Genomic DNA, 56,293 nt, shown 5'->3' with positions numbered 1-56,293 from the left:
TGCTGATGGCATCAGCTACACACTCAGCATCCAAATCAGGTAACCCAGCTAAAGTAGTACATAAGATACTTGAAATTGCTCGGTCCAAGCGACCGAAACTCCGTTATCCGATAGGTAGGAGTTCTCGGATGCTACTTTTGTTTAAGTGGATACTTCCATGGAGTGTCATTGAACGAGTTGTGATGAATAAATTAAAATAGAAAAAAGAAAAAGGCTGATTCACTTTTTGGTGATCGGCCTTTTTCCATTTAAATTAAGTCTTTAAATAGAGCTTGAAGCTTCTTTGTTACGGGTCCAATAGGCATCGTAGCAGTCACTTGTCCCTTAAATTCAACGATGGGCGTTACTTCACTTGTAGTACTTGTGATGAAGGCTTCATCGGCATGGTCTAGAACATCTTTTGGAAAAGCTTCCTCAACGACTTGAATGCCAGCTTTATTGGCAAGATCGATCACAACCTGGCGTGTAATGCCATTTAAGATCAAGTTTGTTGCAGGGTGTGTATAAAGTGTGCCGTCATTCACTAAAAAAAGATTAGAGGAGGATCCCTCAGTCACTGTTCCATCACGGTGCATGATCGCCTCGAAGCAATCAGCATCAGCAGCTTCTCGTTTAGCCATAATATTCCCAAGTAAGTTAACGGTTTTGATATCACAACGCAACCAGCGCATATCATCTGTGACCCAAGCAGAAATTCCTTCCTCTTGCTTGCTTTTTGGTGCATTCATTGTAAACCCTGTGATAATGGGTGTTTCCTCACGAGAATAAAGATGGTTACGAGGAGTGGCTCCTCTGGAAACTTGAATATAAATGGCTCCATCTGTCACTTGATTTTTTTCAAGTAATTCATTGGTTGCATTCGTTAATTCATTAGCTGAAACGGTTAGGTTGATGTCCAATTTTTTTGAACTTTGAAAAAGTCGTTCCCAATGTGCTTCTAGTTGGAAAGGCTTCTGGTTATAGACTCGTACAACCTCATACACGCCATCTCCAAAGTGATAGGAGCGGTCATTAGGTTGGATTACTGCTGTATTCTCGGGCACGATCTTCATATTGTCCAATACATAGTTCATTTGGTTGACCTCCACAATCGTTCTTATCAATTCCATACAATCTGAACATGAACCAAAAAAATTGTCAATGATTTTACACGCTTTTCATACTCGATGAAAGCTAATTGAGGATTTACCAGTATGTAACATAAGTGAATGCCTGTTTCATGTGCACCCTAAAGATACGAAAGGAAGTGCAGAAATGAAGGCTTTTTATCCTCAATTGGTTTACATTGAACCGGGCGCCTTAGAATATCCGTTAGGGCGACAGTTAAAAGAGAAGTTCGAAAAAGAAGGGGTTGAGATAAGAGAGACAACCTCACACAATCAGGTACGAAATATTCCAGGTAAAAATGATTTACAAAAATATCGTAATGCCAAATCTACACTGGTAGTAGGGGTTCGTAAGACTCTAAAGTTTGATACATCTAAACCGTCCGCCGAATATGCGATTCCATTAGCTACAGGGTGTATGGGTCACTGTCATTATTGCTATCTTCAAACGACTCTTGGCGATAAGCCTTATATACGAACCTATGTGAATTTGGATGAGATCTTTGAATCAGCAGACAAATATATGATGGAAAGAGCACCTGAACCGACTCGATTTGAAGCGGCATGTACATCAGACATTGTTGGGATAGATCATCTCACTCATTCATTAAAGAAGACGATTGAACACATTGGGCAAACGGAATGGGGACGTTTACGTTTTGTAACTAAATATCATCACGTCGATCATTTGTTAGATGCAAAACATAATGGAAACACTCGTTTTCGTTTTAGTGTGAATTCAGATCATGTCATTAAACATTTTGAGCCAGGTACATCATCGTTTCTTGAGCGCCTTGAAGCTGCCCAAAAAGTAGCAAAAGCAGATTATCCTATTGGATTTATCGTGGCCCCCATTGTGTGGTATGAAGGATGGGAGAAGGGATATCAAGAGCTATTTGAGCGACTGGAGTCCATATTGCCAACGTATGCAAAAAAGGATATGACCTTTGAATTAATTCAGCATCGGTTCACCAAAACAGCGAAGCGTATTATTGAGAAACGATATCCAAAGACAAAGCTCGAGATGAATGAAGATGAGAGAAAGTACAAATGGGGCCGTTATGGACGAGGAAAGTACGTATACAAAGATGATGAGGCTGGACAACTAAAAGAGACGATACAGTCTTATATTGATAAGTATTTTCCTGAAGCTAAATTAGAGTACTTTACGTAAATCTTCGTTTTTTCGACGAATACTTGGTTTAGGGTGTCTATTTGCCTGCAGTTGTAGTAAAATAGATGGTGGTATTTTACTTAAAGTACGGATGCACAACTGTGTGCCTGTTCGTTGATAAATTGGAGGGGACCCTATGCCTACACCAAGCATGGAAGATTACCTGGAGCGGATCTATATGTTAATCGAAGAGAAAGGCTATGCCCGAGTATCGGATATTGCTGAGGCGCTCGAGGTGCATCCCTCATCCGTCACAAAAATGGTCCAAAAGCTTGATAAAAGTGAGTATCTTATCTATGAGCGATACAGAGGATTAATTCTAACAGCAAAAGGAAACAAGATTGGTAAACGACTTGTATACCGTCATGAGTTGCTGGAAGAATTTATGACCATTATTGGTGTGGATAAAGAACATATTTATCAAGACGTTGAAGGAATTGAACATCATCTGAGCTGGGATGCGATTGATCGTATTGGCGATGTCGTTCAGTTTTTCAATGAGGAGCAAAAACGAATAGATGGATTGCGTAATGTTCAAAAGAAAAATGAAGAAGCTAATCAAGAATAAGCATCAACTTCCAAATGGACGCTCCTTTTAGATAGGGGCGTTTTTTTGATGCCTTAAAATACATATGCCTTACTCCCTCCACATAAAATGGCTGTAGGAGGAGATGTTCGTGAAAATAGATGCGGTTTTTGCTGGAGGAGGCGTTAAAGCATTTGCCTTTCTAGGCTCATTGGGTGTATTAGAAAAAAGAGGATATGAGTTTGAGCGTGTGGCAGGTACTAGTGCCGGATCAATCGTAGCAGCCTTGCTTAAAGCAGGTTATACAAGCTCTGAAATGATGGACATTCTTAATGATATTCATATCGAATCATTTAAGGACGAGCGTTTATCTTATTTGCCTTTAACCGTTATAAAGTGGCTACAAGTTTATTTTAAATTGGGTTTGTACAAAGGGGACGCGCTAGAAAGTTGGATTCGCGAGCTGCTGAAGGCGAAAGGCATTGTGACATTTGGCGACTTACCAGCACAATCGTTACGAGTAGTGGTTTCAGATCTGTCAAAAGGCCAAATGGTTGTTCTTCCTGATGATCTGGATAAGTATGGTATACGCGCAGAGTCCTTCTCAGTGGCAAAAGCGATTCGAATGAGTTGCAGCATCCCTTATTTTTTTGAACCCGTAAAGCTTTATGATCGTTCAGGTCATTTTTCATATATCGTTGATGGAGGGCTGTTAAGTAATTTTCCGATATGGCTGTTCCGTGATGGTGAAAAGAATACGTGGAGACGACCCGTCATAGGAATGCAGCTGACACCTAAAATTGATGAGCGACCGCCTCATAAAATAAAAAATGCGATCGATCTCTATAAGGCTGTTTTTGATACCATGACATCTGCCCATGATACGCGCCACATTGAAGACGAAGATGCGCGCAATGTTATTTTTATTCCGGTAACAGATATTAAGGCGACAGACTTTAATCTAACTACGATTGAAAAGCAAGAACTCATTACCTTAGGAGAATCCAAAACGAATAAATTTCTTGGACGATGGACGTATTAGCAAGTTGAGTGGTCCAGGTAAAAAAAGAAGAACCGCACACTCAAAAGGAGGCGCGATTCTTCTTTTTTGATTTGAATTTATTTTTTTTGCCTTCAATGACCGTTAACTGTGGTCCGGAGCGTCTGGAAGCAACTTTTTTGAATGGCTTTTGATTTCGTTTCATTTGTTTGGTTGTTGCTGGCTTTAACTTGCTGTGATTTACAGGTCCGGCTGACCTTACAGTACTAGTTCTTTTTGCTTTCTTTAGTTGGGCCCGTGTTGGACCTTCATTAGAATGAAAGATGGGAACCCCGTATTTTCTAGACATATAGAAACGGTATATAAAGAAAATAGCGGCAGCAATTCCTGCAAAAATTAAGATGGATCTCAGGACCTGCAACGGATCATTAATAATTGAGGTAATAAATCCTATTAAGGCCAAGATAATAAGAGTTGGAAAGGCAATCTGAAAGAATCGACGCATTCTATTCACCTCCAAGATGTCATAAACCTAAACGATGTCTGCTTTAGCAGGGGTTGTATAGGACTGTTCCCTTGTTAACATTTCTTCAAATGAGGCAATGGCGACCTCTGTTTGCGTATCATTTGGTTCTTTTGTTGTAAGAAGCTGTAAGGCTAATCCTGGATAGCCAAGCCATTTTAGGACAGGTATGTCTCGTAGTCGATTCGTTAATTGTAGTACTTCAAAAGATACTCCAAGAACAACTGGAATTAAGATAATACGTTGCAGAATACGTTCCATTAATGAATCAAATGGAATAAAGAGATAGATTCCTACACCAACAATGACGGTAAATAAGATGAAGCTACTCCCGCAACGATAGTGTAATCTGGATTGAGATTGAACATTGCGGACAGTTAGAGGAAGGCCAGCCTCAAATGTATTAATGACTTTGTGTTCAGCCCCATGATATTGAAATACTTTTCGTATTAAAGGTGTAAATGACAAGATATAGATATAGCCAAGTAATAGTATAAGCTTAAATCCGCCTTCCAACAGATTCTGTGCCACGTGACCTGGAAAAATAGGTGTGAACAGATTTGCAATAAAGGTTGGCACTAACGTGAAGATTAGCTTACTAAAGATAAATGACAGAACAGCTACTGCTGCCACACCAAGAATCAAATTTAATTTAGATGATTTCTCTTCTGGTTCTATTGATTCATCATCTGCAGGATCAACATCATACCGATCGCTAGAGAAGTTCAAATGCTTAGAACCATTTATACTTGCTTCAACAATTCCAGCAATGCCTCGGATAAAAGGAATTTTTTTTGCTTTTGATATCCAAACCGGTGATTGGCGCTTAACCTCAAATGACTCTAGGCTACCGTCTTTTCTTCTAATCGTAGAGACAGTTGTATGCTTTCCACCGAACATAACACCTTCTACAATGGCTTGGCCGCCATATACTGGTTTTGTTGATCTTTCCATATTACACCAACCTATTCTTCATTCTACTTTATACTTATTATTCTACATGAAACAAAGAAATTCCTCCATGACAAATCCTTTGTCAACTTGTTTGAATGAAATTCTATGTCACAGGGCTATACTAAACCGAGGTGATAGATAGATGGATAATCAGCCATTTGAACAAAATCAAACCGAAAAACCAATGCGATTTCATACGAAGGTCATTCTTATTGGTTTTTTTGGAGGACTTATATGGTCTCTAGTTGCATTGTTTGGGTATTTTTTTAATTTTATGCACTTTGGACCGGCATTAATATTAATGCCATGGGCTCTAGGGGCTTGGAAAGTTACCTACACTGGTCAAGTAGTTGGAGTAGTTGCCATCTCTCTCTTGTCTATCTTCATTGCTTTTATTTATAAGTGGTTATTCCAAAAGCTTCAGTCGATGTGGGCGGGTGTTGGATTTGGAGCCCTATTATGGGTGTTGGTTTTTTATATTTTTAATCCGTTTATTCCAGGACTAAAAGCGGTACAAAATCTTGATCTCAATTCTATTATCACATCGCTATGTCTTTTCCTCCTATATGGTCTTTTTGTTGGATACTCTATCTCTTATGAGTATCAACAGCAGAATCAACAAGAAACAGTCTAGGAAGCCCTATCAAACATGTGGCTTCGCTCCTTACATAGGGTGTGGTAAACTAGGATAGGTGAAAACAAAGTCTAGGTTAGTCACATCATAAAAGGAGTGAGCGTAACATTGAGTAGAATAGAAGCCATTCGAGGTCAATTTAAGGAACACGCAGTAGATGGTCTTTTAATTATGAGTCCACACAATCGTCGTTATATCACTGGTTTTACTGGAAGTGCAGGCGTGGTCTTACTTACTGAAACAGAGGCCGTATTTATAACGGATTTTAGGTATGTTGAACAGGCCAAGGAGCAGGTCAAAGACTTTTCAATTGTACAGCATAAAGCAGCAATTATTGAGGAAATTGGAAAGCAAGCAGAGAAGCTGAAAATCAAAAAACTAGGGTTTGAACAAAGTCATGTTACATATGAGCAATTTCAACAATTACAAACTTCGATTGAAAATGGCCAACTAGTTCCAGTTAGTGGGTTGGTTGAAGGTGTACGAGTGATTAAGGATGCCGGTGAAATTCAACTCATTCAGAATGCGGCTGATATTGCAGATGCAGCCTTTAAGCATATTACATCGTTTATCCGTCCTGGTTTAACGGAGCTTGAAGTATCTAATGAGCTTGAGTTCTTTATGCGCAAGCAGGGAGCACAAAGTTCTTCTTTTGATACAATTGTTGCATCAGGTTTTCGCTCAGCCTTACCACATGGCGTTGCGAGTGGTAAGTTGATTGAATCAGGGGAGTTGGTCACACTTGATTATGGTGCGTATCTGAATGGGTATTGCTCAGATATCACTCGTACGTTGGCAGTCGGTCAAATTAATGATGAGTTGAATACTATTTATCATACAGTGCTTGAAGCCCAGTTAAGAGGAATGAATGGAATAAAAGCGGGTATCACAGGAAAAGAAGCAGATGCTCTTACTCGTGACTACATTAAAGAAAAAGGGTATGGAGAAAACTTTGGCCATTCAACGGGTCACGGCTTAGGCATGGAAGTTCATGAAGCTCCGTCGCTATCGTTTAAATCAAATACTGTACTTGAACCTGGGATGATCGTTACCGTTGAGCCTGGTATCTATGTACATGGTGTTGGTGGAACTAGAATAGAAGATGATATTTTAATTACAGCTGAGGGGAACCGTTCGTTTACATCCTCTCCAAAAGAGCTGATCCACGTAGGTGAATAGGTAACCACCTTGGTATCAAGCTGTGGTATAGTATTGGGTGGGAACCATCCCGCAAATTATGCAGGGAATACGGAGGAATATTAATATGATTTCAGTAAATGATTTTAAAACCGGATTAACAATTGAAGTGGATAATGGCATTTGGCAGGTTATGGATTTTCAACACGTGAAACCAGGTAAAGGTGCTGCATTTGTTCGTTCAAAGCTTCGCAATCTTCGTAACGGAAACATTCAAGAGAAAACGTTTCGTGCTGGTGAGAAGGTTGGAAGAGCTCACATTGAAAACAGACGTATGCAGTATCTATATGCAAGCGGTGATACGCACACGTTTATGGACACAGAATCATATGAACAGCTTGAGCTTCAATCTAATCAGCTTGAGTATGAATTGAAATTCTTGAAGGAAAACATGGAAGTTCAAGTGATTAGCTATCAAGCTGAGACTTTAGGTGTAGAAGTGCCTAACACAGTTGAACTTGAAGTAGTTGAAACAGAGCCAGGGATTAAGGGAGACACAGCGTCAGGTGGTACAAAACCAGCAACGCTTGAGACAGGCCTAACAGTTCAAGTTCCGTTTTTTGTGAATCAAGGAGATCGTCTTCTAATTGATACGCGCAACAGCTCATATATGTCTAGAGCTTAAGTAGTAAAAGTTATCCAGAACACTTGTTGTTCTGGATATTTTTCTAATGAAATAGCAAGGAGGTTCATATGTCTAACAACAAAGAGGTGTGTGTCCGCGAAGTGACCTTCGGGGCAACTCATCGCGCAGCCATTTGTTCACCACTAATAGGGATAAATAGTACACAGTTAATTGAAGAAGCAAAACTTGTTTTATCGAAAGATCCTGATGTTTTAGAATGGCGAGCTGATTATTTTGAATCCTTAGAGGATGTCAATGAGGTTCTGGAGGCCGCTGATGCGCTGCGATCAGTCATTGGTAATACGGTGTTATTGTTCACCATTCGCTCGATGGCGGAGGGGGGGCAATCAACAACTTTATCAAAAGCTCAACAGGAGACGCTTCTGGATGCGCTCATTTCATCAGGCTCAATTGATATGCTGGATATTGAACAATCTGCTGGATTTACTTCTCATACACAGCTTATTGAGAAAGCGAATCGTTATGGTGTGAAGATTATCATTTCAAAGCATGATTTTGAAAAAACGCCAAGCAAAGAAGAATTATTACAGATTCTCAAAGCAAATGAAGCCGTAGGGGCAGACTTGGTCAAGCTTGCTGTTATGCCACATTCAGAACAGGATGTCCTGTCTTTGCTTGAAATGACACAGGAAGCAGCGATGAGCTTATCTGTTCCTGTTATTACGATGGCGATGGGCAAGCTTGGTGTATCAACAAGAATCATTGGCGATCAATTCGGATCCGTCATGACGTTTGCCGTTGGGCATCAGGCTTCAGCTCCAGGGCAAATTCCCATTGAATCGATAAAGAACATTCAAAAATATACGCAAAACTAAACAAAAACCATCCTGCTAGCTTTACGCTTGTAGGATGGTTTTTGCGATGTTATCAGCAATTTGAATGGGGCTCATATGATCGGTATTTAGCGTATGATGACCTTTAAGGTAGACCTCTCGTCTCGAAACAAAAAGCGTACGAATTTCTTCGTGATTTTTATTTTGGAGAACAGGACGGTCTGCAATCAAAGAAGGAAGGCGTTTTAGCCATAAAGGAAACGAGATATCTAGAAATACAACGATTCCGTCCTCGAGACTTACTTTTTGAATATCGGATTGAAGAAAAGCACCGCCACCAAAAGAGATGATCCGATTATCGCTTTCAAACAACTCCATAAATTTTGTGTTTTCCCTTTTACGAAATGCCTCTTCCCCTTCATTTTGGAAAATTTCAAGCACGGTTTGGTTTGCATCAGCTTCAATGGCTTGATCTAGATCAACAAATTCACGTTGCAAAAGGCGTGCTAATTCCTTGCCAATGGTTGTTTTCCCCACTCCCATAAAACCAATCAAAATAATGTTTTTACTACTAGGTCTCATATGTGTCCACTACTCTCTATATCTATAGGATAACGATCTCGAATCTCGAACTGAATCGAACTGTTTTTTAGTATAGCAAAAGACGTGGATGAAAAGAAGGGTTGGTCATGCTTAGGCTAAGTTTGTATTGTTCCTTGTTCTGAACTCGTCCTTCTGCTCATACGATGTAAGAGAACATGGACATGGTAGGAGGGGTTGAGGTGAAATGGTTTGTTGCTGTGGAATGGACGCTACTAATCATGGTATTGCTCCGAGTTCTTTCGGGCTTAATTGAGATCACAGTAGCAGGGCTCATTCTACGTTTTAATAGTATTGAGAAAGCGATTTTTCTAAATGGTATTTTGGCTCTTATTGGCCCAACCATTTTTATCCTATCGATTGTAATTGGTCTTGTTGGTCTAACAGACAAGCTCTCCATTCCGAAGTTTATGTTTATTGGCACAGGAGCTGTGTGTATTTTAATTGGAGCCAGACTTTAGGAGGGTAAGAAGATGGATGATATTCTTCCGGTGTTACCGCCAACGATTCGAGAAGTTCTTCACTATATGCCAAAGCAATTAGAGGAAAAAATAGAGGAAATAAGAGTCCGGATTGGTAGACCGCTTGAAGTCATCGCGGAAGGGGCTCCGATCTATCCAAGCTTAGATGGAGGTGGACCTTGTATCGTACAGGCAGTCGATGCGCGCTTTATCTTAAACCAGCTAAGTCAGTACTCATTATATGCATTTGAAGAAGAGTTAAAACGAGGTTTTATTACGCTCAAAGGTGGACATCGAGTAGGGCTTGCGGGAAAGGTCATTCTTGAAAAGGGTGAGGTCAAAACGCTAAAGGATATTAGTTCCTTTAACATTCGGATTGCTAGACAGATGGTTGGTTCAGCTGAACAGCTAATTTCTTCTCTTTATCAGGGAGGCTGGAAAAATAGTTTGCTTGTTGGTCCGCCTCAAAGTGGGAAGACAACCCTTCTTCGTGATTTGGCCAGGATTATTAGCACAGGTGTACGTTCAAAAGGTATTGCACCAATGAAGATAGGAATTGTAGATGAACGCTCAGAGATCGCCTCAAGTATAAAAGGCGTGCCTCAGCATCAGCTTGGAAACAGAGTAGATGTTTTAGATGGCTGCCCGAAAGCTGAAGGGATGATGATGATGATCCGTTCCATGAGTCCTGACGTGTTAATTGTAGATGAAATTGGTCGTCCTGAAGATTGTCTAGCTGTCCAGGAAGCGATTCATGCGGGAGTTAGTGTGATCTCGACCGCTCACGGTTCATCTCTTGAAGAAGTGGCTGTCCGCCCTGCTCTGAAGTCCTTATTTGAAGAAAAAGCGTTTGAGAGATGTGTGGAACTGACTCGAGGTAATCATCCGGGCAGGATTAAACAAATTAGAACAATAGGCAGGCAAGCCTCGGTCAAGGTGTTATGAAATGGCTCGGTGCAATATTAGTCATCTTAGCATGTACGTGGATTGGATTTGAGGCAGCAAAACGTATGAGTGATCGGCCGAAGCAATTAAGGCAGCTAAAGGTAGGCATTCAGGCACTTGAAGCTGAAATGCTATACGGACTCACCCCACTCGCTGAAGCAAGTATCCATCTATCAAAGCAATTAGCTTATCCGATTAATCATTTATTTGAACATTTTGCCCACAAACTCGAGTCGAAAGGTGAATCTGCTCATATTGCATGGGAACAAAGTTTAGAAGAGGTCTGGCAGTCAACGAGTTTGTTAAAGGGAGAGCGTGAAGTATTAAGTCAGTTTGGTCAGACTCTTGGACAGCAAGATCGTGATCAGCAGCAGAAGCAGATTAAACTAACGATGGTCCATCTTGATCGAGAGGAAGCTGAGGCGAAAGAAAATCAGCTTCGTTATGAAAAGATGCTGAAAAGCTTGGGCTTTCTTGGAGGTCTGCTGATTGTCATTCTAATGCTTTAGCGAAAAAAGGAGGGGTGGCATTTGGCATACGATGTGAATACAATCTTTCAAATTGCAGGAATTGGCATCGTGGTAGCAATGATTCATACCGTTTTAAAGCAGATGGGAAAAGAAGATTGGGCCCATTGGGTGACCTTAATTGGTTTTGTTGTCGTGTTGTATATGGTTGCGACGATTGTAGATGATCTCTTTCAAAAAATTAGAGGCGTGTTCCTTTTTCAAGGATAAGAAAGGAGAATTGCGATGGACATTATTCAAATCGTTGGAATTGGTCTAATCGCAACCTTTCTTGCTCTTGTCGTTCGTGAGCAAAAACCAATATTCGCATTTTTTGTGACCCTTTTTGCGGGTGTCATGATCTTTTTATTTGTTGTAGACGAGCTTGTCAAAGTGATTCAGTTACTTGAAAGTATTGCGGCAGATGCAAATGTACATATCATGTATCTGCAAACGATTCTAAAAATAATTGGTATCGCTTATATTGCTGAGTTTGGTGCACAAATTGCCAAAGATGCTGGACAGGCTTCCATGGCTTCTAAGATTGAACTGGCTGGTAAGGTGCTAATCCTTGTTCTAGCGATTCCGATCATTAAAGCGGTAATAGAAATGGTTTTATCTTTGCTACCTGGATAATTAAGAATGAATGGAGGGGGTACTCATGCGCCGGTGGATGATAGCTTTAGTAGCTGGAATTCTATTTCTTCTCTATCCAAGTATTGTGAATGCAGAAGGAGAAGAGGATGCGGAGGCAGTTGAGACTTCATCTGATGATCATTCATTTATAGATAGGCAGATTGAGCGGCTACAGTTAGATGAAATTCAATCCTACTGGGAAGAGGTTTCAACAGAGTATGGTGGGTTCCTTCCTGAAAGTCAAAAGGGATCATTTAAGGATTTCATAACTGGTGAAAAAAAATTCCAGATAAAAGACTGGGGACTTGGATTAATAAAGTTCCTCTTACATGAACTGATTGTGAACAGCAAGCTTTTAGGTATGTTAATTCTCTTAACCTTATTCAGTCAGATTCTCCAGACCATTCAAAGTGCGTTTGAAAGCCAAAATGTGAGTAAAGCCGCTTATTCAGTAACGTATCTTGTTTTAATGATTCTAGCGATGAACAGTTTCTATGTTGCTATTACCTACGCTTCGGAAGCGATTAACAGCATGATCCACTTTATGATAGCACTTCTTCCTCTTTTGTTGGCATTAATGGCTTCAATCGGAAGCCTAGCTTCTTCCGCTTTGTTTCATCCTTTGATTATATTTCTCGTGAACACCAGTGGGATCCTTGTGAATCAATTGGTCTTGCCGTTGCTTTTTTTCTCGGCTGTTCTTGGCATTGTTAGTACATTAAGTGACCATTATAAAGTGTCCAAGCTAGCTGATTTTTTACGAAATATATCAGTGGGTCTGCTCGGTATTTTTATGACGGTATTTCTAGGTGTAATCTCTGTTCAGGGAGCGTCAACAGCAGCAACAGATGGATTAACGGTCCGAACAGCTAAGTTTATTGCGGGTAACTTTATCCCGGTGGTTGGAAAGATGTTTACAGACGCAACAGATACAGTGATGAGTGCGTCGGTTCTCCTTAAAAATACGGTTGGTATGACGGGACTTGGCATCCTCTTTATGATCTGTGTTTTTCCATTACTAAAGGTTCTATCACTTGGAATCATCTTCAATCTATCGGCAGCGGTTTTGCAACCGCTTGGTGGCGGGCCGATTATCGAATGTCTATCAATCATTGGGAAGTCAGTGATGTATGTTTTTGCGGCACTTGCTTTGGTTAGCTTGATGTTTTTCCTGGCTATTACGTTAATGGTTGCTGCGAGTAATTTATCTTTTATGATGCGTTAAGGGGGATGAAGGTGGGTCTATTAACAGGTTGGATAACCGGATTAGTCCTATTAATCATGCTAGCCATCATTCTTGAAATGCTTCTTCCTAATTCATCAATGAGAGGCTACGTCAAAATGGTCATTAGCTTGCTCATTCTAGTTGCAATGCTAAAACCTATTCTTTCTATCTTTACTGTGGATACTGAAAAATGGATGCGTGACTTACAATCAACGGACCCATACGGAACAGAATCGATAGAAACTCAAATAAATTTGCAAAAAAGTGAAATAGACGAGGTACGAGCTGCATATATTTCAGAACAGGTGGCTGACCAGCTAATAGAACAAGCAGAAGAAACATTACGAGACACCTACTCACTTGAATTTACGAGCGTAGACGTAAAGCAGGAAATGGGACAGGGAGGTCAGGGAGATGAGGAGGTAGTAGATATTCATGCAGTTGTCCGAGATGTGCAATCAGAGTCGGCTGAACAGACAAGCCGAAGTGAGATTGAAACCGTTCAAATCGATCTCTCCAAGCAGCATGAAGGAAGATCGGACTCTATTAACCTGCTCCCTGTAAAGACATTCCTATCAGAAAGTTGGGAGATTCCAACAGAACGTATCACGCTCTTTTTGGAAGGGGGAGAACAGGTCGATGAAGCAGGATCATCCTAAAGGATTTGCTTGGTTGAAGAAGCTTCTAGAAAAATCGGAACCAGGAAAACGAAAAAACTATCGATACATTGTTATTTTAGGATGTGCTGGGATCTTGTTAATGGTTCTGAATCAAGTATTTTCAGCCCCTCCTGACTCACAGCAAGTAGAATCCGTTCTACCAGCATTCCAATCCGATGATACGGAGGAAGAAGTAGAAGTATTTAAAAAAGAGTCAGGGGAACCAAACACCATGAAGGACTATGAAGATAGTTATGAGAATCAGCTTCGAGAGACGTTGGAACAAATCGTCGGACTAAACGATGTATCGGTCATGATTAATTTAGCGGAAACAGAGAAACAAATTTATGAGAAAAATACAAGCTCCAAAAACCAGCAAACGAGCGAAACAGATCGTGAAGGTGGTACTAGGGAAGTAACCGATCAAACCATTGATGAACAAACGGTCATTGTTCGGAATGGAGATACGGAAGAACCTTTGTTGATTCAAACAGAGAAGCCGAGCATTAAAGGTGTGTTGGTTGTTGCAGAGGGTGTAGAGAATGCACAAGTAAAAGCATGGGTGTTGGAGTCGGTTAGTAGAGTGCTGGACGTGCCTGTCCATCGAATCTCAGTAATGCCTAAGAAATCTAAGGAGGAATAAAAATGGCTCTAAAAAAACAAACGGTGTGGCTTTTAACGATGTTAAGTTTAGTGATTGTGTTATCTGTTTATTATGTGACTTCTGATCCAACGAATTTAGCGGTAACGGATGAGGATCAGCAGCAAGTGGAAGAAACGCCAGACGGCTTAGAGGTTCAGGTTACACCAGATGGTGAGGTTGAAGAAGGAAGCCTTGAAGTAACGGGAGCAGAATCAACGGCAGACAGCTATGCCGCTGCACGTATTAAAGTAGTAGAGTCACGCGCGCAGCAAGCAGAACAATATGTAGAAACAACAACTTCTCCAGATGCAACTCCAGAGGAGAAAGTGGCAGCCCATGATAAAAGCATGGCAATACTAAATCTTACTCAAAGTGAAGAGACGCTAGAAGCACTAGTAAAAGCTAAAGGATATCAGAATGTATTGGTTATTAGTGAAGAAAACAAGGTGCAAATCATGGTCGAAGCGGATGAGCTATCCATCGCCGAAGCAAATGATATTATTTTGCTGGCTAAAGATAAGCTTGGTCAAGCTAATAATGTGTCAGTTTCTCACAATACAGGAGTAAATTAAGCAAACAAAGTTGTCCCATGGCCGACGAAGCCAGCGGGACAGCTTTTTGCTTTGAATGAACGTATTTGCATCTAAAAATGAGGGTAAGATTGATAGAAGCCTTTGTATGTTAGAGTGATTGAACCATATAGGTGTCAGCCTGTATGATTGGAGTAATGCATTCGCTGTAAAGACATGTTATAATACTTTAGGTGTAATTTGTTTATGAGGAGCGATATATAATGGAATGGACAGATTTAACCGAGGGTGCAAAGGCAGTTTTAGAGCAGACTCGTAATATCAAGAATGACCATATTCAGATTGTTGAATTTGAAGTGGGATTTGAAGAGCAGTTTGAAGAACAGGATGAAGACGCATTTACTGTTTCTATTCAAGAAGAAGACTATGCAAACTTAAAAAAGTACACAAAAGAGAATGAGTATGAAGAAAAATATCATATGGCTCGAAATAAGAACATAGTCAAAATTATTCTTCTGGAAAATGGAAAGATTCCTGACAACCTTTCTGAATTTCCTGTGTTCCGTCAATATAAGAAAGAAGCTCTTTTGAAGGATCAAGCAGAAACAGAATCGATTTCTGAAGAGCAGGAATAAGTCAAAATCGATCCTTTATTCAATGAATGAAGGGTTTTTTTGGAGAAATAAAGAGGTTATAGATTGGTGATGACCAATCACTATTCAGTCATCTAACCTATGCTATAATGACAGCATAGTGTGATAAGAATGATAAAGGAGTTGTACATAATACAAATGGACGTTCAAGATATTAAAGACCTTATCCAAGCAGTAGATCAATCAACGATTGATGAATTAGAATATGAGCAAGATGGGAAGAAACTGGTATTAAAAAAGGTGAAGACTGGAGCTGTTGTTCAGACTGAGTCATATCAACCTGTAAGACAGGCTGAGGCACCACAAGCACCAGTATCATCCACTCCTGTTTCAACAACAGAGAATAGCGGAGCAGAGACAAGCAAGAATGAGAATCTTCATACGGTTACTTCACCAATGGTAGGTACGTTTTATTCTTCTCCTTCTCCTGATGATGGAGCATATGTATCCGTTGGAGATCAAGTGAAGGAAGATTCGATTGTATGTATCGTTGAAGCCATGAAACTAATGAATGAAATCGAGGCAGACATTAACGGTAAAATTGTTGAAATTGTTGCCCAAAACGGTGAACTGGTTGAATACGGACAGCCTTTATTTGTTGTCGAACTGAAATAATCTAGGAGCTGGGTAAAAAAGATGATAAAAAAAATACTTATTGCTAACCGTGGTGAAATTGCGGTCCGTATTATTCGGGCTTGTCAAGAGATGGGCATAGAGACTGTTGCTGTTTATTCAGAGGCTGATGAGGATGCTCTTCATGTTAAGCTTGCTGACCAGGCATTTTGTATAGGGCCAACATCGTCTGCACAAAGTTACTTGAATTTCACTAACATTATGAGTGTAGCTACTTTAACTGAATCGGATGCAATCCACCCGGGGTATGGGTTTTTAGCTGAAAATGCTGATTTTGCTGAGATTTGTGCTGCTTGTAACATTACGTTTATAGGACCAAGTCCGCATGCCATTAATCAAATGGGGACAAAGGACGTAGCACGTGAAACCATGAAGAAGGCAGGAGTACCAGTCGTGCCGGGTTCTAATGGAATTATTCAAAGTCCGGAGTCAGGATTGGAAATTGCTGAAGAAATTGGTTATCCTGTTATTATAAAAGCTACTGCTGGTGGCGGTGGTAAAGGAATTCGTGTCGCCCGTAATCCAGAAGAGCTAAAAAAAGGTATTAATATTACACAACAAGAGGCGGCAACTGCTTTTGGGAATCCAGGCGTTTACCTTGAGAAGTATATTGAGGATTTCCGCCATGTTGAGATTCAAGTATTGGCTGACCAATTAGGCCATACGATTCATTTAGGAGAACGCGACTGTTCGATTCAACGACGTCTGCAAAAATTAGTAGAAGAAACACCTTCACCTGCGATCACTCCTGAGAAGCGGAAAGAAATGGGAGAAGCGGCTGTAGCTGCGGCTGAAGCTGTAGATTATGTAGGTGCAGGAACGGTTGAGTTCATCTATGATCATAACGATGGTTCGTTTTTCTTCATGGAAATGAACACACGGATCCAAGTTGAACACCCAGTGACAGAAATGGTTACAGGTATTGACTTAATTAAAGAACAAATTCGTGTAGCAAATCATCAACCTCTATCATTTAGTCAAGAGGATGTTCAATTTCAAGGGGTAGCTATTGAGTGCCGTATTAATGCTGAGAACCCTGCTAAGAATTTTATGCCGTCACCAGGTCAAATCACTAGATATTTAGTTCCAGGTGGTTTTGGCGTTCGGATTGATTCAGCTGCGTATCAAGGGTACAAAATCTCTCCATTTTACGATTCGATGATCGCAAAAGTGATCGTTCATGCGCCCACACGTGATGAAGCCATCGCACGTATGAAAAGAGCACTTGAAGAGTTTGATATTGAAGGAGTGGATACAACCATTCCATTCCATTTGCGATTGTTTGATCATGAAGTGTTCCGTTCTGGAGAATTTAACACTAAGTTTATTGAGCAATATGAAGTTATGCCATCCGATAAAGGGAATCATTAATTTCAAAAAGAGGAGGCCGTTATGGAGGACAATCAGATTTTGGAGCTAGAGGAACAAAAGTCCGGTTTGGGTAAGGTCGAGATATCTCCTGAGGTCATAGAAGTTATTGCTGGGATCGCTGCGCAAGAAGTAGAAGGCATTGCCACGTTGCGAGGTAGTTTTGCTACAGATGTTGCCGAACGCTTAGGGCGTAAGAATCATGGTAAAGGCGTTAAGGTTGATTTAGATGAAAGTGGAATTATTGTTGATGTATCAGTCATTATCGTATATGGTGCTTCTGTACCCGAGGTAGCTAATCTTGTTCAGATGAACATTAAACAAACGCTACAAACGATGACGGCTATTCAGCTGGAAGCCATTAATGTTCATGTAGTTGGTGTACAGTTTGAATCAACTGAACCGGCAAAAGACGAATAGTATAGCTTGAAAGTCTTTTACAATAGTCTGGCTGCATGTTGGAAAGCATGTAACCAGACTATTTTTTGTACAAAATAAGCTAAAACAGGCGTCACTTCGACAAAACGGTTTTCACTTGATGAAAAATTGCGTTATACTAGGACTGGCATCAGATATTTTTTTAAGATGATAAAGGAGTTCATATATATGAATCGACGGGTAGCAAGATTGAGAGCGGCACAAGCTCTGTACCAGATTGACGTAACAAAAGTAGAGCCTGAGCTGGCAATGGACAGTGTCATGGATGACGAAGAACAGGCAACTGAATTTTTTCATCAATTGGTCCATGGAACGATAGATAAAAAACAAGAACTAGATGGTTGGATTTCTAGCAATCTTCTCGGTTATACCATTGAACGAATGGGACATGTTGACCGTGCGATTGCCCGAATGGCTTTGTTTGAGATGAAATACATTGAGGATATCCCTGTTAATGTTACGTTTAATGAAGCAATTGAATTGGCTAAAGCATTTGGCGGTGAAGAAGCAGGTCGTTTTATGAACGGTGTACTATCTAACTCTGTTGATATGATGAACGACGAGCAGAAATAAGAGATCTCTATACTACAAATAACGGAGTGATTGAAATGACAGCTGAATTAATGAATGGTAAACAATTGGCAGCTACTAAACAAGCCGAAATGAAAGAACGAGTAGCGAAATTAGCGAGTGATGGAATTGTACCAGGACTTGCGGTTATTTTAGTTGGAGACAACCAAGCGTCACAGACGTATGTTCGTTCAAAACAACGTTCATGTGAAAAAGCTGGGATTCACTCCGTTTTGAAGCAACTTTCTGCAGAGACAACTGAAAAAGAGCTTTTGGCACATATAGAAGAATTAAATGTCGATCCATCGATTGATGGTATTTTAGTCCAATTACCTTTGCCAAAACAAATTTCTGAGCAAGCAGTGATTGAAGCGATTAGTCCTAACAAGGATGTAGACGGCTTTCATCCGATTAGTATTGGAAAAATGATGACAGGTGAAAAGACATTTCTTCCTTGTACTCCACACGGAATTATTGAGCTTCTTAAAGCTTCGAATATAGAGATCTCAGGCAAACATGCTGTTGTAGTTGGAAGAAGTAATATTGTCGGCAAACCTGTAGGACAATTGCTTTTAAATGAACATGCAACAGTCACATATTGCCATTCAAGAACACCTGATTTAAATGCGATTACAAAACAAGCTGATATCCTTGTTGTAGCCGTAGGAATTTCAAAATTAATAAAAAAAGAAGACGTAAAACCTGGAGCGGTTGTCATTGATGTTGGTATGAACCGTGATGAGAATGGAAAGCTTTGTGGAGACGTTGATTTTAATGATGTAGAGACCGTAGCATCACATATTACACCAGTACCTGGTGGGGTTGGTCCAATGACGATTACCATGTTGCTTGAAAACACGATCGAATCAGCCCTTAACCGTTCATAAGGAGGGATCATATGTCTGAATCGATTTTGTCCGTATCTGAGCTGACGCGGTATATAAAAGGAATACTCGAAACAGACTCTTTACTTCCTGATACATGGATTCGTGGCGAGCTTTCAAACTTTAAGCAACATAGTCGCGGACATATGTACTTTTCTGTTAAAGATGAAAATTCCCGAATTCAGGCCGTAATGTTTGCAGGTCATAACCGATACCTGGCGTTTAAGCCAGAGAGTGGGATGAAGGTCCTTATTCGTGGAGAGGTAAATGTCTATGAGCCCTATGGACAATATCAATTGTATGCAAAAGAAATGCAACCTGATGGAATCGGTAGTCTCTATTTAGCCTATGAAAAGCTTAAAGCGTCGTTAGAGGAAGAAGGATTGTTTGATGCTTCAAGAAAAAAAGCAATCCCTGTCTTCCCTAACCGGATAGCTGTTGTCACCTCTCCAACAGGAGCGGCCGTTCGCGATATTGTCACAACCTTAAAGCGACGTTATCCAATGGCGCAAATCACATTAATTCCAGCCCTAGTTCAAGGTGACCAGGCACCTGCATCTATTGAATATGCTATTAGGCAAGCAGACGCCACAGGTGTATTTGATGTGTTAATTGCAGGTCGTGGTGGAGGATCGATTGAAGAACTATGGGCTTTTAATGATGAGCAAGTAGTCCGCACAATAGCCGAAGCAAAAGTGCCTATTATCTCAGCAGTAGGACATGAGACAGATTATACAATTAGTGACTTTGTTTCAGATTTACGAGCACCAACGCCAACTGCTGCAGCTGAACTAGCAGTGCCAAATCGAGTTGATTTACTGCAGAAGGTAGCAGCGCAAAAGCAACGGTTGCTTTTAGTGATGCGTGAACAGATGAAGCGAGAAAAACGGCAACTGGAACGATTGCAAAAATCATATGCCTTTAGATATCCTGCTCAGCTTATTCGACAGAAAGAACAAGAGTTGGATACGCAGATGGAGCGGTTGAAACGTTCTTCTGAGCGACTCATCGAGATGAAAAAAACAGCCTTTATTCAGTTAAAAAGAACGGTTCAACATTATCATCCAAGTGAACGTATCAAGCAGGTGCGTGAAAAATTAGATCGCCAAGAGCAATCAATGAAGCGTGAAGCAACCCAACAGTTAGCTAATAGCCAACAGCGGTTTTCCAACCAGGTTGAAAAACTTCATTTGCTAAGTCCATTGAAGGTCATGAATCGTGGATATAGCTTGGCTTATCAACAGATAACGGGTGAATTAATAAAATCAGTAGACCAAGCAGAACCAGAGGAAATGATTGAGCTTCAGGTGACAGATGGAACGTATATCTGCCAAATCACAGGGAAGGTCAAAAACAAACCGAGGAGGGATACCGTTGACTAAAAAAGAAGAAGCAATTAGTTTTGAAGAAGCAATGGAACAGCTTGAGCAAGTTGTAGACAAGCTCGAACAAGGAGATGTTCCACTCGAGCAAGCGATTGAAATGTTTCAGCAAGGAATGGATTTGTCGAAACAATGCCATGTGAAGCTTGAACATATTGAGAAGCAAATGGATCAGATTCTCCATGAGGATGGGGAATTGGAAGAGCTTGATCTAAGTGGGGAGGACCAGGAGTGACAACAGAACTTCAGTTTTTTATGAGCGAATCGAAAAAAAAGATTGAAGCAAAACTTCCTGAGTTAATTGATTCTCTTCTCGCGCCTGAATCATTAAAGAAATCAATGATTTATTCACTTGAAGCAGGAGGTAAACGCATCCGTCCGGTGTTATTACTTTCCGTGCTTAAAGGGTTTAATCAGCCAGTTGAGAAGGGGCTAGAGATGGCCTGTGCCATTGAAATGATTCATACGTACTCACTTATTCATGACGATCTACCAGCAATGGATGATGATGACGTACGTCGTGGTAAGCCAACGAATCATAAAGTATTCGGTGAGGCTCAGGCAATATTAGCAGGAGATGCTTTACTTACATACAGCTATCAATTGGTATCAACGATATCCGAAGAGCCGTCAAAGGTTGTTTCATTAATGACTGAACTCTCACGTGCAGCAGGGGCTGAAGGAATGGTGGGTGGACAAGTTTCTGATATGGAAGGGGAGAATAAAGACCTTTCTGTTGAAGAATTAGAGCAAATACATCACCATAAAACCGGAGATTTGATGGTCGTTTCTCTTGTGGCAGGAGCAATACTTGCTGGAGCATCAGAACGTGACCAGGCAAACCTTCGTCACTTTGGCCGCGAGCTAGGTCTTTTATTTCAAATTAAGGATGACATCCTTGATATTGAAGGAGATGCAGAGACGATTGGCAAACCGGTCGGTAGTGATGCTGGTAATAATAAAGGAACGTATCCGAGTATTTTAGGGATGGATGGGGCAAAGCAACGGTTAGAGCATCACCTTGCACTCGCACTGTCTTCACTAAAAGAAGTGGACATGGATCAGTCACTATTAATTGAATTGACTAAATATGTAGCATATCGAAATCATTAAAAGTAGCTGGTCTCAGGCGATTCCATGTTGATGGATCGTCTTTTTTTTGAGTAGATTTTATTCAATAAAGGATTAGGTTTGGGGTAGTGCTTCAATATTTGATATACTAAGAGCACAATATTGGATTAACGATTGGCAAAGGTCCAAGTATGGATGAATAATTGGACAAGTTTTTTATACAATAAGTTTGAGTTGAAAGTGGGGACATACTGATGAGGTTAGAAGACCTTCAAGATCCGGCTGAAATTAAAGGCTATTCAAAAAAAGAACTTCTAGAATTATCGAAGGATATTCGGAGTTTTTTGATCGAACGATTATCTGTAACTGGCGGGCATTTAGGACCGAACTTGGGTGTAGTGGAACTAACGGTTGCGCTTCATTATTTATTTGATAGCCCAAAGGATAAGTTTATTTGGGACGTTGGACACCAAGCATATGTTCACAAGATACTAACGGGTCGCGCTAATCAGTTCGATACGTTACGTAAATTCAAAGGCTTATGCGGATTTCCGAAAAGAAATGAAAGCGAACATGACGTTTGGGAAACAGGTCACAGTTCTACATCGCTTTCTGCAGCAATGGGTATGGCAGCAGCACGTGATATTAAAGGAACAGACGAAAGTGTAGTTGCTGTTATTGGTGATGGAGCTTTAACAGGCGGTATGGCCTTTGAAGCACTAAACCACATTGGTCATGAGCAAACAGACTTAATTGTTATTCTAAATGACAATGAAATGTCGATTGCGCCTAACGTAGGTGCCTTGCATAGTGTACTTGGGAGATTACGTACGGCTGGCAAGTATAACCGTGCAAAAGACGAAATTGAAAGCTTCATTAAGAAAATTCCAGCAGTTGGTGGAAAACTTGCCTCAACAGCTGAAAAATTCAAAGATAGTATGAAATATATGGTTATTCCAGGTGTTTTCTTTGAGGAGCTTGGTTTTACCTATCTAGGACCTGTTGATGGACACGATATGGATGATTTAATGGATACTCTGAAGTATGCGAAGAAAACTAAAGGACCTGTGTTAATTCACTTATTAACGAAAAAAGGGAAAGGCTACGAGCCTGCTGAGAATGATGCCAAAGGAACATGGCATGGTCTTGGACCATATAAGATTGAATCGGGTGAAGTGGTAACTAAGCCAGGTCCACCAAGCTATAGTGGGGTTTTTGCAAAAACGCTTATTAAAAAGGCCAAAGCCGATAAGCGTATTGTAGGGATTACGGCTGCTATGCCAGGCGGTACGAAGCTGGATGCATTTGGTGCTGAGTTCCCTGACCGAATGTTTGACGTTGGGATTGCTGAACAGCATGCTACAACCATGGCTGGAGGTATGGCAACTCAAGGCTTAAAACCTGTTTTTGCTGTATATTCGACGTTCTTACAAAGAGGATATGATCAGCTTGTTCACGATATTTGTCGTCAGAATCTGAATGTGGTCTTTGCAATCGACCGGGCAGGACTTGTCGGTGCAGACGGAGAAACGCATCAAGGTGTCTTTGACATCGCTTATCTGCGCCATTTGCCAAATATGACGATTCTAAATCCTAAGGATGAGAATGAGCTTCAGAATATGCTTCACACTGCTTTGGAATATAACGATGGACCAATTGCTGTTCGTTACCCAAGAGGAAATGGGTATGGCGTTGAAATGGACGAGGAGTTTAAAACACTTCCAATTGGAAAGTGGGAGACGCTTCACGAGGGAACAGATGGCTGTATCCTGACATTCGGAACAATGATTCCTGTTGCTGAAGAAGCGGTAAAAGCTTTAGAAGCTGAAGGACTATCGGTCCGAATCGTTAATGCCAACTCTGTAAAACCAATGGATGTAGAGCTTCTTAACAAACTTGCAGAAGAGAAGATTCCTGTTATGACGATAGAAGAAACAGCTCTTCAAGGTGGGTTTGGTAGTGCGGTACTTGAGCATTTTAATGTATATGGCTACCATGAAGTTGAAGTGAGACGTTTGGGTATTCCTGATGAATATATTGAGCACGGTGATGTACCAAAGCTTCTTGATGAGATTGGTCTAAATGCTGAAACGGTTATTAGCCAATTACTTGAGCTTGTACCAGCAAAGCAGAAAAGAGCATAATCCGTGAAAAAAGAACGAATTGATACATTACTAGTGGATCGAGGATTAATCGATTCACGGGAAAAGGCGAAGCGTGCCGTCATGGCAGGTTTGGTCTATTCTGGAACAGAAAGACTGGACAAACCAGGAGTGAAGATTGATGTGGAGGCTCCTTTACATGTAAAGGGTCAACTTATGCCTTATGTTAGTCGTGGGGGATATAAGCTTGAAAAAGCTTTACAGGTTTTTGACGTAAAAGTACAGGATAAAATCATGCTGGATATTGGGGCTTCAACAGGAGGTTTTACTGATTGTGCTTTGCAAAACGGTGCTTCTCTTGTTTATGCACTCGATGTAGGCTATAACCAGCTTGCCTGGAAGATACGTCAGCACGAGCAGGTAGTCGTGATGGAGCGGACAAACTTTCGCTATGTGAAGCCTGAGGACCTTTCAAAGGGTTTACCTGAGTTCGCCAGCATTGATGTGTCTTTCATCTCTCTTCGCTTGATTTTACCGACATTAAAAACTGTTTTGTGTGCAGGTGGAGATGTTGTAGCTTTGGTTAAGCCACAATTTGAAGCGGGCCGAGAGCAGGTAGGTAAAAAAGGGATTGTGAAGGACCCAGCTATTCATAAACAAGTTCTTCTGAGAATTATGGAAGCTGCTTCATCAGAAGGTTTTCACATTCGCGGAGTGGATTATTCTCCAATCACTGGTGGCGAAGGCAATATTGAATTTTTACTTCATCTTGCTCTACCCGTTCAAGAGAACGAATCGCTTAATCAGCTTAATACGGAAGTCATTCAGGATGTTGTGGAAAAGGCGCAGCAACTTGTATAAGAAAAAGAGAGCGTTGCTCTCTTTTTTTTTTGAATAAGGTAAAGTATTGTCATGACGCCAATTTCATATCATAATGGAGACATAAGCAGGTGTGCGGCAAAAAATGAGAAAAGGTGAATAACATGAATAAAGGGCAACGTCACATTAAAATTAGAGAAGTGATTGCTAATCAAGCAATTGAAACCCAGGAAGACCTTGTCGATTATCTAAAGGGATTAGGGTACAATGTCACTCAAGCAACAGTCTCAAGAGATATTAAGGAATTACATCTTGTAAAGGTTCCGATGCAGGATGGTCGGTACAAATATAGTTTGCCGGCTGATCAACGATTTAATCCGCTTCAAAAGTTAAAGCGAAGTTTGACCGATAGTTTTATCAGTATTGACACATCGGATAATCTTATTGTCATGAAATGTTTGCCTGGTAACGCAAATGCGATTGGTGCGTTAATTGATAATCTTGACTGGGAAGAATTGATGGGGACAATCTGTGGAGATGATACCTTATTAATTATTTGCAAGAATAAAAACGATGGAGAGCAAATAAGCGCTCGTTTTCTAGACATGTTATAAGGTGGGGAATACATGTTAATTGAACTTTCAGTAAGGCACTTTGCCATTATTGAGGAGCTTACGGTTCCATTTGACAAAGGGTTAACCGTACTTACAGGAGAAACTGGTGCAGGGAAGTCCATCATTATTGATGCAATTGGCTTACTGTTAGGTGGACGTGGATCCGCTGAATTTGTTAGGCACGGTGAGTCGCGCGCTGAGATAGAAGGCCTGTTTGCGATAAATAAAACACATCACGCTGTCCTTAAGGCTTCTGAACTTGGCATTCAAGTCGAGGATGAACTCATTCTTCGGAGAGAAATAACGAGTCAAGGAAAAAGCATATGCCGGATTAACGGGAAGCTTGTTACGCTAGGTATTTTACGTGAGATTGGTCAATCTTTAGTGGATATTCATGGACAGCATGAACATCAATCCTTGATGCAACCAGATAAACATTTAGGCTTTTTAGATAGCTATGCGTCCAAAGAATTGAAATCTACACTCCATGAATACCAGCACTTATATGAAACAGCACAGAAAATTAGTACGCAAATTCGCAGCCTTAGTGAAAATGAACAAGAAACGGCTCAACGAATTGACTTATTAAGATACCAATTAGATGAGATTGAAAAGGCCGAGCTTAAGCCTAATGAGGATGACGAGCTTGACCTTGATCGAAACAGATTGGCTAATAGTGAGAAGCTATATACCCTTCTTAGAGAAAGCTATGAGAGGCTTTATGGCGATGGCAGAGGCCTAGACATTATAAACGAAAGCGCTGCAAATCTTGAAACAGCCAGTGAACTAGATCAAGATCTAAAATCCCTTCACGAAACGGTAAACAGTAGCTACTTTATCATGGAGGAAGCAGCTTTCTCCATTCGAGAAAAAATGGAACAGATTGAGTTTGATCCGGACAAGTTAGAGTTGATTGAAAATCGTTTAGCTGAAATTCAGCAATTAAAACGTAAATATGGATCAACGGTCGAAGAAATTCTTGAGTATGCTTCCCGCATAGAAGAAGAGCTTGACAGCAAGCTTAATAAGGATGATCGATTACAAGTTCTGAATCAGAAGCTGGAGGCGGTTTTACTTGACCTAGAGGTCGAAGCTGAAGCCTTAACAAAGATTCGAACTCAAGCTGCAGAAAAGCTAACAGAATCTATACACGAGCAACTTAGAGCGTTGTATATGGAAAAAACGATATTCCAAATTGATTTTAAAAACCGTTCATCTATAGAAAAAAAAGGGCTGGCTGCCTTTTCATCTAAAGGCGTGGACCATGTAGAATTCTTTATTTCAACTAATCCGGGAGAACCTTTAAAACCACTCGCGAAAGTGGCTTCAGGTGGAGAAATTTCACGGATTATGTTAGCGATAAAATCCATTTTCTCTGCGCATCAAGGTGTAACGTCGGTTATTTTTGATGAGGTCGACACAGGTGTTAGTGGACGAGTGGCGCAAGCGATTGCTGAGAAGATCTATACCATTGCTTCTGGCTCACAAGTTTTATGTATTACACATTTGCCTCAAGTAGCGGCTATGGCAGATCAGCACCTGTATATTTCCAAACAGGAATCAAAAGAACGAGTGTCAACTTCTGTGACAGGTTTAGTTGAAAAATCAAAAATTGAAGAACTTGCCAGAATGATCTCAGGTGTTGAAGTGACTGAGCTCACTAGAAAGCATGCACATGAATTATTAGACCTTGCAAGTCAGCACAAACAAGCATAATCGACTATTCATACAAAAGCTACCCAGTTAAGGGTAGCTTTTTCTGTTTAAGACAGTTATAAATGTGCTCTCAAGAGGCAACATTAATAGTACAGCCGCAAGAGGTGTGGGTTGGGAGCTAGGAGAGTGAAGAATATGAAGGTAGAAGGAGCGCGCATCATTGTTGGTGTCTTGCTTTTAGCTGGTATGCTTATTATTGGATTTTCTAATCCTCTAAAAGAGTGGGCCAACATCCCAACGTCCATAACCGTGTTCAAAGGGGAAGAAGTAACGCTACAGCATTCAAAGCGTTTGACAGCAGAACTAGGTGATCATACAAAGTCTGTATTAAAGAATAATACAAGTGAGGCCATGCAAGCTGTTGCCCAAGGTCATGGGGATGTCACGCTCAAAGCAGCAGGTTTTCCTGTTAAAGCTGTATCTGTCAATATATTGCCTGAACGTAAAGTGATCGCTGGTGGTCAATCCATTGGTGTGAAGCTGAATACAAAGGGTGTATTAGTTGTAGGGCATCATTTAATCAAAACAAACTCAGGTGAAACCTCACCCGGAGAGTCAGCAGGCATTGAAGTTGGAGATATGATTACAAAAATTAATGGTGTTCCCATTGAAAAGATGAGTGAAGTATCTAAAGTTGTTCAACAAGCTGGAGAAGAAGAGCAGCAATTGAAAATAGAATTGAAACGAAACCAACAACCACTTGTAAAAACGTTACACCCAATGAAACCTAGCGGAGAACAGTCTTATCGAATGGGGTTATTTATTCGAGATTCGGCTGCCGGTGTAGGGACTATGACTTTTTATGATCCAGCAACGAAGAAATTTGGAGCTTTAGGACATGTTATTTCCGATTCAGACACTCATAAACCAATTATGGTTCATGATGGAGAAGTTTTGCGCTCATCTGTCTCATCTATTGAGAAAGGGTTACATGGTGACCCTGGTGAAAAGTTAGCAAGCTTTTCAAAAGATCGAGAAATTTTAGGGTCGATCAATAAAAATAGTTCTTTTGGTATTTTTGGTACATTAAACAAAGCGGATCTAAAAAATGAAGTGATGGATGAAGAGCTACCTATTGCTTTATCAAATCAAATAAAAGAAGGTCCAGCCAAAATTCTCACCGTAGTTAGTGGCGAAAAAGTGGAAGAGTTTGATATCGAGATCGTGAATGCCCTCCCACAAAAGCAGCCCGCTACAAAAGGGTTGGTACTAAAAGTAACCGATCCGAAGTTACTTGAAACAACAGGTGGAATTGTCCAGGGAATGAGTGGAAGTCCTATTATTCAAGACGGTAAACTAGTTGGAGCCGTAACTCATGTTTTTGTTAATGACCCAACTTCAGGGTACGGATGTCACATTAGTTGGATGCTTGAAGAAGCAGGCGTTATGCCGAATACACATCAGGCTAAAGCGAGCTAATTCGTTTTAGTCTTTTTTTTGTTATATTAATATAGTCTTAACAGGCATATTCATTATGATTCGACATATTTATATATATAAATAAATATATAATCGAAAGGACACGAATAACAAAGAATAATTAAGTAAATGTAAAAGAAATAGGTTTATTCTAAAAAAATAAAGGACTTACAATCAAACTGTCGAATTGTTTTAGTACAGGAATAATAACACGTGAAAACGAGGAGGATGTTTTGTGGAAAAAATAAATGTGTGTGTTGTGGATGATAATCGTGAGCTGGTTAACTTATTAAGTGAATATATTTCGGCTCAAGATGATATGACTATAGCCGGTGTAGCATATAATGGTCAGGAATGCTTAACCCTAGTGGAAGAAAAACAACCAGATGTCTTGTTACTTGATATTATCATGCCTCATCTAGATGGTTTGGCTGTTCTAGAACGTATTAATCATGGAAACGGACACAAACCTAATATTATCATGCTGACAGCATTTGGTCAGGAAGATGTTACGAAAAAAGCGGTCGATCTTGGGGCTTCGTATTACATCCTGAAGCCATTTGATATGGAGATTCTTGTAGCAAAAGTCCGCGAAATTGGTGGGAAAAAAGCAGGCTTCCCGCAGAAGTCATCATCTTTTTCATTCACACAATTAGCCAGACCGGAAAAACGCTTTAATCTAGATGCAAGTATCACGGCCATCATTCATGAAATTGGTGTTCCAGCCCATATTAAAGGATATATGTATCTGCGTGAAGCGATCACGATGGTTTATAATGATATCGAATTATTAGGGTCTATCACGAAGGTTCTTTACCCAGATATCGGAAAGAAATTTAATACCACATCTAGTCGTGTGGAGCGAGCCATTCGCCATGCCATTGAAGTAGCATGGAGCCGAGGTAATATCGATTCCATCTCTAGTCTATTTGGCTACACCGTTAGCCAATCAAAGGCTAAACCAACCAATAGTGAATTTATTGCCATGGTAGCGGATAAGTTGAGAATTGAGCATAAGGTTGGATAAGGGATGTTTTAGCCTTTTATATCAAGGGTTTTAACAATTTGGTTTAAATTGTAAACCATACGGCGGTGAGCAATAAACATACTTTTAGGGTAATAAACAACTTATAAATAAGCCAATAAATAATTTTGTTGGCTATTTTAAAACCTTCTTTGTTTATGGATGTGATTTCCATATATCAGAGGAGGTTTTTTTGTGTCTATGTCGAGACAGCTTCATCTTCAACTAGATAATTTCATGCTTTATTGCGACAGTAAAAATTAATCGAAAAAAACTCTTAGGAGCTATTATCAGGGATTATCACTTTTTCTCACTTATTGTTCAAGTGAGCACAATCTTCAAAGTGTAGAGGAAATTAAAACCCTACATCTACGCTCGTATTTAAAATATCTGCAGGAGCGTGGCAAATACTCAGTAGTCTCAGACGTTAATTCAATGACTATAAACTATCCAGATCATCGCTCTGACAAAAATAAACCACTGAGTTCAACAACGATTGGAAATTATCTAAGGGTGATAAGAGTATTTCTTAATTTTTTGGTCATGGAGCGAGAAATTAAGAAAAGTCCTGCAGATACAATAAAAAATATTAAAACAGAAAGAAAGATGAAAAAACTACTCTCATCTGGAGAATTGAAGCTAGTGCTAAATCAGTTTGACCGTTCAACATTCCACTGATATCGCAATTGGATACAGACTCGCTTGATACTTGATACGGGATTACGTGCGGGGGAAAGTTGCAATTTAATGCCAGAGCACATTGATTTTTCTACAAAGTCAATATTAGTCGTCAAACCTAAAAATCATAAAGAAAGGTATACGTATTTTAGTGACAAGATGAAGCGAGATTTAAAAAGTTGGGTTAGCTATTATGACCGTTTTTCTGATTCGGAGTTTTTATTTCCAACTATTAGAGGGACGAAGCAAGATGTCACTAATTTTGAGAGGGCATTAGGTAAGGCTGGTAAGACTGTAAATGTAGAAATTGCACCTCACCAACTTAGAAATAATTTTGCTAAGCGATACTTACTTAATGGAGGGGATTTTGCAACTTTATCAAGATTACTCGGACATAGTAGCGCAGAGGTAACTGCACGTGCTTACTTGGATTATTCTGATGAGGAGGTGGGACGCAAATATCAAAAGCATTCGCCTTTAAACAATATGGACATTTAGGGAGGCTAAACCCATCGCTCAATATCCATTCCTGTCACCTGAACTCTCAACTCAGGACTCCACAATCAAGCTAACTAAATCATCCATAGCAGTCTTAAAGCTCCTACACAGGCACTCTGCAAAGCACATTGGTGTCTCATTCATGAGCAAGAATAGTATAGCTGCAAAGCTTGATATTAGTCGCATGACAGTGATTAGGTGTTGTAAGCAATTAGAGAATCTTGGCATCATCAGACAGTTCGAAATGAAGCGCAAAAGTGACATGCAGCAGTCATCTAATGCTATTGTAATCCAGCCTTTTGTGACACAAGAGGAAAAGATTTTCGAGCAAAAATGTGACTCCAATAAAACAACTTCTTTTTCTAAAACAAATACAAAAGATTACGTAGAGAAACCGACCCAACCTCAGATCAAATTTTATGACTTAGACTCTAGTTATGTTCCTGACGAGATAGTGCCAGAAGGATTCAAATTGACTGTTACGCCATTTTAAAATGCTAAAGATACAATTGACCTTTGGAGTAAGGTAAATCTGGTATGTAGCAAAATGAAGCTTAAGCATGATCCTGTAGATTATCTAAATACAGCGATCAGAAGTATTAAGGACACCATTTATCAATCTAAAGTTAAGCATGTCAGAAACTTACTTGGTTACTTTTATGGAATACTCATGGCTAAATTTAGCGTAATTAAGAGGAGAGAGGCAAATAACCTCCCTCTTTTGTTAACTTTAAGTTAACTTCAGTTATTTTTGATACAATATAAGAAAAACAACAGGGGTAATCACTTATGACATTAAAAAGTAAAATTGACATTGGTACTGAGTTTGACGATATTGTAGAATCATTTCCTAGCTTGCTTGAACAACTTGTTGATTCAGATAAACATAATTTTAAAGCACTGACTGAAGGATATATTAAGAATGTATTTAATCGAAGACACCCCGTAGCTGGCGTATATATTATGACAGATGCGGAAGACAATCCATTATACATAGGAAGGTCTAGAAACTTGGCACAACGTATCGGAGTTGACCATAGATCGACTCAGAAGACTCAGGCTAACTTTACTCATAAATTTGCTAAAAACAGTGGTTTAGATGTCCACGCAGCTAGAGAGGTATTATTCAAAACATTATTTGTCAGGTTCGTTGAAATCGAACAACCTGAAGCCAGAGCAATTTTTGAGATCTATGCAACTATGAAAATGAAAACTGATGTTTATAACAGCTTTATAGAACACTAAATGTTTTTAAAATATCGCTCGCTCAATAATTAGTCGGAGATTATACCCTAGTAATCGAATGAGTTAAAAATGATTCGATTTTGCTTTATTTTCTTTTAGTGATAGAGGTAGCTCTTCCCAAAAACTTAGGGAAATTTTAATGCCATACTCGTCTTCGCCCTTACAGATCTCTTCATCACCATCATCACTATATACAGCTTTTTTGTATTTCCCCCCAGTGATACCTGTAGCAATATAATACTCGTAATTTGAGCGTTTTTCCTTGACTTCATCGCAGAGTTCTTTAGGTACATAGCCAATGAAATACTCACTACCAGTTGAGTCCACAAGATAAATTTTAATTGCGTTTGTGTCGAATTTGTTATCTGGCTCATCGACCAAACTACCCATATAAAAAGAAGAAGCGCCATATTGGTATATTTTCTCTCCGAAATATTCTTCTTTTATTTCTTTAGCTGTGAGCCCCTCATAGTTAGATGAAAAATATTCGTCTTCTTCTTTATATTGTTTGATTAGCTTTTTTATTGTCTTCTGAACATCATCTAAAAATGATCCTTTAGCATTGAACGTCATTCTATTTATTGCTTCATCTTTAAATGGAGTAGTTTTAATAGCAGGTTCTACAGGTTCTACCTCTGTACTTGCAACCTCGTTATTTTTAGCTGAGTTATCATCGCTTAGAATTGATTTGAGCCACTTAAACATTTAAATTACCACTCCTTAAAATTCTGATTTCAACCTAAATGATAAAGCATAATAGCTATTTCAAGCTCTCTGTTTCGATCTCCGTTTAAGTGAAAAGAATAGTTTTTCCATGAATCACCGTAAGTATTTAATTCAGTTAGGTAATTATCATGCTCCTTTACGCTATCAAAAGCTGTGGTCAAGACGTTTGAAAACTCTTTATTTTTTACGAACATAATTACTGCTGCCTTAGAGTCTCTCCATGTTAAATAGCCTAAAAGTTGATCAATTGTTTTCAGAAAAGATGCCTTTCCACTCCAAAACTTACACTCACCAATAAATACATTTGAATTTTCGTATCTTAGAAGAATATCTGTCTTTCCTATATCTTATTAAATGTTTCTCCTGTAGCACTGCCTTCAAAATGAGGTTCAAGTTGCATAAGATAATGATCTCTAAGATCTTCTTCACCTTTACCGATGTAAACGGAGGGCTTTCTTTCAAATCCTTTTCCCATATCATTAATGATTTTTAGGATATCCAAATAAGTTTGATGATCTAAGCTGGGCTCAGGTTTATAAACTTGATCTTTAACATTAGGTCTTATTGTAATTGCCTTTTTTGGTCTAGAGATAGGAATAGAGAAAGTATCAGCAACATCGTGAGATCTTTTTAGAGGAACAGTTAATGTACTCTCAATTTCTTTAGTCTTCAATATAGATTCTTTTCGTTTGTCAAATATGCCTTTTGCTACTTTTAGAATATCTGAATTATATTCTTCTAAATCTTTATTTAGGCGATGACAGTTTTCTAAAAGGTATTTCTTCAAACCTTCAAATTCGATATTTATACTGTCTATATTTCTTTCAAACTGTATAAACGAAACTGAAATCTCATTATTTTTAATTGTTAAGTCTGAGGGTAAGGACATTAAAGAAATTGTCGGTTGGATATAGAGCAAACTCTCATCCCCAGTAAAGGGTATGTAAAAAGGGACAGCATTGGGATATCAAAGACATGGAAACTTTCAAAAAAGAAAAATTAGAGCTTTATCAAGAGGAGTTTGTCCTTGAAGGAAGTAACGTTAGTGGCTACTTAGAAACAGTTAAAGAGGTACTTTTAGAATGTGAAAGAGAGTTTAGCGGAATAGAAGCTAATACATACGATTACATCTGCGATCAACTAGAAAACAACGAAGAAGAATAAACATAAAAGGAGCGATTGGATTGATTAAAATTCGAATTACAGGGACGGTATTTAGGTACGATGAGAGCGGAACAATGTCAATAGTTGAACTTACTTATTCAACTACAGATCCTAAACAACAAATTTATGCAAATGGACAAATTCCTATTACGACAGCCGAATTCTTTCAGGCTAGTGGATTAGATTCAATGTCTGATATGGTCAAAGCAAAATTAATTGAGCGATTAGAGGAAACAGAAGAAGAGCCTATCGAACAATAGGATTTTAATATATTTCTTGTGAGTAGTTGACACAGACATGAATTTATTTATAGAATGTCATTAGACACATGCGTCTAATGAGTCTAATGAGGAATTATAGGGTGGGAGTAAAATTGGCAGCTAAGTCAGCAAGAGTTCAGGTTCTTCATGAAACAGCTATTAACAAGGATAAAATCGGTACAAATTGGGTTCTTTGTCTTCAATTTTGTCGATATGTTTATGATAATGGTGATTTACAAGAAGGCTATCGTTTTATATGGAGGAAACCAGACGGTAAATTGCAAGCTGCGAGAGGTCAAGCAAGAATCCCTAAATTGTCAGATGCCTCTAAGTTAATGGAAAAAGCTCAGGCTGAAGGTTGGGGAGAATTAATAGGTAATGATAATAAAGTAGATAATACATAAATACTCTATATTTTTAAGTTTCTTATTCTTTAAAGAAACTCATTTTGGGATTGTTTATGCATAGTTTGCTAAGTAACCATAATCTTAAAGGAGGGCTATTATGTCTAATAAAAAGGTTCCTAATGGTCATGATCTAAGTTATAGAAAAGGTTTTGCTGCTGGCTATGAAGAGGATAAGCGAACAAATAATGAATCTGACAGACCTAGTGATTTACCAAATGGTCATGGATTAAGTTACGATAAAGGTTATGAGGCAGGTAAGAATGCTAGATAGTTTCAATGAAACTCTCATAATGGAGAGTTTTTTTATTTTAATAGAAACAAAACTGCGAACTTAATAAAGGATTTCCTTCTTTTTGTCGAATAATTAGTGTAGATGAAAGTGAGGGAGTTACATGTTAGAGAAGATTGAAGCAGTTAAAGATGCACTCGAAAAAGAAAGCTACCTACCTGCACTATCATTAGCACTTACTCTTCCAGATATTTGTGGACAAATTGAGTACCCTGAGTTTTATATACTGAGAAAGGGCAAAAAAATTAATTTGACTGGCAAGCAGTATAAAACTTGGTTTGATAACTGGGTAAATCATCGCTATGCCGATCCAAGTGGTTGGACCGAAGATTTCCAAAAGGCTAGAAACCCCTATTTTACAGGCGCAATGTGCTACGACTTAAGATGCTCTTTTTTACATTCTGGCAATCTGTCTATAGGAGATTTTGGAGAATCAGAAGATGAAGAGTTTAATTATTCCTACGAATTTGAACTTTGGTTAGCGGGTTGTAACAGTTTCGGAGAATCTTGGACAGAGTCCTCTAGAGACAAAGAAAAAATAAAAAAGACTAGAAATGTAAGCATCGATATAAGCGAACTTTGTAAGAACTTATGTCTTTCGGCAGAGGATTATTATAAATTCAAGGGCAAAGACGCTTTCAAAAATAATGAAATTAGAGTAATTAATATTCAAAATAGTCCTAGTAGAATTAGCATTTTATAGTACAATGCTGCAAGTCAATAGAACAAGAAGACCTTAAACTTTTATTAGGGTCTTCTTTTTAAATATCATTTAGATTGGCGTCTTTGAAGTTCTATAGCAAAACATTCATTAATGTAGATTAACTTTCTTAATAGTTTTGTTTTGGAAATATCGTAGAAACTATACCAAGCAACTATGATAGCACAAATAAATATAAATAGATAAGCAACCGTGTCATTAATGCCATCCACTAAAAGGATAGTTATTAAACTAATGGTAAAAGCAGAGAATGCAAGCATGGTCTGAAATCTAGAACGACAAATTTCAATGTTAAAAGCAAATAAAGGTAATAAAAACCTTATTTGCTCATCGCTTAAACATTTCAAATTATAAAACAGTTGTCTGTTAGTCATTGAGATTATTATGTCGCACATGAGATCTAAATCTTTATGTTTAATCTTTTTTTTAGAAGTGAGTATAAATAAACTCTCATGAAATGATGTAGAAAAATTCTCTTGTTTCAATTAGTATCACCTCCCTTTTATTTAATCGGCATAGAACATTATTACTTTTAATGATTTATTAAGTATCAATGTTAGAAAAGAAAAGCTTCTCTTGTTCTATTAACTTTTTATATTTTAAATATTCTCTTTAGATACCGATGATAAATAAGTAATCATAAGAGGAGGTTTTAAAAATGCTAGTTATATTTATTCTTTTATTTATAGTGTGTTTTGCAACGATGGGCATAGTTCGTTTTCTTGCAACTCAAATTATTAAAAATGAGAAGAGAGCTTTATATTTTGAAATTGTAGGTTATATCATTTTAGCCGTATCTTTTGGTTGGAATGTTGTTGTTCATTTTACAAATGAAATGTCGAGCGGTACCGATTTATACATTATCAATGAGAAATTGAACCAAATGTGGTACTATAATCAAAATTTAGTTCTAGCAATGGATAATAATGATTTTACGAAATTTCATGACTATTCCCATAATGCAAAGAAACAATGGATTTATATTGAAGAGAGTACAATGCTTTTTAGAGAACAAGAAAAAATAGTTGGCTATATAAGCTTGGGCTTGCTGTATTTGTCAGGTATGCTAATTGCTTGTGGTAGAGGACATGAATTATTGGCTAAATTTTTTAATCTAAAGAAAAGACATTAAAACATTCATAATTGGGTGTTTTTAATTTTACCTATAAAAAGAGAGAAGGTGTAAGGACGGTTGGAAAAGGAGGATCTTGATGTGAATGAAAGAGTGAACGATATTGATGATCGAGTTACGAATCTTGAAGTATTTACTGGATCTTTAGATGACAGACTCCTTAAAACAGAAAACATGATGCAAGGTATGCAGACTAAGTTGGCCGAGCATACGGCTCAATCAGCACAAACTGAGTCGACAGTTTTAAAGGAGTCAAGTAAGCAAAAAGAAATGACTCAGAAATTATTGGATTATGTGTTAGAAGATAAAACAGCACTAAGAGAAGGAAAGCAATATAACCGACAACAAATGTGGATATTGTTAGGGAAAATTGGTGGAGCAGGCGGTATTGCCTATGTACTATTTGAACTATTTCAGAGAGCGGTAACAGGGTCTTAGCACATTGCTAAGGCTCTTATTTTATGTGGAGGTGAAATCATGAAAATTAACTGGAAAGTACGGATCAAACAAAAACCTTTTCTAGTAGCCATTGGTTCTGCCCTACTCGTCTTAATTAAAAGCATTGCTGAAGGGTTCGGATATACGTTCCCAGCAGGATTAGTTGAGGATATCGTGACCATTGCAGAGAACGCTTTATACCTACTTATGGTGCTGGGAATTGTGATTGATCCAACAACTGAAGGAGCTGAAGACAGCGACAGGGCTATGAACTATAGTCACCCAATTAAAAAATCTAAGTAAAGGAATGATTTAATGACTAAACACTTACTAATTGCAGGTCACGGAACTAGAAAAAACGGTACATTCGATCCCGGTGCTACAGGATTCATTTCTAAAGGTGAGCATCGTTACATGAAAGAAGATTTGTTCCCTGCTATGAAGAAATTCCTCCCTGAAGGTCACAATGTAGTTTTTCATGATGTTTACAATGTAGTTGATCGTGGAAACATCGTAGCTTTAGCTGCACAACATGGAGCTACTCAAGTAACAGAGTTTCATTTTGACGCAGCTTCAGATGCTTCTGCACGTAAGGGACATGTTATCGTACAAGAAAATAAAACTCCTGATACTATGGACTTGGCTTTCCGTGATGCGATTAAGAAAATGGTTGATGTAAGATACAACCACAAAGGGCATCAAGGAATGAGCGGTAGAACGAATTTAGGTAATGCAAATAGGTCTGTAGGCGCTAACTATTCTTACAGATTGCTAGAGCTTGGCTTTGGTACAAGCAAGAATGACTCAGACATTATGGTTAATAATGTTGATGAGTACGCAAAGGTCTTAGTTGAGACTATTTGTGGTAGCGTAAATGTGCCTAATGAGACTAAGACTGGTGGAACTCAACTAACTTTCCCTACTCCTAAACCCACTCCTACTAAACCAACAGCAAAAACAATTTCTCAAATGGCAGATCAAATTAATGTAGGACAGCACGGAAACGGACATGATAACCGTAGGAAGTCTTTGAATATTAGCCAAGCTGAGTATGATAAAGTAGCTGCAGAGGTTAATCGTAGAGCAGGTGTAAAAGTTGCACCAAAGCCAGCACCTAAACCGAAAAAGACAATTACGCAAATGGCAATTGAGATTGAAAAGGGTGTCCACGGTCAAGGGCATCCTAATAGGCAAAAGTCTTTAGGTATCAACGATGCTGAGTATAAGAAGGTGCGTGATGAAGTAAATAAACGTGCTGGGGCTAGTACACCAAGTAAACCTAAGAAGTCTGTAAGCCAGATGGCTACCGAGATTTTACAAGGTAAGCATGGAAATGGCCATGCCAATAGACAGAAGTCATTAGGCGTGAATAATACTACATACGAACAATTCAAAAAAGAAGTAAATAAGAGAGCGTAATAATAAATTAACCCCAAATTCATGATTACTAGTTCATGAATTTGGGGCAATTTTTTTGTTTATACTCCTCTAAATAAGGGTAACCAATTTATGGAACATCTAGTAGAAATAAATTGGTAAAGGTGTGTTGTTCATGAAAGTTTACGAGAGCGAGTCATTTCACAAGCAACTGGATAGTATGCGCTCTGATATGGAAAGTCAGAAAGAACAAATTGATGATCTTAAATCTTCTATGCAAACATTAGTGAAATCGGGAGCGGATTTTACTGGTCGAGCAGGAGAAGCTGTGAAATCATTTTTTAGTGAAGGGCACATTCCTCTTATTACTAGGTGGCAAGTACTTTTAGATCAATACATAACCACAATAGATAAGATCAAAGAGGAAGCTTCCTCTTTTGACTCAGATCCCCAAGCTGTTATTAAAGAGGAGTTTATTGATGGAGATCTTACTTCGTCTTTGGACTCATTATCTGACACAGTCACTAGCCATGCAGAAGGGTTTAATAATACAATTGCAGAGGTTTCTGATTTAGTTTCGATTCCTCAATTAGATGAATCACAAGTTCAAGAAGGACTAGTGAATCTAAAAATGGATGCAAACGAAACGATGACATCTCTTCATGAGTTTGATCAGCAACAGGTATCCAAATTAGAAGTCATTAAAGATGAGATAAGTCAATTGATGAACTATGTCACTGATTTAAGTACTGCTATAACAGAGGGTGCAATAGACATTACAACTTATTCTACTGGCTCCTTATCAGAAGTACTTCCCGAAAAATCAGCAGAGTATATTGACTACAATATCAAGTACCAAGCTTTCTTAACTAAGTATGAATTTGAACCAAGTACAATAAATCATAACCTCTATACACAACTTAGTAACGCGCAAGGTGGTTATCGGAACTTTACAAATCCATATGCCAATAATGAAGTAAGACTTATGATGATGATGTCTGGATCTATGGGTTTCATTGAAAGTAACCCTGAAATGTACGCTATGTATCAAGAGATTTTAAACGAATTTGTGAGCCAACAATCATACGATGCCGACACACAGATAGCAGGCACACAAGTTTCAAATAACGATATTCACGGGGAAGTTGTGTATGAATGGGATAAAGAACATGGAAATCATGTTCAAGTTAAAGGTACAGAAATAGACTATGATAAACTTGGGATAGAAAATGTAGATACAACGCATGTGAATGGGTATGATGTAAACTATACAATACAAGATGGTCAGTTTATTTTATTTCCAGATAATCCTGATTTACAGTATTACACACAAGATGCGGTTAGAGGTAAGGTAGAAACTGAAGTTGCGAATGGCGCTAGTCTTGTAGCAGATGGAGCCGGTAGTATAGCTTTATTCGGAGGAGTTAGAACCTTTGCTCGTTTACCAGGAGTTTCTAAAGTAGACAAGATATTAGATAATAAAGTTAATCCTTACGTTAAGAATGGAGCTTCTATTTACGGCTCATACAAAGTTCAAAGCAATATACCATACTGGAAAGAGATAGTTGGTACTCCTGTTCCAGATGCAGGTACACAAGAAGTTTTAGTTTATATTAGTGATGATGATGGGGAAAGTTGGGATGGAAAAATGCTAATTACAATTAACCCTGATGAAGAAGTCCGAATTAGAAAAAGTGAGGGATGAATAATGATTAGGTTTATTTTGCTTTCAATAGTTATATTCCTAGCATTGAAATTACTTAGAAAAGATAAGATGAGTTGGAAAGAGACTATAATTGGCATGGCTGTTTTAAGCGTTATATTTATTGTGTTTGAAATGTATGTTTTTGCTTGAAATTTTGGGGAGTAGATTGACTCATTAATTTGGGTTAGTCTACTCCCCATTTTTTTGAATAAGTGTTTTTATTTGTATTAATATGGGTGTATTTTCTGTCATGATATAATTAACTATATTAGATAATCGAAAAGGGGAGAGGTCTTTGTATGATTCCGGTCTATCAAAACTTAGTTTCTCATTATTAATTTCATGTACTGTACTTTTAACTGCATGTTCAGGTTCCATATCTTCATTAACTCAAGGGGATGGAAACGAAGAAGAGTCTACCGAAATAACTAATGAGGGCTTGGATGAATCAACGTTTGATTATGAAGCTCTCTATGAAGAAGATTTCGAGGTAAACAATAACTTCAAATACAAAACTTATCCATTCTTAGATATAGACAAAATAGATTTAGATAAAGTGAATGACGATCTTTTAGCCTTTATTATCGCTGACTTAGGATTAGAGAGTGCTGAAATAACACATGAGAAAGAAGATAAGTCAGTTGCTACAAACGGAACAACAGTCAAAGAGGATGAAGAAGCAGAAGAGATAACCAATGACGAAAGCGGAAACTCAGAATCTGCTGATAGTGAATCCTCCCAACTTGAAGAAGCGCAAGATGAAGTAGAGGTTTCAGAAGAGGAATCCAAGGAAGAAGAATCAGGTGAAGAGAATGGGGAAATTCTAGATGGGGATTCAGCAGAGGATGGAGGATGGATTGAAGGTAAGGGATATACTTGGGAGTCTTATTTAGGTCAACCAGTCTCAAATATAGTTATCGATCCTGAAACTAGAATTGGTGTACCTCACTTATATAATCCAGCTTCAGACGACTTTAGATATTATCCTTTATTAGGGGGAAATTCGGAATGTCATGCGGAATATTGTATAATTCCAAATACTTTACCTAGTACAGCGTTCTTTGGTGAAGATGGTTATATCTACGATACAGAATATGCTGGAACATGGGAGTACTTTGATGGTGAATGGATTTGGTATGGATGGAACCATCTGTAAACAAAAGTAGAAGAGAGGGGAAACCTTCTCTTTTTCTTATATAAAAATCTTTTTATTATGCTATGCTACAAACGGTTCAATTTTAACAGTGATGGAGTGTGTAAATAATGATCGAAGTGAAAATAGATGAGAAAGAAATTAAAAAAATATTTTTGGAAGAGATCGAGAAACACATAAAAAAGATTGAGAATGAAACATTATTCTGGGACACAGATGATCTCATGAAAAATACAAAGATGTGTTGGAATACAATTCAAGAAAAATTCTTTTTTGATCCAAGATTCCCAAAAAGGAAAGTGGGAAGACGTTGGATGTTTCCTGCAGAGAAGACAAAGAAGTTTTTACTTGAATGGATTGATGAGCAGCCAAATCATTAGAAGTGCCTTTAGCAATAGATTAATTTATTAATATTGGAAGATCTAATTCATGTTTTTTCTTTTATATATTGTATTCATTAGCAGAAATAAGCTTTCAACGGCTCTAAGTTTTTAATGTGTATACATAGCTATTACTATTATTTTTGTTATTTAACCAATCGTAAAACTCTCGCTTATTAGCCTTAAAACTCCTACCAAAACGTAGAACTGTAAACTCTCCAGAATGCATTAATTCGTAAACAGTGTCACGACCTAGTCCTGTGATTTTTTTAATATCTGTAACTGTTAGTAATTCTTTTTCAAGTTTTTCCGGCACATTAATTCCTCCTAATTAAAAAGGCCAAGGCGTATAGGGGTATAAAACAAGCCACATTTAGTCACCGTAATTTATTCTTTTATTACACTGCTTGTTTTATCTCCTTGGTTACTATTAATCTATCATTTTAATTTATAATATTCAATTTAAAGTATTTTAAGATTAATAATGTAAAATACAGTAATCAGGAAGAGGCGAGTTTACAGTTTATCAATTTGGAAACAAATTAATGGCTTTAGAGAAGAATTTTTATGATTGGTTATATAATGAAAAGAAAAAGAAGAATACATACGTTTTTAAGGATAGAGGAATTAAGAAAGACGATTAGAATAAATAAAATATACTTATGGAAAGTGAAACCTTTTTCTGAAGATAGCGTATTAGGTTATGTAAAAGGAAAGAGAGCAGTGGCGGGAACCAATGCTTCATAATAAATTGTTAATTGATTTTAATGCTTTCAAGTGATACATTATCTTCAGTATTATAAGACGATCTAAAGCTAACAATACTATCTTCTGTGGTTGCCGCCACATTAGATAAGCCGAGGTGTGGAATTAGCTCTGCCAAAGTGCTCCACGCCTTCTCTTCAAGATTATCCGTCTCATAAGCTGTAAACTCTTTATTGAGATTATAAATAATTTGAGCATCGTGAATGTCTACAACTGCATTAGGTAATTTTAGAGCTTTATGTTCAATCTTGCTTTTAAATAAGTAATCGCTAGGCTCTAAGATAACTAACCTTTTGATACCATCTTCTGCAAAGTCTTCTTGATTAAAGTCGATGGTTACAGTAGAAGTAATACTTTCCTTTGTGAACTTATCACCAGTAAGAGTTTTTGCTGTAACGTTATCAACTACTTTAAATTCAGCTGCATAGTTTTGCTTAAAAATTTGCTTGTGAGTACCAGTTGTATTCATTTCAAGTTTTACCGTGTTTTCAAGGTCAACATCCCACTCAACAGGAAATAAAGGATAAGTTGCTTCATGTAAACGGTAGTGTTCAGCAAAGTTTGCTTCATAAACTTCAACTTCATCATCAGAGTCAGAGGTAAATACATAAGGTGTATCTAACACCATCGTAACAAAGACGATCTTATAACCTATTTCAATATCAATTCCTTCAACATCGTCCCATTCTTCGTTAACAGCTTCATCATAGGAAATTTCGTTAGTGACTTCAATTGAGTATTGATCTGTTGAAAGAGAATCTTCAATATGGTCGTATTCGGGTGATGGTTGAGTCCAAAGTGTAAGCTCACCAATTGCATCTTTAGTAACTTCAAAACCTGCTTTCATTTTAAAAACTAGTTCAAGATGTGTTTTCGTTTCAGCAAAATAATGACGTACCTCTTTAGATTTGATGATTGTTTGCATAAGTAGAACATCTCCTTTTTTTTTGTAAGTCAAGTACGATTAACCGTACTTGATTTGTATTCGCATTATTGCATGTAGTAAAAAATGGGTCAACCCCTAAATTTAAAAAAACTACGAGGTGATTAACATGGAAAATAGAAATAATACTTCTCTTTATCCTGATTATTCAGGACTTGATAAAAAATTAGCTGAGAAAGGGAAAATGAAAATTAATTTAAGAGAGGATCTAAATTTATCTCCGGGTACTGTTTCTAAATTGGGTAGGGGAGAATTTGTTAATTTAAAAACACTGGCTTTGATTTGTGGATACCTAGATTGTGCGATTGAGGATGTTGTGGAGTTTAAGAAAAGATAATTGTTGACAAGTATTTTTAGCGTGGTAATATTTACATAAGCTTACGCTAGTGAGCAATAAACATCGGAAATCAAACCTATAAACATCTAAGGTTTATAAGGTGTTTGAAACTCTAAAAGTACTGCTACACCAACCCATACACCGTTAGCCAATCAAAGGCTAAACCAACCAATAGTGAATTTATTGCCATGGTAGCGGATAAGTTGAGAATTGAGCATAAGGTTGGATAATACGTAATTAACGTTGATTTAACAGTGGTTTGATCGGTATGGGGTAATTAGGAAACCGTACACTGTTGACCAACCAACGCATTTTTAAGCCAATAAACATCATACTTAAATATCAACTTATACTTACGTTGATTGCCTCCTTTGTTTGTGGATGAGACCGCAGATGAAGGAGGCTTTTTTATGCTTAAAAACAATTCAATGCGAAATTTAGAACGGAGTTTAGATAATTTTTTGCTGCATTGTGACAGTAAACAGTTAACAAAAAAGACGATAAGGAGTTACCATCAAGACATTATGCTTTTTCTCACTTACATTCATGAAGAACAGCTTAGATTTAAGCAAGCAAAATAACCTTTTGGTATCATAATTTAAAAGTAATGATCCCTTAATAATTAAAATTTTTATTCCCTACCGCACATGCATCAGCTTTAGGTTTATTCATATTCCATAACCCAATGTTTCTCTCCTGGGTTACCTTCCTCAACAACTTTTTTCCAACCATTATTCACATAGAAACTTAATGCTTTTTGATTTTCAGTTACACATTTTAATCTTAATGGTTTATTCATTTTTTCTATGGATGCATTAACCAATTGACCACCTACGCCTTTACCAGAGAAATCTGGGTGAACGAATAAATGATGTATAAAATTATCTGGTACGTATAAAGAAACAAATCCAAGGATATGAGAATTTTCCTCCGCTAAAATTATATACTCTCCTACAGTATGCTTATCGAAATCTTCTAGAGTCATGTCTTCTTTATCCACCCAATGAAAACTATTGCGCCGAGATTCTAAGTATATCAATCTTAACGCAGGGTAATCTAATTTACTTGCTACTCTAATATTCATAATTTCAATCTCTCTCTTCTATATGATCATTAACTGTGTTTAGATCAGGTAAGGATGCAAACATTTCCTCTGCATCAGCCATCGTTACTGGCCTTAATATCAATCGTTCAGTTACTAACTTTTGATTTTGAAATTAGTCAATTCGAACGCTACATACCAATTAACATACATTTAGGCAATAAACAACTTAAAGTAAGATCAACAACCTACTGAGTTGATCTCAAAACCTTCAATGTTAATGGATATACTATCCATTAACATTGAAGGTTTTTTCGTTTCTGGATTATTGAAGACCAACTTTTGTATTTGCTCTTCTTATCGGTAGATCCACTACATATATTGAATGGACACTGTGTGTAAGGGCAGATAGGGGAGATAAGGTTGAGGCTAAAGGTACATTGGACCATTCTTGTTTTACTTTCTATGGTTATCATGTTAATTTTTGTTTCCTGTACGCGCATGAAAGCAACCAAAGAAATGTCTACAGAAGCAACATTTATTGCACCAGCGCCTGAGGATAAAGACTTTTTAACGTATTACAAAATGGAGAACCCTTTTGAAGGAGAACATACCATTAACGAAGAATTAAAGATGGTGTTAGATGGTCGAGAACCCATAATGATGGATGACTACAGCGTTCAGTTTGCTCCATTACTGGAAGATCAAGCAACGTGTAGCGCTTGGATCTGTTTGCCGGTAAGTAGCTTACCAGATACAGCGTATTTTGCTGAAGATGGATATATCTATGATCGTGAAACCCCTGGATTGTGGAGCTTTAAGTGGGACGAGAATCATGAGGAGACATGGACCCTACGTGCATTTTATACAAAGAAGCCAGCTGACTAAACAGCTGGCTTCTTTAGTGTGTGTCAATGAAGGTGCTTTTTTCTGATCATCCTTGTGAGTGAAAATCGAAAAGCGGCAATCCCACCAAAAAGAATGGCAACCGCAGTGATGTATAGAAAAAGGGTTAGGGTTTGGACTCCTATCTACTGTTAGGTTTCTCTTGTAGTTTTAGAACGGCTAATCCGGACAATATTAAAGATGCTGGATGCGCCAATGATCATGCCTAAGATTAAATACATGACTCCTCTGTCCATAAATGTAGTGGATAAAAAATAAGCTGTGATTACTCCGATTGCAAAAAGTAAAATCAAGCTGTGGAAGGTTATTAATAATCGTTTTGACAAAATGGTCTCTCCTTCATTTTCCAGTTGGCCATTATTATATCTAAGAATGAAGGAGATATGCAATCATTCATTGATCAAAAGACAAAGATCATATGGTGAATTTATTCCTAGATGCATAGTAAAATTCATTGATTTGTACATACTAAGCCGAAACAAGGTGTGTGGAGGCTGTTATGAAACTGAGTATAAGAGGACAGGTCTATGAAGGAGAACGAAGTAAGCTGTTAATGCAAGAGCTGCCTATGGGTTCGATCGCACTTCTTTGGCATGAAGATCTTGATTCATTAACAACAGATGCTTTACTTGAAAAGAAGGTCAAAGCGGTTATAAATCGGAAACGTTCGATGAGTGGGCGTTATGAACACGGAGAAGTTAGCAGACTGTTAGAAGCGGGAATTGCTGTGTTTGATGTTGCGAATTGGGTTGGGGCAAGTTATCTATTGAAGAATGAGTCGGTTTGGATTATGAATAATCGCTTGTATCTATCTCAAAACGATACGTTTGCGGTGATTGCAGAGCTCGATCAATATGATGAACAGAGAATTGAAGAATTACGTCTCCGAGCGCAGACAACGTATCAGGATCTGTTAACAAACTTTGTCTCTAATACGTTAGAGCATGCGAATCGAGAGGCTGAGTATTTTGTGGCACCACCACTGATTCCAAGTTGTTTTCAACAGATTAAATCAAGGCAGGTTCTTATTGTTGCTAGACATGCTCATTACAAACGCGACTTAAAAGCGATGCGCCGCTGGCTCGTCTTAACAAATCCGCTCATTATTGCGGTAGATGGAGCGGCTGATGGACTGCTAGAAGTAGGGTTCTTGCCTGAGTATATTATAGGAGACATGGATTCAGTTTCTGATAAGGCCCTTCAATGCGGAGCGCAGTTAATCTGTCATACGTACCCAGACGGCTCTTCTCCGGGTATGGAACGGCTACGGACGATTGGTATCGAAGCGAGTGAACTATCCTTTATTGGTACTAGTGAAGATGTGGCCATTATGTCTGCCTATTGGGCAGGAGCCGAGCACTTATATTTAATTGGTTGTCGGAGCGGAATGAAAGATTTCTTAGAGAAGCAACGAAATGGAATGGGGTCTAGTGTTTTGGCACGAATCGAAGCAGGTGACCGAATGACTGATTTAAAAGGGATTCATCAGTTGTTTGAGGGGACTACATTTTCTTCACAGATGCAACGAATCAATCACGATTTAAAAGAAGAGTGGACCGAGCTGAGAGATATAGTCGGACGAGGGTATCGCTTGCTCTTAAAAAAAGGAGCGATCCGTCATGACTAGAGTGTCGATCGTTATTCCTGCTTATAATGAGCAAGACCGACTAGCGAATACGATCAACGCTGTACGATCGTTGCCTTTTCAGCATGAACTCATTTGTGTAAACGATGGCAGTGTGGATCATACGGCTGAAATTGCAGAAGAACTGGCTGATGTTTGTATTCATCTGCCTAAAAATCAAGGCAAAGGCCATGCATTACAAGCAGGTTGGAAACAGGCTAAAGGGATGTACATCCTTTGTCTCGATGCTGATCTGCAAGATACCGCATCAGAGGCAGCCGTATTACTGGAGCCAGTTATGAACAAGCGAGCTGACTTAACCATCTCTAAAATGCCGCAAAGAGGCAATGGGGGACGTGGATTAGTCAAACATCGTGTTCAAAAAGAAATTCATCGGCACACGGGGGTGTGGTTAGATGCCCCCCTTTCTGGTCAACGGGCTTTTCAACGCCAATGGCTGAGACTGTTATTAAGTCGATCATATTCCGGGTATGGCATTGAGACGATGATGTGTTTACACATGCTTAAGGGTGGAGCCAGGTTGTTAGAGGTTGAATCGACGATGAGGCATCGAGAAATGGGACGTTATTTGCCTGGAATGATGCATCGGTTTAAACAATGGCGTCATATCGAAAAGCAGTTACGAGGAGAGACGGTATGATTCTACTTATGTTAACGATTCCGATCATTGCATTTACAAGTATGTGCGCATTCTATGAAGCAAAGTGGACGGTCCCAAATTATGAACAACGTACGCTTCCTTACAGTTTAGGTGTGGTTGTTGTGTATGGATATGCTGTGATGTGTGCATTTCCTCCAAGTGATTCCGTTGTATTTTCCTATTTGTCATTAGGATATGTTTTGGGGATTTGGATCATTGGATTCGTGGATGACCGGTATGGGAAATCACAGCCAAAGGGGATACGAGGGCATGTTCAATTGCTGATACAAGACCGGACATGGACGACTGGACTGATCAAAGCGGTTGGTACGATTGTCCTTGCTGGAGTGTATACGTTTTTCAGTCAACCTCAATCTGCTACTACAAGTATCTTTATGTTTCTACTATTGTGTCTACTGCCTCATGTAATGAATTTATTTGATACAAGACCATTACGTGTTTGGAAGATATCGCTTTTAGCCTCTGCTGTTATTGTTGCATTTATGCCACTGCCGTCTTTTTCAACACTATTGTACGTTTTAACGATCTTTTATTTAGTATATGTACTAGAAGGAGAGAAGAAGGCGATTTTAGGTGATAATGGGGCGACATCCTGTGGGGCCATTATTGCGATTTGGCTGACTCACGAGGGGACAAGCGAATTACAGTGGTTTAGCGCAGTGATCTTGTTTTTGTTGCTATTAACAGCTGAAAGAGTGTCCTTCTCAGAATGGATTGCAAAAAGAAGAGTGTTACGTTGGATGGATGGGCTAGGGGTCGTCAAGAAATCATGACCCTGCCTATCCTTCTCTTTTTGAAAAACGAGGTGAAATCTTTCCGTTTTTACGGTCTCGATAAAAAATAAATCCTCCGATAAAAGCAAAACCAATGAAAAATAAAATTAGTCCTATAAGAAATTGCACGGATACGGATGAAAAAGGGGATTGGATGATATGGAAAAAAGCATCCCTCATTAATTTAATCCCAAATCCAGCAGTGAAGATTGGTAGTAATAAAATAAGTAGTGCAAAAAAACGCCCCATCTAGAAACCCTCCTAAAAACAACTCTTTCCATATTGTAGCTGAAAAAAAGACAAACGTACATGCCTTATAGTTGCATGATTTTTAAATTTGAGTAATAATATAAGAGTAGATTTTAGGACCTAGTCATAATTATAAAAAACCTTATGTATATAAAGTTGAAATTATCTGTGAAATCGCGTAGCCATAGGATTTAGAGCACGTGCGTGATATACTATTAATGCGCATTTTGCCAGGGAGATTAATGAAGAATCAGCTGAATTTACGGCTTGATTCGTATTTAAAGAGAGACATTTTGCGAAGATGCATGAGATAAAGAGAGAATCGTGCACGAAAAATCTGACCTTCCAAAAGACTAAAGGAGGAATCGCAATGAATCTTTTTCAAACGATGGAAACATATGACTATGAACAGGTGGTTGTTTGCCAGGACCGAACATCCGGCTTAAAAGCAATCATTGCTATTCATGACACAACATTGGGACCAGCACTCGGTGGAACAAGAATGTGGAATTATACAAGTGAAGAAGCTGCATTTGAAGATGCTTTGCGTCTTTCAAAAGGTATGACTTACAAAAATGCCGCAGCAGGATTAAATCTTGGTGGAGGAAAAACGGTCATCATTGGTGATCCTCGTAAAGATAAAAACGAAGAGATGTTCCGTGCATTCGGGCGATACATACAAGGACTAAATGGTCGTTACATTACGGCTGAAGATGTTGGAACAACAGTTGCTGATATGGATATTATTCATGAAGAAACAGATTATGTAACGGGTATTTCACCGGCATTTGGAGCTTCGGGCAACCCATCGCCAGTCACTGCTTATGGAGTATTTGTAGGGATGAAGGCTGCAGTTAAAGCGGCTTATGGAGATGAAAATCTTGCAGGTAAAAAAATCGCTGTTCAAGGTGTAGGAAACGTATCTTATCAGCTTTGTAAATACTTGCATGATGAAGGTGCAGAGTTAATTGTCACAGATATTTATGAGGCTGCAGCTAAGCGAGCAGTGGATGATTTTGGAGCACAATACGTAGCACCTGAAGAAATTTATAGCGTAGCATGCGATATCTTCTCACCAAATGCACTTGGAGCGATTATTAATGATGATACGCTTGCCCATTTAAAAGCAACGGTAGTAGCTGGTGCGGCAAACAATCAACTTAAAGAAGAGCGCCATGGCGAACGATTGATGGAGATGGGTATTGCGTATGCACCGGATTATGTGATTAATGCCGGGGGCGTTATTAACGTGGCAGACGAGCTTAAAGGCTATAACCGAGATCGCGCAATGAAAAAGGTCGAAGGAATTTACGATAATGTAGCGAAAGTTTTTGATATTGCCAAACGTGATCACGTCTCTACAAATGTAGCGGCAGACCGGATGGCTGAAGAGCGTATTGAACGGTTACGTCGTTCACGCAAACAGTTTGTACGAGATGGACATCATCTCCTATCTAGAGCGCGAGCTGGACAACAGAAATAAAACGATAGAATTAGAGGAGGAGACACCATGGCAGAAGACTATGATTTGGTTATTCTTGGCGGTGGAACAGGCGGCTATGTAGCAGCCATTAAAGCAGCTCAGGAAGGTCTAAAGACAGCGATCGTTGAACAAGGCAAACTCGGCGGGACGTGTCTGCATAAAGGGTGCATTCCAAGCAAAGCGCTTTTGAGAAGTGCAGAAGTGCTTAGAACAGCTCAAGAAGCTAGTGAGTTTGGTGTAAACACATCAGGTGTCTCCTTTGACTTTTCTAAGGCTCAAGTAAGGAAACAGAAAGTAGTGGACCAGCTTTACAAAGGGGTTCAATTTCTGATGAAGCGCGGTGACATTGATGTATATCAAGGGAAGGGCCGGCTTCTAGGTCCTTCAATCTTTTCACCGACACCTGGTACTATTTCGGTTGAACGAGAAAATGAAGAGAATGTTATGCTCATTGGAAAGAATGTCATTGTAGCGACAGGCTCATCACCACGTACCCTTCCTGGATTCACCATAGACGGGACGCATGTACTAACTTCTGACCATGCCCTGTCACTCGAGTATCTCCCAGCTTCTATCCTTATTGTAGGAGGAGGAGTTATTGGCGTGGAATGGGCATCGATGCTTGTAGATTTTGGTGTTGATGTGACAATTGTTGAATATGGAGAGAGAATTCTTCCAACAGAAGATCAAGACATTGCTCAAGAAGCAGCAAAGCAGCTGAAGGCAAGAGGAATTAAGATTGTCACTAATGTGGATCTTCAGTCAGATCAGTTGACCAAAGAAGAAAACAGCGTACAAGTGACTGGTCTTATTAATGGGGAGCAAACCTCATTCAAAGCAGAGAAACTATTAGTCTGTGTTGGACGAGCAGGGAATACGACAGACATAGGTTTACAGAATACAGATATTCAAGAAGAGCATGGTTTTATACAAGTGAATGAATTTGGACAAACGAAGGAGTCGCATATCTATGCGATAGGCGATGTAGTCGGTGGAATGCAATTGGCCCATGTTGCTTCACACGAGGGATTACTTGCTGTAGATCACATCCTAGGAAATGATCCAGTTCCGATTGATCCAGAGACGGTCCCGAGCTGCATCTATAGCTTTCCTGAAATCGCTTCTGTCGGTCTGACAGAGCAGCAGGCGAAGGAGAAGGGACTTTCAGTGAAAGTTGGTACATTCTCATTTCAAGCGATTGGAAAAGCGATTGTACAAGGTGATACAAATGGATTTGTGAAGCTGATTGCCAATCAAGAAAATGATGACCTAATTGGTGTTCATATAATTGGACCCCATGCAACTGAATTAATTTCAGAAGCGGCGTTGGCGAAAGTGCTGGATGCGGCAAGCTGGGAAGTTGCACGCACAATCCATCCGCACCCTACACTATCGGAAGTATTAGGAGAAGCAGCACTTGCTGCAAATGGAAAAGCGATACACGGTTAAATAAAAGCAGAGGAGGAGAGACAATGACTACAAATAAACATCAGTCACTTGGATTATCCGATGAAACAGTACTTGAAATGTATGAATGGATGCTTCATTCAAGAAGGTTAGATGAGCGATTATGGTTGCTAAATAGAGCAGGGAAAATCCCATTTACCATCTCATGTCAGGGACAGGAGGCAGCACAGGTTGGCGCTGCATTTGCTCTTGATCGACAAAAAGACTATGCATTGCCTTATTATCGAGACTTAGGTGTCGTGCTTGCATTTGGTATGACAACAAAAGACCTTATGTTGTCAGCCTTTGCAAAAGCCGAGGACCCGAACTCTGGTGGGCGTCAAATGCCAGGTCACTTTGGTCAATCTGCTAATCGAATTGTTACAGGTTCATCGCCTGTAACCACACAGGTTCCTCATGCTGTTGGCATCGCGCTCGCTGCTAAGATGGAGAAAAAGGATCTTGTCGTCTTTACTACATTTGGTGAAGGCTCTTCCAATCAAGGGGATTTCCATGAAGGGGCTAACTTTGCAGGTGTGCATAAGCTTCCAGTTATTTTGATGTGTGAAAACAATAAATACGCAATCTCAGTTCCAGCAGAAAAACAATTGGGTTGTGAGTTTGTTTCAGATCGGGCAATTGGTTATGGTATGCCTGGTGTGACGGTAGACGGGAATGATCCAATTGCTGTGTACGCAGCAGTGAAGGAAGCGGCTGATCGTGGACGTAGAGGCGAAGGAGCCACATTAATTGAGACGGTTTCTTATCGTTTGACCCCTCATTCTAGTGATGATGATGATCGTGCTTATCGCACAAGAGAAGAAGTTGAAGAAGCTAAAAGCAAGGACGCGCTTTTAACATTCCGTGACTATCTTTTAACTGAAGGTATTTTAACAGAAGAGAATGAGCAACAAATGGAACAGCAAATTGCAACGGTAATTGATGAGGCAACAGAGTATGCAGAACATGCTCCTTACGCTGATCCTGAAAGTTTACATCTGTATGTGTATGAAGAGCAGGAGGAGGCCAAATCATGACGGTTATATCCTACATAGAGTCCATCACACAAGCATTACGAGAAGAGATGGAACGTGACGATAAAGTATTTATCCTTGGAGAAGATGTCGGAACGCGCGGAGGAGTATTTCGTGCGACTGCTGGATTGTATGAGCAGTTTGGTGAAGAGCGTGTAATCGATACACCTCTTGCAGAATCGGCAATTGTTGGCGTTGGCATTGGTGCAGCGATGTATGGAATGCGACCGATCGCAGAGATTCAATTCGCTGATTTTATTATGCCAGCGGTGAATCAGATTGTTTCAGAGGCAGCTAAGATCAGGTATCGTTCAAATAACGACTGGCAAAGTCCCATTACGATTCGTGCTCCTTATGGTGGTGGTGTACATGGTGCTCTGTATCATTCTCAAAGTGTAGAGAAGATGTTTGCGGGAACTCCAGGCTTAAAAATTGTTATGCCATCTACTCCATATGACGCAAAAGGACTATTAAAAGCAGCTATACGTTCTAATGATCCCGTGTTATTTTTTGAACACAAACGAGCGTATCGATTAATTAAAGGGGAAGTTCCAGAAGAGGAATACACCCTACCTATTGGCAAAGCGGATGTAAAAAGAGAAGGTGATGACCTGACCGTCATTACCTATGGTTTAGCTGTGCACTTTGCATTACAGGCTGCTGAGAGATTAGAGAAGGATGGCATCAACACGCATATTCTTGATCTGCGTACGGTGTATCCACTCGATAAAGAAGCCATCATTGAAGCGGCTTCTAAAACAGGTAAGGTTCTTTTGGTCACAGAAGACAATATGGAAGGAAGCATTATTGGAGAAGTAGCAGCTATCATTGCTGAACATTGTCTATTTGACCTTGATGCCCCAATTAAACGTCTAGCTGGTCCTGATACACCGGCGATGCCTTACGCACCTACAATGGAAAAAGAATTTATGATTAATCCGGATAAAGTGGAACGTGCGATGAGAGAACTGGCAGAGTTTTAAGAGAAAGGAGTGAAGAAGATGGCAACGGAAATGAAGATGCCTCAATTAGGTGAAAGCGTCACGGAGGGGACCATTACGAAGTGGTTGGTCAAACCAGGTGACATGGTGAAGAAGTATGAACCGATTGCAGAGGTAATGACAGATAAGGTAAATGCTGAAGTTCCTTCTTCTTATACTGGAACGTTAAAAGAGTTGCTTGTACAAGAGGATGAAACCGTAAGTGTTGGAACGGTTATTTGCTCAGTAGAGACAGCAGAGGCAACGGATCAAGCGCTAAAAGCAGTTGAGACAGTAAAAGAAGACAAGCCTGATGCAACTGTTTCTGAAGAAAAGGATCTTTCTCAAAAAAACCGGTATTCACCTGCCGTGTTAAAGCTATCACAAGAGCATTCAATTGACTTAACACGAGTAGAAGGAACCGGTAAATCAGGCAGAATTACTCGTAAAGATCTTGAGAAGATGATTTCAGTCGGTGGTCAAACACAAACGACACCAGAAGAAGTACCAAGTAAGCAAGTGGCTAGAGAAGAAGCGCCTATCCGTTCGCAAGAGACAGTCACCTCAACGGGTGATATTGAAATCCCAGTAACGGGTATTCGTAAGGCGATTGCAGCTAACATGGTTCGTAGTAAACATGAGGCGCCTCATGCTTGGACAATGGTGGAAGTAGATGTCACACGACTTGTTCAGCACCGTAATAAAGTGAAAGCAGATTTCAAAGCAAAAGAAGGCTACAATCTGACCTTTTTACCCTTCTTTATGAAAGCTATTGTGGAAGCACTGAAGGAATTTCCAGAAGTGAATTCTATGTGGGCAGGAGATAAAATTATCCGTAAAAAAGATATTAACATTTCCATGGCCGTATCAACGGATGACGCTTTATATGTTCCGGTTATTCATCAAGCAGATGACAAATCAATCAAAGGGCTTGCGAAAAGCATTCATGAGCTTGCTGGCAAGGTACGTACGGGTAAACTTAGTAGTGCAGATTCTCAAGGAGGAACCTTCACAATTAACAACACGGGTTCTTTTGGTTCTATACAGTCTGCTCCGATTATTAACTACCCACAGGCGGCAATTTTATCCATTGAATCGATTGTGAAACGTCCAGTGGTCATTGAGCAGCCAGAAGGGGATTCGATTGCTATTCGTCATATGGTGAACCTTTGCTTATCTCTGGATCATCGGATTTTAGACGGGTTAGTCTGCGGACAATTCCTTGCATCCATTAAGAAAAAGCTTGAACAGTTTTCGGCTGAATAAATGTATTGAGAAGAACTCCTCACATTCGGGGAGTTTTTCTCGTCATATTAGAGCACATCTATTGGTTTTTACAACTATTCAAGGTAAAATAACAGGCAAGGAAAGATAAAAAGGAGAGTGCGTAACGTGGACTTTAATTTTTTTATAAATGATGTCGTTCAAGGTGCTAGACAAGAAATGGTTGAATCAGGCTATCAAGAGCTAACAACACCCGAAGATGTGGATACAGTTCTACAACAAAAAGGAACGTCTCTTGTTATGATTAACTCAGTCTGCGGATGTGCTGGAGGAATTGCTAGACCAACCGCTGCTTATATGAAGAATTACGAAACGAAACCAGATCGCTTTTTGACCGTCTTTGCCGGCCAAGATAAAGAAGCCACGGCAAAAGCACGTGAATACTTCAAAGGCTATGCACCTTCATCTCCTTCTTTTGCTTTATTAAAAGACGGTGAGATCCAAATGATGGTTGAGCGCCATGAGATTGAAGGACATGAACCGATCCAAGTGGTTCAAAAGCTTGAGGAAGCATTTGATCAATACTGTAAGACAAACGCTTAATTCATAAGAGAGTCAACAGTGGACATGAATAAATGTTCACTGTTTTTTTGTGCCTTGGTAAAGAACGAATTCCTCTTGTTATAGAATTGAAGCTTCTTGCTATCGATACTGTCCTCTTAATGAATCTCTGTTAGTCTTGGTCTAATTCTCAATGGTCTTGTTCATAGGCTTTATGACTTGGTGAATCTTGTTCTAACTAGATATATGGAAAATCGCTCTTGATAAAAGATGGTTTGGCTAACAACTTATCTATCCTTGAGAACTCTTCCACTCAATACTGACTCGAAGTTTCAAAATGTGCTATAATTAGCCGGAAAGAATTAAAGGAGTGTAGATAAAATGCAGGATTTATATGATCAAATTCAAGTGTATTTAAATATGGAAGAAGAGATTCCATTTAAAGAATTCCAAGGGTTCTACAAAAAGGTCATTGATCGTCTGGCGGCTGAAGGATCAGAACTAGAGGAAGAGTCACTATGGAAAGTTCTTTTTGTAGTGGAGAATGTAATCTCTAATGCAGAAGGTCGCGCGAATGATACTAAAGGTAGTGAGTCTAAGAAATACGCTAAAATGGCAAGTAGACTTCAACTTTGGGCAA

General features: G+C 39.0%; 70 protein-coding genes and 2 pseudogenes (2 of these 72 cut by a window edge). 60 read left to right on the top strand and 12 right to left on the bottom strand.

Annotated features, from left to right (window positions below; all coding sequences use genetic code 11):
* On the top strand, positions 1-200 hold the end of the coding sequence (locus J2S05_RS18580; protein ID WP_306985490.1) for an SDR family oxidoreductase. 631 nt of this gene lie to the left of the window's left edge; the window shows 200 of its 831 coding nt (coding positions 632-831); the start codon falls outside the window, past its left edge; it ends in the stop codon at positions 198-200.
* Between the two features lie 48 nt (positions 201-248).
* Here the strand turns inward: J2S05_RS18580 and dat are convergent, their stop codons facing one another.
* Entirely contained in the window at positions 249-1,073 is an 825-nt protein-coding gene (gene dat, locus J2S05_RS18575) for a D-amino-acid transaminase (protein ID WP_306985487.1), read from the bottom strand.
* A 181-nt stretch (positions 1,074-1,254) separates the two neighbouring features.
* Here dat and splB point away from each other — a divergent pair, with 181 nt between their 5' ends.
* The 3 genes from splB (at position 1,255) to J2S05_RS18560 (ending at position 3,848) form a co-directional block, all read left to right on the top strand.
* On the top strand, positions 1,255-2,280 hold the full coding sequence (gene splB, locus J2S05_RS18570; RefSeq protein ID WP_306985485.1) for a spore photoproduct lyase: 1,026 nt from the start codon (positions 1,255-1,257) through the stop codon (positions 2,278-2,280).
* A 136-nt stretch (positions 2,281-2,416) separates the two neighbouring features.
* Positions 2,417-2,848, top strand: a complete 432-nt coding sequence (gene mntR, locus J2S05_RS18565) for a transcriptional regulator MntR (RefSeq protein WP_306985483.1) — start codon at positions 2,417-2,419, stop codon at positions 2,846-2,848.
* A gap of 109 nt (positions 2,849-2,957) precedes the next feature.
* Positions 2,958-3,848 (top strand): patatin-like phospholipase family protein, encoded by an 891-nt coding sequence (locus tag J2S05_RS18560; RefSeq protein ID WP_306985481.1) that lies wholly within the window; start codon positions 2,958-2,960, stop codon positions 3,846-3,848.
* A 40-nt stretch (positions 3,849-3,888) separates the two neighbouring features.
* On the opposite strand, the gene J2S05_RS18555 is transcribed toward J2S05_RS18560, so the two are convergent.
* The gene (locus J2S05_RS18555; protein ID WP_306985478.1) at positions 3,889-4,311 is read right to left on the bottom strand and encodes an SA1362 family protein; all 423 of its coding nucleotides are present in this window, start codon (positions 4,309-4,311) and stop codon (positions 3,889-3,891) included.
* 27 nt (positions 4,312-4,338) lie between these two features.
* Positions 4,339-5,283, bottom strand: coding sequence for a DUF1385 domain-containing protein (locus J2S05_RS18550; RefSeq protein ID WP_306985477.1), 945 nt, complete (start codon positions 5,281-5,283; stop codon positions 4,339-4,341).
* A gap of 142 nt (positions 5,284-5,425) precedes the next feature.
* Between J2S05_RS18550 and J2S05_RS18545 the strand changes: the two genes are divergently transcribed.
* The 4 genes from J2S05_RS18545 to aroD all read left to right on the top strand — a co-directional run bounded on the left by J2S05_RS18545 (position 5,426) and on the right by aroD (position 8,575).
* Complete coding sequence (locus J2S05_RS18545; RefSeq protein ID WP_306985475.1) at positions 5,426-5,917, top strand: YqhR family membrane protein; 492 nt, start codon at positions 5,426-5,428, stop codon at positions 5,915-5,917.
* Positions 5,918-6,025: 108 nt separating this feature from the next.
* Positions 6,026-7,096 carry a M24 family metallopeptidase gene (locus J2S05_RS18540; protein WP_306985473.1) on the top strand — a complete coding sequence of 357 codons (1,071 nt, stop codon included), beginning with the start codon at positions 6,026-6,028 and terminating at the stop codon, positions 7,094-7,096.
* Between the two features lie 85 nt (positions 7,097-7,181).
* Positions 7,182-7,739 (top strand): elongation factor P, encoded by a 558-nt coding sequence (gene efp, locus J2S05_RS18535; RefSeq protein WP_306985471.1) that lies wholly within the window; start codon positions 7,182-7,184, stop codon positions 7,737-7,739.
* A gap of 68 nt (positions 7,740-7,807) precedes the next feature.
* Positions 7,808-8,575: a type I 3-dehydroquinate dehydratase gene (gene aroD, locus J2S05_RS18530; protein WP_306985469.1), complete on the top strand. Its 768-nt coding sequence runs from the start codon at positions 7,808-7,810 to the stop codon at positions 8,573-8,575.
* 21 nt (positions 8,576-8,596) lie between these two features.
* Here aroD and J2S05_RS18525 read toward each other — a convergent pair whose 3' ends face one another.
* On the bottom strand, positions 8,597-9,115 hold the full coding sequence (locus tag J2S05_RS18525; RefSeq protein ID WP_306985467.1) for a shikimate kinase: 519 nt from the start codon (positions 9,113-9,115) through the stop codon (positions 8,597-8,599).
* A 200-nt stretch (positions 9,116-9,315) separates the two neighbouring features.
* On the opposite strand from J2S05_RS18525, the gene J2S05_RS18520 reads away from it, so the two are divergent.
* From J2S05_RS18520 to J2S05_RS18390, 27 genes and pseudogenes are all read left to right on the top strand, one after another.
* Positions 9,316-9,594 (top strand): YqhV family protein, encoded by a 279-nt coding sequence (locus tag J2S05_RS18520; protein ID WP_306985465.1) that lies wholly within the window; start codon positions 9,316-9,318, stop codon positions 9,592-9,594.
* Between the two features lie 12 nt (positions 9,595-9,606).
* Complete coding sequence (gene spoIIIAA, locus J2S05_RS18515) at positions 9,607-10,539, top strand: stage III sporulation protein AA (protein ID WP_306985463.1); 933 nt, start codon at positions 9,607-9,609, stop codon at positions 10,537-10,539.
* The gene (gene spoIIIAB, locus J2S05_RS18510) at positions 10,536-11,048 is read left to right on the top strand and encodes a stage III sporulation protein SpoIIIAB (protein WP_306985461.1); all 513 of its coding nucleotides are present in this window, start codon (positions 10,536-10,538) and stop codon (positions 11,046-11,048) included. Before spoIIIAA ends, spoIIIAB begins: the two co-directional genes overlap by 4 nt.
* Before the next feature lie 21 nt (positions 11,049-11,069).
* Positions 11,070-11,276 carry a stage III sporulation protein AC gene (gene spoIIIAC, locus J2S05_RS18505; RefSeq protein WP_010898943.1) on the top strand — a complete coding sequence of 69 codons (207 nt, stop codon included), beginning with the start codon at positions 11,070-11,072 and terminating at the stop codon, positions 11,274-11,276.
* 15 nt (positions 11,277-11,291) lie between these two features.
* On the top strand, positions 11,292-11,681 hold the full coding sequence (gene spoIIIAD / locus J2S05_RS18500; RefSeq protein WP_306985451.1) for a stage III sporulation protein AD: 390 nt from the start codon (positions 11,292-11,294) through the stop codon (positions 11,679-11,681).
* A 25-nt stretch (positions 11,682-11,706) separates the two neighbouring features.
* The gene (spoIIIAE, locus tag J2S05_RS18495) at positions 11,707-12,906 is read left to right on the top strand and encodes a stage III sporulation protein AE (protein ID WP_306985449.1); all 1,200 of its coding nucleotides are present in this window, start codon (positions 11,707-11,709) and stop codon (positions 12,904-12,906) included.
* Between the two features lie 11 nt (positions 12,907-12,917).
* Positions 12,918-13,565, top strand: coding sequence for a stage III sporulation protein AF (gene spoIIIAF, locus J2S05_RS18490; RefSeq protein ID WP_306985447.1), 648 nt, complete (start codon positions 12,918-12,920; stop codon positions 13,563-13,565).
* Positions 13,546-14,208, top strand: a complete 663-nt coding sequence (spoIIIAG, locus tag J2S05_RS18485; RefSeq protein ID WP_306985445.1) for a stage III sporulation protein AG — start codon at positions 13,546-13,548, stop codon at positions 14,206-14,208. The genes spoIIIAF and spoIIIAG overlap by 20 nt, the downstream gene beginning before the upstream one ends.
* A gap of 2 nt (positions 14,209-14,210) precedes the next feature.
* Positions 14,211-14,780, top strand: coding sequence for a SpoIIIAH-like family protein (locus J2S05_RS18480; protein ID WP_306985443.1), 570 nt, complete (start codon positions 14,211-14,213; stop codon positions 14,778-14,780).
* 221 nt (positions 14,781-15,001) lie between these two features.
* Positions 15,002-15,373, top strand: a complete 372-nt coding sequence (locus J2S05_RS18475; protein ID WP_306985441.1) for a hypothetical protein — start codon at positions 15,002-15,004, stop codon at positions 15,371-15,373.
* A gap of 156 nt (positions 15,374-15,529) precedes the next feature.
* On the top strand, positions 15,530-16,006 hold the full coding sequence (gene accB, locus J2S05_RS18470) for an acetyl-CoA carboxylase biotin carboxyl carrier protein (protein ID WP_306985439.1): 477 nt from the start codon (positions 15,530-15,532) through the stop codon (positions 16,004-16,006).
* 21 nt (positions 16,007-16,027) lie between these two features.
* Positions 16,028-17,395, top strand: coding sequence for an acetyl-CoA carboxylase biotin carboxylase subunit (gene accC / locus J2S05_RS18465; RefSeq protein WP_306985436.1), 1,368 nt, complete (start codon positions 16,028-16,030; stop codon positions 17,393-17,395).
* Between the two features lie 21 nt (positions 17,396-17,416).
* A complete protein-coding gene (locus J2S05_RS18460) occupies positions 17,417-17,812 on the top strand; it encodes an Asp23/Gls24 family envelope stress response protein (protein WP_306985434.1) in 396 nt (131 codons plus the stop codon).
* Between the two features lie 186 nt (positions 17,813-17,998).
* Positions 17,999-18,403, top strand: a complete 405-nt coding sequence (gene nusB, locus J2S05_RS18455; RefSeq protein ID WP_306985432.1) for a transcription antitermination factor NusB — start codon at positions 17,999-18,001, stop codon at positions 18,401-18,403.
* A gap of 35 nt (positions 18,404-18,438) precedes the next feature.
* Positions 18,439-19,287, top strand: coding sequence for a bifunctional methylenetetrahydrofolate dehydrogenase/methenyltetrahydrofolate cyclohydrolase FolD (gene folD / locus J2S05_RS18450; protein ID WP_306985430.1), 849 nt, complete (start codon positions 18,439-18,441; stop codon positions 19,285-19,287).
* An 11-nt stretch (positions 19,288-19,298) separates the two neighbouring features.
* Entirely contained in the window at positions 19,299-20,666 is a 1,368-nt protein-coding gene (xseA, locus tag J2S05_RS18445) for an exodeoxyribonuclease VII large subunit (RefSeq protein ID WP_306985428.1), read from the top strand.
* Positions 20,653-20,901, top strand: a complete 249-nt coding sequence (gene xseB, locus J2S05_RS18440) for an exodeoxyribonuclease VII small subunit (RefSeq protein ID WP_306985554.1) — start codon at positions 20,653-20,655, stop codon at positions 20,899-20,901. Before xseA ends, xseB begins: the two co-directional genes overlap by 14 nt.
* Positions 20,898-21,779 carry a polyprenyl synthetase family protein gene (locus J2S05_RS18435; protein WP_306985426.1) on the top strand — a complete coding sequence of 294 codons (882 nt, stop codon included), beginning with the start codon at positions 20,898-20,900 and terminating at the stop codon, positions 21,777-21,779. The genes xseB and J2S05_RS18435 overlap by 4 nt, the downstream gene beginning before the upstream one ends.
* Before the next feature lie 212 nt (positions 21,780-21,991).
* Positions 21,992-23,881: a 1-deoxy-D-xylulose-5-phosphate synthase gene (dxs, locus tag J2S05_RS18430; RefSeq protein WP_306985424.1), complete on the top strand. Its 1,890-nt coding sequence runs from the start codon at positions 21,992-21,994 to the stop codon at positions 23,879-23,881.
* A gap of 3 nt (positions 23,882-23,884) precedes the next feature.
* Positions 23,885-24,700, top strand: a complete 816-nt coding sequence (locus J2S05_RS18425; protein ID WP_306985422.1) for a TlyA family RNA methyltransferase — start codon at positions 23,885-23,887, stop codon at positions 24,698-24,700.
* Between the two features lie 122 nt (positions 24,701-24,822).
* The gene (gene ahrC, locus J2S05_RS18420) at positions 24,823-25,272 is read left to right on the top strand and encodes a transcriptional regulator AhrC/ArgR (protein ID WP_306985420.1); all 450 of its coding nucleotides are present in this window, start codon (positions 24,823-24,825) and stop codon (positions 25,270-25,272) included.
* A gap of 12 nt (positions 25,273-25,284) precedes the next feature.
* On the top strand, positions 25,285-26,988 hold the full coding sequence (recN, locus tag J2S05_RS18415) for a DNA repair protein RecN (RefSeq protein WP_306985418.1): 1,704 nt from the start codon (positions 25,285-25,287) through the stop codon (positions 26,986-26,988).
* Between the two features lie 135 nt (positions 26,989-27,123).
* Positions 27,124-28,407 (top strand): SpoIVB peptidase, encoded by a 1,284-nt coding sequence (spoIVB, locus tag J2S05_RS18410; RefSeq protein ID WP_306985415.1) that lies wholly within the window; start codon positions 27,124-27,126, stop codon positions 28,405-28,407.
* A gap of 235 nt (positions 28,408-28,642) precedes the next feature.
* Positions 28,643-29,434, top strand: coding sequence for a sporulation transcription factor Spo0A (spo0A, locus tag J2S05_RS18405; RefSeq protein WP_306985413.1), 792 nt, complete (start codon positions 28,643-28,645; stop codon positions 29,432-29,434).
* A gap of 198 nt (positions 29,435-29,632) precedes the next feature.
* Positions 29,633-30,607: pseudogene (locus tag J2S05_RS18400) on the top strand (tyrosine-type recombinase/integrase).
* A complete protein-coding gene (locus J2S05_RS18395) occupies positions 30,594-31,100 on the top strand; it encodes a transcriptional repressor (protein WP_306985553.1) in 507 nt (168 codons plus the stop codon). The pseudogene J2S05_RS18400 and the gene J2S05_RS18395 overlap by 14 nt, the downstream one beginning before the upstream one ends.
* A 296-nt stretch (positions 31,101-31,396) precedes the next feature.
* Complete coding sequence (locus tag J2S05_RS18390) at positions 31,397-31,852, top strand: GIY-YIG nuclease family protein (protein ID WP_306985411.1); 456 nt, start codon at positions 31,397-31,399, stop codon at positions 31,850-31,852.
* Positions 31,853-31,915: 63 nt separating this feature from the next.
* On the opposite strand, the gene J2S05_RS18385 is transcribed toward J2S05_RS18390, so the two are convergent.
* A complete protein-coding gene (locus tag J2S05_RS18385; protein ID WP_306985408.1) occupies positions 31,916-32,557 on the bottom strand; it encodes a hypothetical protein in 642 nt (213 codons plus the stop codon).
* A 361-nt stretch (positions 32,558-32,918) separates the two neighbouring features.
* Positions 32,919-33,497 (bottom strand): hypothetical protein, encoded by a 579-nt coding sequence (locus tag J2S05_RS18380; RefSeq protein ID WP_306985406.1) that lies wholly within the window; start codon positions 33,495-33,497, stop codon positions 32,919-32,921.
* Between the two features lie 56 nt (positions 33,498-33,553).
* Here J2S05_RS18380 and J2S05_RS18375 point away from each other — a divergent pair, with 56 nt between their 5' ends.
* The 5 genes from J2S05_RS18375 (at position 33,554) to J2S05_RS18355 (ending at position 35,401) form a co-directional block, all read left to right on the top strand.
* Positions 33,554-33,742, top strand: a complete 189-nt coding sequence (locus J2S05_RS18375; protein WP_306985404.1) for a hypothetical protein — start codon at positions 33,554-33,556, stop codon at positions 33,740-33,742.
* A gap of 20 nt (positions 33,743-33,762) precedes the next feature.
* Entirely contained in the window at positions 33,763-34,002 is a 240-nt protein-coding gene (locus tag J2S05_RS18370; RefSeq protein ID WP_306985403.1) for a hypothetical protein, read from the top strand.
* A 113-nt stretch (positions 34,003-34,115) separates the two neighbouring features.
* Positions 34,116-34,406 carry a hypothetical protein gene (locus J2S05_RS18365; RefSeq protein ID WP_306985401.1) on the top strand — a complete coding sequence of 97 codons (291 nt, stop codon included), beginning with the start codon at positions 34,116-34,118 and terminating at the stop codon, positions 34,404-34,406.
* A 100-nt stretch (positions 34,407-34,506) separates the two neighbouring features.
* On the top strand, positions 34,507-34,680 hold the full coding sequence (locus J2S05_RS18360; protein ID WP_306985399.1) for a hypothetical protein: 174 nt from the start codon (positions 34,507-34,509) through the stop codon (positions 34,678-34,680).
* Between the two features lie 121 nt (positions 34,681-34,801).
* Positions 34,802-35,401, top strand: a complete 600-nt coding sequence (locus J2S05_RS18355) for a hypothetical protein (RefSeq protein WP_306985397.1) — start codon at positions 34,802-34,804, stop codon at positions 35,399-35,401.
* Between the two features lie 65 nt (positions 35,402-35,466).
* Here J2S05_RS18355 and J2S05_RS18350 read toward each other — a convergent pair whose 3' ends face one another.
* A complete protein-coding gene (locus tag J2S05_RS18350; RefSeq protein ID WP_306985395.1) occupies positions 35,467-35,904 on the bottom strand; it encodes a hypothetical protein in 438 nt (145 codons plus the stop codon).
* Positions 35,905-36,077: 173 nt separating this feature from the next.
* Between J2S05_RS18350 and J2S05_RS18345 the strand changes: the two genes are divergently transcribed.
* The 7 genes from J2S05_RS18345 (at position 36,078) to J2S05_RS18315 (ending at position 41,604) form a co-directional block, all read left to right on the top strand.
* A complete protein-coding gene (locus tag J2S05_RS18345; protein ID WP_306985393.1) occupies positions 36,078-36,551 on the top strand; it encodes a hypothetical protein in 474 nt (157 codons plus the stop codon).
* Positions 36,552-36,632: 81 nt separating this feature from the next.
* Entirely contained in the window at positions 36,633-36,989 is a 357-nt protein-coding gene (locus J2S05_RS18340) for a hypothetical protein (RefSeq protein WP_306985391.1), read from the top strand.
* 39 nt (positions 36,990-37,028) lie between these two features.
* Complete coding sequence (locus J2S05_RS18335; protein ID WP_306985389.1) at positions 37,029-37,292, top strand: phage holin; 264 nt, start codon at positions 37,029-37,031, stop codon at positions 37,290-37,292.
* Between the two features lie 12 nt (positions 37,293-37,304).
* The gene (locus tag J2S05_RS18330) at positions 37,305-38,408 is read left to right on the top strand and encodes an N-acetylmuramoyl-L-alanine amidase (protein ID WP_306985387.1); all 1,104 of its coding nucleotides are present in this window, start codon (positions 37,305-37,307) and stop codon (positions 38,406-38,408) included.
* 133 nt (positions 38,409-38,541) lie between these two features.
* On the top strand, positions 38,542-40,071 hold the full coding sequence (locus tag J2S05_RS18325) for an LXG domain-containing protein (protein ID WP_306985385.1): 1,530 nt from the start codon (positions 38,542-38,544) through the stop codon (positions 40,069-40,071).
* A gap of 295 nt (positions 40,072-40,366) precedes the next feature.
* Positions 40,367-41,227 (top strand): hypothetical protein, encoded by an 861-nt coding sequence (locus tag J2S05_RS18320; protein ID WP_306985383.1) that lies wholly within the window; start codon positions 40,367-40,369, stop codon positions 41,225-41,227.
* Positions 41,228-41,334: 107 nt separating this feature from the next.
* Complete coding sequence (locus J2S05_RS18315) at positions 41,335-41,604, top strand: group-specific protein (protein ID WP_306985381.1); 270 nt, start codon at positions 41,335-41,337, stop codon at positions 41,602-41,604.
* A 103-nt stretch (positions 41,605-41,707) separates the two neighbouring features.
* Here J2S05_RS18315 and J2S05_RS18310 read toward each other — a convergent pair whose 3' ends face one another.
* Both J2S05_RS18310 and J2S05_RS18305 read right to left on the bottom strand, forming a co-directional pair.
* Positions 41,708-41,920, bottom strand: coding sequence for a helix-turn-helix transcriptional regulator (locus J2S05_RS18310; protein ID WP_306985379.1), 213 nt, complete (start codon positions 41,918-41,920; stop codon positions 41,708-41,710).
* A gap of 438 nt (positions 41,921-42,358) precedes the next feature.
* On the bottom strand, positions 42,359-43,294 hold the full coding sequence (locus tag J2S05_RS18305) for a hypothetical protein (RefSeq protein ID WP_306985377.1): 936 nt from the start codon (positions 43,292-43,294) through the stop codon (positions 42,359-42,361).
* A gap of 127 nt (positions 43,295-43,421) precedes the next feature.
* Here J2S05_RS18305 and J2S05_RS18300 point away from each other — a divergent pair, with 127 nt between their 5' ends.
* Positions 43,422-43,649, top strand: a complete 228-nt coding sequence (locus tag J2S05_RS18300; protein ID WP_306985375.1) for a helix-turn-helix domain-containing protein — start codon at positions 43,422-43,424, stop codon at positions 43,647-43,649.
* Positions 43,650-43,786: 137 nt separating this feature from the next.
* Positions 43,787-43,879 (top strand): annotated as a pseudogene (locus J2S05_RS18295) (sporulation transcription factor Spo0A); the annotation flags it as partial.
* A 434-nt stretch (positions 43,880-44,313) separates the two neighbouring features.
* Here J2S05_RS18295 and J2S05_RS18290 read toward each other — a convergent pair.
* On the bottom strand, positions 44,314-44,733 hold the full coding sequence (locus J2S05_RS18290) for a GNAT family N-acetyltransferase (RefSeq protein WP_306985373.1): 420 nt from the start codon (positions 44,731-44,733) through the stop codon (positions 44,314-44,316).
* Between the two features lie 381 nt (positions 44,734-45,114).
* Here J2S05_RS18290 and J2S05_RS18285 point away from each other — a divergent pair, with 381 nt between their 5' ends.
* Positions 45,115-45,579, top strand: coding sequence for a hypothetical protein (locus J2S05_RS18285; protein WP_306985370.1), 465 nt, complete (start codon positions 45,115-45,117; stop codon positions 45,577-45,579).
* A gap of 149 nt (positions 45,580-45,728) precedes the next feature.
* Here J2S05_RS18285 and J2S05_RS18280 read toward each other — a convergent pair whose 3' ends face one another.
* Positions 45,729-45,923, bottom strand: coding sequence for a hypothetical protein (locus J2S05_RS18280; protein ID WP_306985369.1), 195 nt, complete (start codon positions 45,921-45,923; stop codon positions 45,729-45,731).
* A 173-nt stretch (positions 45,924-46,096) separates the two neighbouring features.
* On the opposite strand from J2S05_RS18280, the gene steA reads away from it, so the two are divergent.
* From steA to J2S05_RS18265, 3 genes are read left to right on the top strand one after another with little or no spacing between them, the layout of a single operon-like run.
* Positions 46,097-47,224, top strand: coding sequence for a putative cytokinetic ring protein SteA (gene steA, locus J2S05_RS18275; protein ID WP_306985367.1), 1,128 nt, complete (start codon positions 46,097-46,099; stop codon positions 47,222-47,224).
* A complete protein-coding gene (locus J2S05_RS18270; RefSeq protein WP_306985364.1) occupies positions 47,217-47,882 on the top strand; it encodes a glycosyltransferase family 2 protein in 666 nt (221 codons plus the stop codon). The genes steA and J2S05_RS18270 overlap by 8 nt, the downstream gene beginning before the upstream one ends.
* A complete protein-coding gene (locus J2S05_RS18265) occupies positions 47,879-48,676 on the top strand; it encodes a hypothetical protein (protein WP_306985362.1) in 798 nt (265 codons plus the stop codon). Before J2S05_RS18270 ends, J2S05_RS18265 begins: the two co-directional genes overlap by 4 nt.
* 6 nt (positions 48,677-48,682) lie before the next feature.
* On the opposite strand, the gene J2S05_RS18260 is transcribed toward J2S05_RS18265, so the two are convergent.
* Positions 48,683-48,925 carry a DUF2627 domain-containing protein gene (locus J2S05_RS18260; protein WP_306985360.1) on the bottom strand — a complete coding sequence of 81 codons (243 nt, stop codon included), beginning with the start codon at positions 48,923-48,925 and terminating at the stop codon, positions 48,683-48,685.
* 370 nt (positions 48,926-49,295) lie between these two features.
* Between J2S05_RS18260 and J2S05_RS18255 the strand changes: the two genes are divergently transcribed.
* From J2S05_RS18255 to J2S05_RS18225, 7 genes are all read left to right on the top strand, one after another.
* The gene (locus J2S05_RS18255; RefSeq protein WP_306985358.1) at positions 49,296-50,408 is read left to right on the top strand and encodes a Glu/Leu/Phe/Val family dehydrogenase; all 1,113 of its coding nucleotides are present in this window, start codon (positions 49,296-49,298) and stop codon (positions 50,406-50,408) included.
* Positions 50,409-50,435: 27 nt separating this feature from the next.
* Positions 50,436-51,857, top strand: coding sequence for a dihydrolipoyl dehydrogenase (gene lpdA, locus J2S05_RS18250; RefSeq protein WP_306985356.1), 1,422 nt, complete (start codon positions 50,436-50,438; stop codon positions 51,855-51,857).
* Positions 51,858-51,880: 23 nt separating this feature from the next.
* On the top strand, positions 51,881-52,891 hold the full coding sequence (locus tag J2S05_RS18245; RefSeq protein WP_306985354.1) for a thiamine pyrophosphate-dependent dehydrogenase E1 component subunit alpha: 1,011 nt from the start codon (positions 51,881-51,883) through the stop codon (positions 52,889-52,891).
* The gene (locus J2S05_RS18240) at positions 52,888-53,871 is read left to right on the top strand and encodes an alpha-ketoacid dehydrogenase subunit beta (protein WP_306985352.1); all 984 of its coding nucleotides are present in this window, start codon (positions 52,888-52,890) and stop codon (positions 53,869-53,871) included. Before J2S05_RS18245 ends, J2S05_RS18240 begins: the two co-directional genes overlap by 4 nt.
* 18 nt (positions 53,872-53,889) lie before the next feature.
* A complete protein-coding gene (locus tag J2S05_RS18235) occupies positions 53,890-55,134 on the top strand; it encodes a dihydrolipoamide acetyltransferase family protein (protein WP_306985350.1) in 1,245 nt (414 codons plus the stop codon).
* Between the two features lie 126 nt (positions 55,135-55,260).
* Entirely contained in the window at positions 55,261-55,695 is a 435-nt protein-coding gene (locus tag J2S05_RS18230; RefSeq protein ID WP_306985348.1) for a BrxA/BrxB family bacilliredoxin, read from the top strand.
* Between the two features lie 339 nt (positions 55,696-56,034).
* A protein-coding gene (locus tag J2S05_RS18225; protein WP_306985346.1) for a hypothetical protein crosses the window boundary here: on the top strand, positions 56,035-56,293 show its 5' portion. Its footprint extends 101 nt past the window's final position; the window shows 259 of its 360 coding nt (coding positions 1-259); its start codon is at positions 56,035-56,037; its stop codon lies off the right edge, out of view.

The organism is Alkalicoccobacillus murimartini (assembly GCF_030813245.1).
In the GTDB taxonomy this organism is placed as follows: Bacteria; Bacillota; Bacilli; order Bacillales; family Bacillaceae_D; genus Alkalicoccobacillus; species Alkalicoccobacillus murimartini.
Note: the sequence above shows the minus strand (reverse complement) of the source record. Positions and strands in the feature narration are given on the sequence as shown.

What these genes read in the sequence shown, in the direction of transcription:
- lpdA (WP_306985356.1), top strand. Translation starts at nt 50,436, where the DNA reads ATGGCAGAAGACTATGATTTGGTTATTCTTGGCGGTGGAACAGGCGGC.
- splB (WP_306985485.1), top strand. Translation starts at nt 1,255, where the DNA reads ATGAAGGCTTTTTATCCTCAATTGGTTTACATTGAACCGGGCGCCTTA.
- accB (WP_306985439.1), top strand. Translation starts at nt 15,530, where the DNA reads ATGGACGTTCAAGATATTAAAGACCTTATCCAAGCAGTAGATCAATCA.
- J2S05_RS18525 (WP_306985467.1), bottom strand. Translation starts at nt 9,115, where the DNA reads ATGAGACCTAGTAGTAAAAACATTATTTTGATTGGTTTTATGGGAGTG.
- J2S05_RS18300 (WP_306985375.1), top strand. Translation starts at nt 43,422, where the DNA reads ATGGAAAATAGAAATAATACTTCTCTTTATCCTGATTATTCAGGACTT.
- J2S05_RS18260 (WP_306985360.1), bottom strand. Translation starts at nt 48,925, where the DNA reads ATGGGGCGTTTTTTTGCACTACTTATTTTATTACTACCAATCTTCACT.
- J2S05_RS18550 (WP_306985477.1), bottom strand. Translation starts at nt 5,283, where the DNA reads ATGGAAAGATCAACAAAACCAGTATATGGCGGCCAAGCCATTGTAGAA.
- spoIIIAB (WP_306985461.1), top strand. Translation starts at nt 10,536, where the DNA reads ATGAAATGGCTCGGTGCAATATTAGTCATCTTAGCATGTACGTGGATT.
- J2S05_RS18335 (WP_306985389.1), top strand. Translation starts at nt 37,029, where the DNA reads ATGAAAATTAACTGGAAAGTACGGATCAAACAAAAACCTTTTCTAGTA.
- J2S05_RS18375 (WP_306985404.1), top strand. Translation starts at nt 33,554, where the DNA reads ATGGAAACTTTCAAAAAAGAAAAATTAGAGCTTTATCAAGAGGAGTTT.
- J2S05_RS18385 (WP_306985408.1), bottom strand. Translation starts at nt 32,557, where the DNA reads ATGTTTAAGTGGCTCAAATCAATTCTAAGCGATGATAACTCAGCTAAA.
- spoIIIAA (WP_306985463.1), top strand. Translation starts at nt 9,607, where the DNA reads ATGGATGATATTCTTCCGGTGTTACCGCCAACGATTCGAGAAGTTCTT.
- spoIIIAE (WP_306985449.1), top strand. Translation starts at nt 11,707, where the DNA reads ATGCGCCGGTGGATGATAGCTTTAGTAGCTGGAATTCTATTTCTTCTC.
- J2S05_RS18290 (WP_306985373.1), bottom strand. Translation starts at nt 44,733, where the DNA reads ATGAATATTAGAGTAGCAAGTAAATTAGATTACCCTGCGTTAAGATTG.
- recN (WP_306985418.1), top strand. Translation starts at nt 25,285, where the DNA reads ATGTTAATTGAACTTTCAGTAAGGCACTTTGCCATTATTGAGGAGCTT.
- J2S05_RS18240 (WP_306985352.1), top strand. Translation starts at nt 52,888, where the DNA reads ATGACGGTTATATCCTACATAGAGTCCATCACACAAGCATTACGAGAA.
- J2S05_RS18475 (WP_306985441.1), top strand. Translation starts at nt 15,002, where the DNA reads ATGGAATGGACAGATTTAACCGAGGGTGCAAAGGCAGTTTTAGAGCAG.
- spoIIIAD (WP_306985451.1), top strand. Translation starts at nt 11,292, where the DNA reads ATGGACATTATTCAAATCGTTGGAATTGGTCTAATCGCAACCTTTCTT.
- J2S05_RS18305 (WP_306985377.1), bottom strand. Translation starts at nt 43,294, where the DNA reads ATGCAAACAATCATCAAATCTAAAGAGGTACGTCATTATTTTGCTGAA.
- J2S05_RS18360 (WP_306985399.1), top strand. Translation starts at nt 34,507, where the DNA reads ATGTCTAATAAAAAGGTTCCTAATGGTCATGATCTAAGTTATAGAAAA.
- ahrC (WP_306985420.1), top strand. Translation starts at nt 24,823, where the DNA reads ATGAATAAAGGGCAACGTCACATTAAAATTAGAGAAGTGATTGCTAAT.
- nusB (WP_306985432.1), top strand. Translation starts at nt 17,999, where the DNA reads ATGAATCGACGGGTAGCAAGATTGAGAGCGGCACAAGCTCTGTACCAG.
- J2S05_RS18325 (WP_306985385.1), top strand. Translation starts at nt 38,542, where the DNA reads ATGAAAGTTTACGAGAGCGAGTCATTTCACAAGCAACTGGATAGTATG.
- steA (WP_306985367.1), top strand. Translation starts at nt 46,097, where the DNA reads ATGAAACTGAGTATAAGAGGACAGGTCTATGAAGGAGAACGAAGTAAG.
- J2S05_RS18345 (WP_306985393.1), top strand. Translation starts at nt 36,078, where the DNA reads ATGCTAGTTATATTTATTCTTTTATTTATAGTGTGTTTTGCAACGATG.
- spoIIIAG (WP_306985445.1), top strand. Translation starts at nt 13,546, where the DNA reads ATGAAGCAGGATCATCCTAAAGGATTTGCTTGGTTGAAGAAGCTTCTA.
- efp (WP_306985471.1), top strand. Translation starts at nt 7,182, where the DNA reads ATGATTTCAGTAAATGATTTTAAAACCGGATTAACAATTGAAGTGGAT.
- xseA (WP_306985428.1), top strand. Translation starts at nt 19,299, where the DNA reads ATGTCTGAATCGATTTTGTCCGTATCTGAGCTGACGCGGTATATAAAA.
- J2S05_RS18265 (WP_306985362.1), top strand. Translation starts at nt 47,879, where the DNA reads ATGATTCTACTTATGTTAACGATTCCGATCATTGCATTTACAAGTATG.
- J2S05_RS18315 (WP_306985381.1), top strand. Translation starts at nt 41,335, where the DNA reads ATGATCGAAGTGAAAATAGATGAGAAAGAAATTAAAAAAATATTTTTG.
- aroD (WP_306985469.1), top strand. Translation starts at nt 7,808, where the DNA reads ATGTCTAACAACAAAGAGGTGTGTGTCCGCGAAGTGACCTTCGGGGCA.
- accC (WP_306985436.1), top strand. Translation starts at nt 16,028, where the DNA reads ATGATAAAAAAAATACTTATTGCTAACCGTGGTGAAATTGCGGTCCGT.
- spoIVB (WP_306985415.1), top strand. Translation starts at nt 27,124, where the DNA reads ATGAAGGTAGAAGGAGCGCGCATCATTGTTGGTGTCTTGCTTTTAGCT.
- J2S05_RS18235 (WP_306985350.1), top strand. Translation starts at nt 53,890, where the DNA reads ATGGCAACGGAAATGAAGATGCCTCAATTAGGTGAAAGCGTCACGGAG.
- J2S05_RS18330 (WP_306985387.1), top strand. Translation starts at nt 37,305, where the DNA reads ATGACTAAACACTTACTAATTGCAGGTCACGGAACTAGAAAAAACGGT.
- dat (WP_306985487.1), bottom strand. Translation starts at nt 1,073, where the DNA reads ATGAACTATGTATTGGACAATATGAAGATCGTGCCCGAGAATACAGCA.
- dxs (WP_306985424.1), top strand. Translation starts at nt 21,992, where the DNA reads ATGAGGTTAGAAGACCTTCAAGATCCGGCTGAAATTAAAGGCTATTCA.
- J2S05_RS18460 (WP_306985434.1), top strand. Translation starts at nt 17,417, where the DNA reads ATGGAGGACAATCAGATTTTGGAGCTAGAGGAACAAAAGTCCGGTTTG.
- J2S05_RS18245 (WP_306985354.1), top strand. Translation starts at nt 51,881, where the DNA reads ATGACTACAAATAAACATCAGTCACTTGGATTATCCGATGAAACAGTA.
- J2S05_RS18545 (WP_306985475.1), top strand. Translation starts at nt 5,426, where the DNA reads ATGGATAATCAGCCATTTGAACAAAATCAAACCGAAAAACCAATGCGA.
- J2S05_RS18355 (WP_306985397.1), top strand. Translation starts at nt 34,802, where the DNA reads ATGTTAGAGAAGATTGAAGCAGTTAAAGATGCACTCGAAAAAGAAAGC.
- J2S05_RS18390 (WP_306985411.1), top strand. Translation starts at nt 31,397, where the DNA reads ATGACATTAAAAAGTAAAATTGACATTGGTACTGAGTTTGACGATATT.
- J2S05_RS18270 (WP_306985364.1), top strand. Translation starts at nt 47,217, where the DNA reads ATGACTAGAGTGTCGATCGTTATTCCTGCTTATAATGAGCAAGACCGA.
- mntR (WP_306985483.1), top strand. Translation starts at nt 2,417, where the DNA reads ATGCCTACACCAAGCATGGAAGATTACCTGGAGCGGATCTATATGTTA.
- folD (WP_306985430.1), top strand. Translation starts at nt 18,439, where the DNA reads ATGACAGCTGAATTAATGAATGGTAAACAATTGGCAGCTACTAAACAA.
- J2S05_RS18255 (WP_306985358.1), top strand. Translation starts at nt 49,296, where the DNA reads ATGAATCTTTTTCAAACGATGGAAACATATGACTATGAACAGGTGGTT.
- J2S05_RS18555 (WP_306985478.1), bottom strand. Translation starts at nt 4,311, where the DNA reads ATGCGTCGATTCTTTCAGATTGCCTTTCCAACTCTTATTATCTTGGCC.
- J2S05_RS18480 (WP_306985443.1), top strand. Translation starts at nt 14,211, where the DNA reads ATGGCTCTAAAAAAACAAACGGTGTGGCTTTTAACGATGTTAAGTTTA.